This window comes from Hydrogenophaga sp., from assembly GCF_050250835.1.
Classification (GTDB): Bacteria; Pseudomonadota; Gammaproteobacteria; order Burkholderiales; family Burkholderiaceae_C; genus Hydrogenophaga.
In genome coordinates this window covers 111,618-167,233 of the sequence record NZ_JBFWNX010000010.1, presented here as the reverse complement: position 1 = coordinate 167,233, position 55,616 = coordinate 111,618, and the positions used below count along the sequence as shown (strand labels likewise).

General features: G+C 64.9%; 53 protein-coding genes, 1 tRNA gene and 1 pseudogene (2 of these 55 cut by a window edge). 25 read left to right on the top strand and 30 right to left on the bottom strand.

Annotated features, from left to right (window positions below; translation table 11 throughout):
• Positions 1–517: the end of a radical SAM family heme chaperone HemW gene (gene hemW, locus AB7F11_RS14135; protein ID WP_428291080.1), read on the top strand. The gene continues 695 nt to the left of window position 1, outside the view; only the last 517 of its 1,212 coding nucleotides appear in the window; its start codon lies off the left edge, out of view; the stop codon is at positions 515–517.
• Positions 518–529: 12 nt separating this feature from the next.
• Here hemW and AB7F11_RS14130 read toward each other — a convergent pair whose 3' ends face one another.
• The gene (locus AB7F11_RS14130; RefSeq protein WP_428291079.1) at positions 530–1,909 is read right to left on the bottom strand and encodes a heavy metal sensor histidine kinase; all 1,380 of its coding nucleotides are present in this window, start codon (positions 1,907–1,909) and stop codon (positions 530–532) included.
• Entirely contained in the window at positions 1,906–2,589 is a 684-nt protein-coding gene (locus AB7F11_RS14125) for a heavy metal response regulator transcription factor (RefSeq protein WP_428291078.1), read from the bottom strand. Before AB7F11_RS14125 ends, AB7F11_RS14130 begins: the two co-directional genes overlap by 4 nt.
• A 208-nt stretch (positions 2,590–2,797) precedes the next feature.
• Between AB7F11_RS14125 and AB7F11_RS14120 the strand changes: the two genes are divergently transcribed.
• Entirely contained in the window at positions 2,798–3,160 is a 363-nt protein-coding gene (locus AB7F11_RS14120; protein WP_428291077.1) for a DUF4148 domain-containing protein, read from the top strand.
• 79 nt (positions 3,161–3,239) lie between these two features.
• On the opposite strand, the gene AB7F11_RS14115 is transcribed toward AB7F11_RS14120, so the two are convergent.
• The 8 genes and pseudogenes from AB7F11_RS14115 to AB7F11_RS14080 form a co-directional block, all read right to left on the bottom strand.
• Positions 3,240–3,327 (bottom strand) — tRNA-Ser (locus AB7F11_RS14115).
• Positions 3,328–3,366: 39 nt separating this feature from the next.
• Positions 3,367–4,038, bottom strand: a complete 672-nt coding sequence (gene ureG, locus AB7F11_RS14110) for an urease accessory protein UreG (protein WP_428291076.1) — start codon at positions 4,036–4,038, stop codon at positions 3,367–3,369.
• Between the two features lie 74 nt (positions 4,039–4,112).
• Entirely contained in the window at positions 4,113–4,850 is a 738-nt protein-coding gene (locus AB7F11_RS14105) for an urease accessory protein UreF (RefSeq protein ID WP_428291075.1), read from the bottom strand.
• Positions 4,822–5,349: pseudogene (gene ureE, locus AB7F11_RS14100) on the bottom strand (urease accessory protein UreE); the annotation flags it as partial. The pseudogene ureE and the gene AB7F11_RS14105, both read right to left, overlap by 29 nt.
• Before the next feature lie 11 nt (positions 5,350–5,360).
• Positions 5,361–7,145 carry an urease subunit alpha gene (locus AB7F11_RS14095; protein WP_428291074.1) on the bottom strand — a complete coding sequence of 595 codons (1,785 nt, stop codon included), beginning with the start codon at positions 7,143–7,145 and terminating at the stop codon, positions 5,361–5,363.
• A 13-nt stretch (positions 7,146–7,158) separates the two neighbouring features.
• Positions 7,159–7,464: an urease subunit beta gene (locus AB7F11_RS14090; RefSeq protein WP_428291073.1), complete on the bottom strand. Its 306-nt coding sequence runs from the start codon at positions 7,462–7,464 to the stop codon at positions 7,159–7,161.
• 14 nt (positions 7,465–7,478) lie between these two features.
• Positions 7,479–8,066 (bottom strand): HupE/UreJ family protein, encoded by a 588-nt coding sequence (locus AB7F11_RS14085; RefSeq protein ID WP_428291072.1) that lies wholly within the window; start codon positions 8,064–8,066, stop codon positions 7,479–7,481.
• 16 nt (positions 8,067–8,082) lie between these two features.
• Positions 8,083–8,385 carry an urease subunit gamma gene (locus AB7F11_RS14080; RefSeq protein WP_428291071.1) on the bottom strand — a complete coding sequence of 101 codons (303 nt, stop codon included), beginning with the start codon at positions 8,383–8,385 and terminating at the stop codon, positions 8,083–8,085.
• Positions 8,386–8,595: 210 nt separating this feature from the next.
• Between AB7F11_RS14080 and AB7F11_RS14075 the strand changes: the two genes are divergently transcribed.
• From AB7F11_RS14075 to urtE, 7 genes are all read left to right on the top strand, one after another.
• Positions 8,596–12,036 (top strand): hybrid sensor histidine kinase/response regulator, encoded by a 3,441-nt coding sequence (locus tag AB7F11_RS14075; protein WP_428291086.1) that lies wholly within the window; start codon positions 8,596–8,598, stop codon positions 12,034–12,036.
• A complete protein-coding gene (locus tag AB7F11_RS14070) occupies positions 12,020–13,060 on the top strand; it encodes a response regulator (RefSeq protein WP_428291070.1) in 1,041 nt (346 codons plus the stop codon). Before AB7F11_RS14075 ends, AB7F11_RS14070 begins: the two co-directional genes overlap by 17 nt.
• 147 nt (positions 13,061–13,207) lie before the next feature.
• Positions 13,208–14,500, top strand: a complete 1,293-nt coding sequence (gene urtA, locus AB7F11_RS14065) for an urea ABC transporter substrate-binding protein (RefSeq protein WP_428300115.1) — start codon at positions 13,208–13,210, stop codon at positions 14,498–14,500.
• A gap of 154 nt (positions 14,501–14,654) precedes the next feature.
• Positions 14,655–16,247, top strand: a complete 1,593-nt coding sequence (gene urtB / locus AB7F11_RS14060; RefSeq protein ID WP_428291068.1) for an urea ABC transporter permease subunit UrtB — start codon at positions 14,655–14,657, stop codon at positions 16,245–16,247.
• A 191-nt stretch (positions 16,248–16,438) separates the two neighbouring features.
• On the top strand, positions 16,439–17,542 hold the full coding sequence (gene urtC / locus AB7F11_RS14055) for an urea ABC transporter permease subunit UrtC (RefSeq protein WP_428291085.1): 1,104 nt from the start codon (positions 16,439–16,441) through the stop codon (positions 17,540–17,542).
• Positions 17,539–18,414: an urea ABC transporter ATP-binding protein UrtD gene (gene urtD / locus AB7F11_RS14050; RefSeq protein ID WP_428291067.1), complete on the top strand. Its 876-nt coding sequence runs from the start codon at positions 17,539–17,541 to the stop codon at positions 18,412–18,414. The genes urtC and urtD overlap by 4 nt, the downstream gene beginning before the upstream one ends.
• 90 nt (positions 18,415–18,504) lie before the next feature.
• Positions 18,505–19,197: an urea ABC transporter ATP-binding subunit UrtE gene (gene urtE, locus AB7F11_RS14045; protein ID WP_428291066.1), complete on the top strand. Its 693-nt coding sequence runs from the start codon at positions 18,505–18,507 to the stop codon at positions 19,195–19,197.
• A gap of 21 nt (positions 19,198–19,218) precedes the next feature.
• Here urtE and AB7F11_RS14040 read toward each other — a convergent pair whose 3' ends face one another.
• The 4 genes from AB7F11_RS14040 to AB7F11_RS14025 form a co-directional block, all read right to left on the bottom strand.
• Positions 19,219–20,901 carry a response regulator gene (locus AB7F11_RS14040; RefSeq protein ID WP_428291065.1) on the bottom strand — a complete coding sequence of 561 codons (1,683 nt, stop codon included), beginning with the start codon at positions 20,899–20,901 and terminating at the stop codon, positions 19,219–19,221.
• A 116-nt stretch (positions 20,902–21,017) separates the two neighbouring features.
• Complete coding sequence (locus AB7F11_RS14035) at positions 21,018–21,848, bottom strand: urease accessory protein UreD (protein WP_428300114.1); 831 nt, start codon at positions 21,846–21,848, stop codon at positions 21,018–21,020.
• 25 nt (positions 21,849–21,873) lie between these two features.
• Positions 21,874–22,452, bottom strand: coding sequence for a nucleoside deaminase (locus AB7F11_RS14030; protein ID WP_428291229.1), 579 nt, complete (start codon positions 22,450–22,452; stop codon positions 21,874–21,876).
• Positions 22,449–23,480: an ABC transporter substrate-binding protein gene (locus AB7F11_RS14025; protein ID WP_428291230.1), complete on the bottom strand. Its 1,032-nt coding sequence runs from the start codon at positions 23,478–23,480 to the stop codon at positions 22,449–22,451. Before AB7F11_RS14025 ends, AB7F11_RS14030 begins: the two co-directional genes overlap by 4 nt.
• 287 nt (positions 23,481–23,767) lie before the next feature.
• On the opposite strand from AB7F11_RS14025, the gene AB7F11_RS14020 reads away from it, so the two are divergent.
• Positions 23,768–24,787, top strand: a complete 1,020-nt coding sequence (locus AB7F11_RS14020) for a Rieske 2Fe-2S domain-containing protein (RefSeq protein WP_428291231.1) — start codon at positions 23,768–23,770, stop codon at positions 24,785–24,787.
• A gap of 87 nt (positions 24,788–24,874) precedes the next feature.
• Here AB7F11_RS14020 and AB7F11_RS14015 read toward each other — a convergent pair whose 3' ends face one another.
• From AB7F11_RS14015 to AB7F11_RS13970, 10 genes are all read right to left on the bottom strand, one after another.
• The gene (locus AB7F11_RS14015) at positions 24,875–25,351 is read right to left on the bottom strand and encodes a nucleoside deaminase (RefSeq protein ID WP_428291232.1); all 477 of its coding nucleotides are present in this window, start codon (positions 25,349–25,351) and stop codon (positions 24,875–24,877) included.
• Positions 25,348–26,115 (bottom strand): ABC transporter permease, encoded by a 768-nt coding sequence (locus tag AB7F11_RS14010; RefSeq protein WP_428291233.1) that lies wholly within the window; start codon positions 26,113–26,115, stop codon positions 25,348–25,350. Before AB7F11_RS14010 ends, AB7F11_RS14015 begins: the two co-directional genes overlap by 4 nt.
• Positions 26,116–26,209: 94 nt before the next feature.
• The gene (locus AB7F11_RS14005) at positions 26,210–27,037 is read right to left on the bottom strand and encodes an ABC transporter ATP-binding protein (RefSeq protein WP_428291234.1); all 828 of its coding nucleotides are present in this window, start codon (positions 27,035–27,037) and stop codon (positions 26,210–26,212) included.
• Positions 27,038–27,106: 69 nt separating this feature from the next.
• Positions 27,107–28,138, bottom strand: a complete 1,032-nt coding sequence (locus AB7F11_RS14000) for an ABC transporter substrate-binding protein (RefSeq protein WP_428291235.1) — start codon at positions 28,136–28,138, stop codon at positions 27,107–27,109.
• A 285-nt stretch (positions 28,139–28,423) separates the two neighbouring features.
• Positions 28,424–29,905: a nucleobase:cation symporter-2 family protein gene (locus AB7F11_RS13995; RefSeq protein ID WP_428300113.1), complete on the bottom strand. Its 1,482-nt coding sequence runs from the start codon at positions 29,903–29,905 to the stop codon at positions 28,424–28,426.
• 219 nt (positions 29,906–30,124) lie between these two features.
• Positions 30,125–32,413: an NADP-dependent malic enzyme gene (locus tag AB7F11_RS13990; RefSeq protein ID WP_428291237.1), complete on the bottom strand. Its 2,289-nt coding sequence runs from the start codon at positions 32,411–32,413 to the stop codon at positions 30,125–30,127.
• A gap of 37 nt (positions 32,414–32,450) precedes the next feature.
• Positions 32,451–33,701, bottom strand: coding sequence for an ArgE/DapE family deacylase (locus tag AB7F11_RS13985; protein ID WP_428300112.1), 1,251 nt, complete (start codon positions 33,699–33,701; stop codon positions 32,451–32,453).
• An 8-nt stretch (positions 33,702–33,709) separates the two neighbouring features.
• On the bottom strand, positions 33,710–35,494 hold the full coding sequence (gene uraD / locus AB7F11_RS13980) for a 2-oxo-4-hydroxy-4-carboxy-5-ureidoimidazoline decarboxylase (protein ID WP_428291239.1): 1,785 nt from the start codon (positions 35,492–35,494) through the stop codon (positions 33,710–33,712).
• A gap of 10 nt (positions 35,495–35,504) precedes the next feature.
• The gene (gene puuE / locus AB7F11_RS13975; RefSeq protein ID WP_428291240.1) at positions 35,505–36,458 is read right to left on the bottom strand and encodes an allantoinase PuuE; all 954 of its coding nucleotides are present in this window, start codon (positions 36,456–36,458) and stop codon (positions 35,505–35,507) included.
• The gene (locus AB7F11_RS13970) at positions 36,455–37,120 is read right to left on the bottom strand and encodes a GntR family transcriptional regulator (RefSeq protein WP_428291241.1); all 666 of its coding nucleotides are present in this window, start codon (positions 37,118–37,120) and stop codon (positions 36,455–36,457) included. The genes puuE and AB7F11_RS13970 overlap by 4 nt, the downstream gene beginning before the upstream one ends.
• Positions 37,121–37,192: 72 nt before the next feature.
• Here AB7F11_RS13970 and uraH point away from each other — a divergent pair, with 72 nt between their 5' ends.
• Positions 37,193–37,546 (top strand): hydroxyisourate hydrolase, encoded by a 354-nt coding sequence (gene uraH, locus AB7F11_RS13965; RefSeq protein ID WP_428291242.1) that lies wholly within the window; start codon positions 37,193–37,195, stop codon positions 37,544–37,546.
• Positions 37,547–37,564: 18 nt separating this feature from the next.
• Here uraH and AB7F11_RS13960 read toward each other — a convergent pair whose 3' ends face one another.
• Positions 37,565–38,125 carry a hypothetical protein gene (locus tag AB7F11_RS13960; RefSeq protein WP_428291243.1) on the bottom strand — a complete coding sequence of 187 codons (561 nt, stop codon included), beginning with the start codon at positions 38,123–38,125 and terminating at the stop codon, positions 37,565–37,567.
• Between the two features lie 176 nt (positions 38,126–38,301).
• On the opposite strand from AB7F11_RS13960, the gene xdhC reads away from it, so the two are divergent.
• Together xdhC and AB7F11_RS13950 are read left to right on the top strand one after the other, a co-directional pair.
• Positions 38,302–39,141: a xanthine dehydrogenase accessory protein XdhC gene (gene xdhC, locus AB7F11_RS13955; RefSeq protein WP_428291244.1), complete on the top strand. Its 840-nt coding sequence runs from the start codon at positions 38,302–38,304 to the stop codon at positions 39,139–39,141.
• Between the two features lie 151 nt (positions 39,142–39,292).
• Positions 39,293–40,489 (top strand): urate hydroxylase PuuD, encoded by a 1,197-nt coding sequence (locus tag AB7F11_RS13950; protein ID WP_428291245.1) that lies wholly within the window; start codon positions 39,293–39,295, stop codon positions 40,487–40,489.
• Positions 40,490–40,492: 3 nt separating this feature from the next.
• Here the strand turns inward: AB7F11_RS13950 and AB7F11_RS13945 are convergent, their stop codons facing one another.
• Complete coding sequence (locus tag AB7F11_RS13945; protein WP_428291246.1) at positions 40,493–42,154, bottom strand: FAD-dependent oxidoreductase; 1,662 nt, start codon at positions 42,152–42,154, stop codon at positions 40,493–40,495.
• 125 nt (positions 42,155–42,279) lie between these two features.
• On the opposite strand from AB7F11_RS13945, the gene AB7F11_RS13940 reads away from it, so the two are divergent.
• The 6 genes from AB7F11_RS13940 to AB7F11_RS13915 are packed head-to-tail and all read left to right on the top strand — an operon-like array spanning position 42,280 to position 47,182.
• The gene (locus AB7F11_RS13940; protein ID WP_428300111.1) at positions 42,280–43,386 is read left to right on the top strand and encodes an S-(hydroxymethyl)glutathione dehydrogenase/class III alcohol dehydrogenase; all 1,107 of its coding nucleotides are present in this window, start codon (positions 42,280–42,282) and stop codon (positions 43,384–43,386) included.
• 8 nt (positions 43,387–43,394) lie between these two features.
• Positions 43,395–44,297, top strand: coding sequence for an alpha/beta fold hydrolase (locus AB7F11_RS13935; protein WP_428291226.1), 903 nt, complete (start codon positions 43,395–43,397; stop codon positions 44,295–44,297).
• Positions 44,298–44,306: 9 nt separating this feature from the next.
• Positions 44,307–45,149, top strand: coding sequence for an S-formylglutathione hydrolase (gene fghA, locus AB7F11_RS13930; protein ID WP_428291225.1), 843 nt, complete (start codon positions 44,307–44,309; stop codon positions 45,147–45,149).
• 4 nt (positions 45,150–45,153) lie between these two features.
• Positions 45,154–45,813, top strand: a complete 660-nt coding sequence (locus AB7F11_RS13925) for an HAD family hydrolase (protein WP_428291224.1) — start codon at positions 45,154–45,156, stop codon at positions 45,811–45,813.
• 7 nt (positions 45,814–45,820) lie between these two features.
• Entirely contained in the window at positions 45,821–46,198 is a 378-nt protein-coding gene (locus tag AB7F11_RS13920) for a Rieske (2Fe-2S) protein (protein WP_428291223.1), read from the top strand.
• Positions 46,199–46,210: 12 nt separating this feature from the next.
• Positions 46,211–47,182 (top strand): S49 family peptidase, encoded by a 972-nt coding sequence (locus AB7F11_RS13915; protein ID WP_428291222.1) that lies wholly within the window; start codon positions 46,211–46,213, stop codon positions 47,180–47,182.
• Positions 47,183–47,189: 7 nt separating this feature from the next.
• Here the strand turns inward: AB7F11_RS13915 and galE are convergent, their stop codons facing one another.
• Together galE and AB7F11_RS13905 are read right to left on the bottom strand one after the other, a co-directional pair.
• Positions 47,190–48,221: a UDP-glucose 4-epimerase GalE gene (gene galE, locus AB7F11_RS13910; protein WP_428300110.1), complete on the bottom strand. Its 1,032-nt coding sequence runs from the start codon at positions 48,219–48,221 to the stop codon at positions 47,190–47,192.
• Positions 48,222–48,225: 4 nt separating this feature from the next.
• Positions 48,226–49,668 (bottom strand): mannose-1-phosphate guanylyltransferase/mannose-6-phosphate isomerase, encoded by a 1,443-nt coding sequence (locus AB7F11_RS13905; RefSeq protein WP_428291220.1) that lies wholly within the window; start codon positions 49,666–49,668, stop codon positions 48,226–48,228.
• 157 nt (positions 49,669–49,825) lie between these two features.
• On the opposite strand from AB7F11_RS13905, the gene galU reads away from it, so the two are divergent.
• Positions 49,826–50,710: a UTP--glucose-1-phosphate uridylyltransferase GalU gene (gene galU, locus AB7F11_RS13900; protein ID WP_428291219.1), complete on the top strand. Its 885-nt coding sequence runs from the start codon at positions 49,826–49,828 to the stop codon at positions 50,708–50,710.
• A 7-nt stretch (positions 50,711–50,717) separates the two neighbouring features.
• On the opposite strand, the gene AB7F11_RS13895 is transcribed toward galU, so the two are convergent.
• Positions 50,718–51,518, bottom strand: coding sequence for an SAM-dependent methyltransferase (locus tag AB7F11_RS13895; protein ID WP_428291218.1), 801 nt, complete (start codon positions 51,516–51,518; stop codon positions 50,718–50,720).
• Positions 51,515–52,114 (bottom strand): Maf family nucleotide pyrophosphatase, encoded by a 600-nt coding sequence (locus AB7F11_RS13890; RefSeq protein WP_428291217.1) that lies wholly within the window; start codon positions 52,112–52,114, stop codon positions 51,515–51,517. Before AB7F11_RS13890 ends, AB7F11_RS13895 begins: the two co-directional genes overlap by 4 nt.
• Before the next feature lie 37 nt (positions 52,115–52,151).
• Between AB7F11_RS13890 and AB7F11_RS13885 the strand changes: the two genes are divergently transcribed.
• The 5 genes from AB7F11_RS13885 to fabD form a co-directional block, all read left to right on the top strand.
• Positions 52,152–52,709, top strand: a complete 558-nt coding sequence (locus AB7F11_RS13885) for a YceD family protein (RefSeq protein WP_428291216.1) — start codon at positions 52,152–52,154, stop codon at positions 52,707–52,709.
• A 121-nt stretch (positions 52,710–52,830) separates the two neighbouring features.
• Positions 52,831–53,013 (top strand): 50S ribosomal protein L32, encoded by a 183-nt coding sequence (gene rpmF / locus AB7F11_RS13880; protein WP_005794249.1) that lies wholly within the window; start codon positions 52,831–52,833, stop codon positions 53,011–53,013.
• A 113-nt stretch (positions 53,014–53,126) separates the two neighbouring features.
• Positions 53,127–54,188, top strand: a complete 1,062-nt coding sequence (gene plsX, locus AB7F11_RS13875; protein WP_428291215.1) for a phosphate acyltransferase PlsX — start codon at positions 53,127–53,129, stop codon at positions 54,186–54,188.
• An 18-nt stretch (positions 54,189–54,206) separates the two neighbouring features.
• Positions 54,207–55,184, top strand: a complete 978-nt coding sequence (locus AB7F11_RS13870; protein ID WP_428291214.1) for a beta-ketoacyl-ACP synthase III — start codon at positions 54,207–54,209, stop codon at positions 55,182–55,184.
• Between the two features lie 38 nt (positions 55,185–55,222).
• Positions 55,223–55,616, top strand: the 5' portion of a protein-coding gene (fabD, locus tag AB7F11_RS13865; protein ID WP_428291213.1) for an ACP S-malonyltransferase. Its footprint extends 560 nt past the window's final position; the window shows 394 of its 954 coding nt (coding positions 1–394); the start codon lies at positions 55,223–55,225; the stop codon falls past the right edge of the window.

The following is a 55,616-nucleotide window of genomic DNA, read 5'->3' as shown; positions in this document are numbered from 1 at the left end:
CTTGCCTCCCGAAGATGAGGCATGGGCCATGCTGGACCGCATCACCGAGCTCACCGGCCAGGCCGGCCTGCAGCGCTACGAGGTTTCGGCCTATGCGCGTGAAGGCCACCGCTGCGCACACAACCTGAACTACTGGCAGTTCGGCGACTACCTTGGCATCGGCGCGGGAGCGCACGGCAAGTTGAGCTTTGCCCACCGTGTGGCCAGACCGGTGCGCGTTCGTGAGCCGCGTCTTTACATGGAACGTGCCCTGGCAGGCAACGCCGTGGTGAGCGCCGACGAGGTATCGCGCAAAGAGCTGCCGTTCGAGTTCATGCTCAATGCATTGCGCTTGCGAGAAGGCTTCGAACTGCAAGGCTTTGTGGAGCGCACCGGCCTGCCACTCTCGAGCATCGAGCCCGCACTGGCCCGCGCATTGGCTCAAGGGCTCATTGAGCGCGATGCCAGCCGGGTCTGGCCCAGCGAGCGTGGCTTCGATTTTCTCAGCGACCTGCAGGCGATGTTCCTGCCGGAGTAGAGGGTGCAGGCCTTAGCTGGCCTGCACACTGAAGCCCACGCGCGTGGTCCCGTTGCTCGACTCGGCGGCCGGGAAGCCGTCGTGCATGCGGGCGATGGCCGCCACGATGGACAGGCCCAACCCATGGTGGGGTTTCTCCAGCTCGCAACGCGAGGTGTCGGCTCGGAAGAAGCGGTCAAACAGGCGCGGCAGGTGTTCCGGCTCGATGGCCGGGCCGACGTTCTCCACCCACAGACGCACGCTGTCGCTCGACTCCCGCACGATGCGCACCCCCACGTTCGACCCCTTCTCGGCGTATCGGATCGCATTGCCCAGCAAGTTCGAAAGCGCGCGCTTGATCAGTGGTTCGTCCAGCGACACGTCGGCGTCGCCCTCGATGGTCACGTGCAGTTGCTGATCTTCGAGCGGCGCCTCGTGAAACTCCACCACTTGCCGCACCAGTTGGGCCATGCTTACCGGCTCTGCGCGCCGCGCCTTCACGCCCCGATCAGCCTGGGCCAGGAACAGCATGTCGTTGACAATGGCGGCCATGCGGTGCAACTCTTCCAGGTTCGAGTGCAGCGTCTCCTCCAGTTCGGCCACGCCGCGTTCGCGGCTGAGCGCCACTTCGGTCTGGCCGATCAGGTTGGCCAGCGGCGTGCGAAGCTCGTGCGCCACGTCCGCATTGAAGCCTTCGAGCTGCACGTAGGTGCGTTCAACCCGGTTCATCAGCCCATTGAACTGGTCAATGAGCGGCTGTAACTCTTCCACCGGCTCCGCCAGCGAAAGCCGCTGGCCCAGGCGGCGCGCGTCGATGGCCTTGGTCTGCGCGGCCAGGTCGAGCAAGGGCCGCAGGCTGCAGCGAACGCGCCAGAAAGTGCCCCAGCCGACCAGAGCCGCGCCGGCAATGACCGAACCGATCAGCAGCAAGGCCATGCGCTTCGCGGTCTTGGCGTCCTGCGAGCAGTCCAGCACCACCTTGCCAGCAAGCGCGGAGCCATTGGCAATGGGCACTGAAAAGTCCATGGCACGAGAGGTCTGCTGCGTGATGTCGAAGGTGGGCGCCGCATCGCGGTAGAGCTCGCTGCCATCGGCGCGGGTCATTTGCACGAAGGTGCCGGGTCTGCGTTCAGAGATCCAGGCCAGTTTGGCCTTGACCTCGGCCTCTCCACCCTGGGCATGGGCTTCGCGCACCACATCGACCAGCACGGCAGTGTTGCTGCGCAGCTCTTCCTCGTGCTTGGCGTTGAAGAGCATGGTGGTGGCGCCATAGATGATGGCCAGCAGCACGCCCAGACCAATCACGGTCTGGATCGCCAGCAACAGTGAGAGGCGCCGTCCAATCGAGTACGCGCAAGGCGTGGGTTCGGCCTGAGCGGTGGGTACCGCGTTGAACGTATCTGCGGCGTTCATGAGCGTTCCTCCAGCACATAGCCCATGCCACGCACGTTGTGCAGCAGCTTGGGTTTGAAGGGGTCGTCCATCTTCGAGCGCAGGCGGCGCACCGCCACCTCCACCACGTTGGTGTCCGAGTCGAAGTTCATGTCCCACACCTGTTCGGCAATGGTCGTGCGCGAAAGAATCTGCCCCTTGCGCCGCGCCAGCAGCGCCAGCAGCGCGAATTCCTTGGCGGTCAGGTCCAGCCGCTGGCCTGCGCGCCAGGCCTTGCGGCTGAGCAAGTCCATTTCCAGGTCGCTGACGGCCATGCGCGTGTTGGCGGCTGATTCAGTGGCGGAGGGCCCGCGCCGCAGGAGCGCTGCCACGCGCGCCAGCAGTTCCGAGAACGCGAAGGGCTTGACCAGATAGTCGTCCGCGCCAGCCTGCAGGCCCTGCACACGGTCTTCCACGCGGTCGCGTGCGGTCAGCATCAGCACCGGGGTGTTGCGCTTCTCGCGCAGCGCCGAGAGCACGCCGAAGCCGTCGATGCCGGGCAGCATGATGTCCAGCACCAGGAGCTGGTAGTCGCCTTCCAGCGCCAGGTAGCGGCCCTCGATGCCGTCGCGTGCCACGTCCACCGTATAGCCGGCCTCGGACAGCCCGCGCTTGACGTAGTCCGCCAGCTTGGATTCGTCTTCGATGACCAGCACGCGCATGTTGAGGGCCCTTGCAGGGGTGATAGGATCGGCGCCCCTCAGGGCACCACAAGTCCCTGAATTGTCGGGGATGGCCCGGTTTTTCTGGATTACGAATTGGTAATTCTCCTGTTCGGAAAACGACAGACCGGGTTTCTACAGTCTCTCCTGTGCCGAACACAAAGCGGCACGAAACCCCGATCCAACCACCCTCTCACAAGGAACCATCATGAAACTCTCTACCCGCATCCTTCTGCCCCTCGCCCTGACCGTTGCCGCTGGCGCCTCTTTTGCCGAAGGCCCCATCCAGGGCAATGAGGTTTTCTCCTTCACCTCCCAGGCCAGCCACGCCGAAGTCCGCGGTCAGGCCATTGCCGCTCGCAACGCCGGCCTGATCGCCAACGGCGAGATCACCCCGGTTCAAAAGACCGAAACCGCTGGCAAGACCCGTGCACAAGTGGCCGCAGAGACGGCCGAAGCCCGTCGCCTGGGTCTGCTGGACATCGGTGAAGAAATGAAGTTTGCGACGCCGGCCCAAGCCGAGCAGATTCGCATGGCTGGCCTGCAGGCCAACCAGGTTGCGGCGAAATAACGCACCACCGGCGCAGCCGGGCATGAAAATGCAAACCAGACAAAACGGGCCCTTGAGGCCCGTTGGTTTTTGGTGCAGTTGGCGGAGACGGTGAGATTCGAACTCACGGACGGTTACCCGTCGGCAGTTTTCAAGACTGCTGGTTTAAACCACTCACCCACGTCTCCGGGTGCGAACGCAATGGCCGCGATTCTAGCCTGCGCGACTCAGGCCAGCGCGGGTTCGGTAGCGCGCAACATGCCGCGCGTCTCGATGAACGTCACCACCTCGTCCAAACCCGAGAGCGTCTTGAGGTTGGTCATGACCCAGGGGCGGCGCGCGCTGTCCGGGCGCATGCGTGCGGTGTCGGTCTTCATCACTTCCAGGTCGGCACCCACGTGCGGGGCGAGGTCGGTCTTGTTGATGACGAAGAGGTCGCTCTTGGTGATGCCTGGGCCACCCTTGCGTGGAATTTTCTCGCCTGCGGCGACGTCGATCACGTAGATGGTGAGGTCGGAGAGTTCCGGGCTGAAGGTGGCGGCCAGGTTGTCGCCGCCCGACTCGATGAACACCACGTCGGCATCGGGAAACTGATCGAGCATGCGGTCGATGGCCTCCAGATTGATCGAGGCGTCTTCGCGAATGGCGGTGTGCGGGCAGCCGCCGGTCTCCACGCCCATGATCCGTTCGGCCGGCAGCGCGCCGCTGACGGTGAGCAGACGTTGATCTTCCTTGGTGTAGATGTCGTTGGTGATGGCGACCAGGTCATAGCGTTCGCGCATGGCCTTGCACAGCATTTCCAGCAAGGTGGTCTTGCCGGAGCCAACTGGCCCGCCAATGCCCACGCGCAGCGGGGGCAGCAATTTCGTGCGGTGGGGGATGTGGTGCAGGGCGGCCAAGGGTGTCTCCTTGTTGTGAAAGCTTCGGCAAGCTCAGCCAAGCTTCTCGACAGGTTCAGGGCGAACGGGATGGATCACGAGCGGAAAAGGCGAGAGTACTGCGTTTCGTGTTGGGCGGAAAGGATCGCCAGCAGCGGGGTGAAAGCCTGGCGGTGTTCGTCGGGCAGAGCCATGGCGTGGTCGACCGCGACGGGTATCTGCAGCGCCAGGCGGGCCAGCATCCGCTGGCCGGCGCTCTGGCCCAGCGGCACGGATTTGATGGCCGCCTGCACCATGTTCTCGGTCCAGCCAAAGGCATAGCCCAGCAGGCTGTCGCGCACACTGGCATCGGCGCGCGCAGCGGCGCAGGCGCACGCCACGGGGTAGGTGGGTGGGTCCAGCTGGGCGGCCTGCAATTGCTCGAACACGCCGGCACCCAGTTCGCCGAGCTGGCGCGCCCACTCCAGCAGGGAGCGCCCCATTTGCTCGCTCTGCAAACGGAATTCGAGCGTCTCACGCGTCTGCAGCACCCAGTGGTTGAGCGTCTGGATGCGCGCCAGATCGTTGTGTCGCCAGGCGGGAATGGCTTGCGCCGCCACCGCCAGGTCGGCGCGCGCCAGGCCCAGGTGCAACTGGTCGGCAAGCCAGTTCGCGGCGCTGTGTTCGTCGGTCACCAGGCCGGCGTCCACGGCGGCTTCCAGGCCTTCGGAGTAGGAGAAACCGCCCACCGGCAGCGCAGGTGATGCCAGCCAGAGGATCTGCAGCAGGCCCGATGCCGAGCGCGCGGGCTCGCCGGGGTCAGCCGTGGTCATGCCCGTGTACGTGGTGGGCATGACCGTGCCCGTGGTGATGGCCATGACCAGCGCCCTGGGCGCCGTAGGCACCACCCTCGGGCTCGAACGGCTCGCGCGCATCCACCACCGTGAGGTGCATGGCTCTCAGCATGTCGGCCAGCACATGGTCGGGTTCGATCTTGAGGTGGTCGGGCTGCAATTCGATGGGGACGTGCCGGTTGCCCAGGTGGTAGGCCGCGCGCATGAGGTCGAAGGCCTGTTCGTGCGCGGGATGGTCTGGGCAGGCGGTGATGCGAAGCACGGGCTGCGGCGCGGCCACCACGCGCAGGAACGATCCGTCCTGAGTGAGCAGCACGTCGCCGCCGCGCACCACGGTGCCGCGCGGCAGGAACACGCCCACGTGGCGCTCGTCCGAAGCGGTGGCGTCGAAGCGGCTCTTCTGCCGCACGTCCCAGTCCAGCACGAGCTGGGCAGCGCGCTGCACCAGGGTGGGCGCCAGGCCTTTGCCCTGCGGAATGAGCTTGGAGACTTGCAGCATGAACCGACGGATCAGAACAGGAAGTAGCGTTGTGCCATGGGCAGCACGCTGGCCGGCTCGCAGGTGAGCAGCTGGCCATCGGCGCGCACGGCGTAGGTTTGCGGGTCGATCTCCATCTTCGGCAGCAGGCCGTTGTGCACCATGTGGCTCTTGGTCACGCCGCGGCAGCGCTGCACCGCCACCAGTGGCTTGTGCAGGCCGAAGCGTTCACCCACCCCGGCCGACAGCGCGGCCTGAGAGACGAAAGTGAGGCTGCTGCGGGCCAGGGCGCCACCGAAGCTGCCGAACATGGGCCGGTAGTGCACCGGTTGCGGCGTCGGGATGGAAGCATTGGGGTCGCCCATGGCGGCCAGCGCGATGCTGCCGCCCTTGATGACGATGGTGGGTTTGACACCGAAGAAGGCGGGTTTCCACACCACCAGATCGGCCCACTTGCCCACCTCGAGCGAGCCAACGACGTGTGAAATGCCGTGGGCGATGGCGGGGTTGATGGTGTACTTGGCGATGTATCGCTTGACGCGGAAGTTGTCGTTGCGCGAATCCCGATCGGCCTGAGCTTGTCGAAGGCCAGGTTCAGTCCGACCCGTCGACAGGCTCAGGGAGACCGGTTCGGGTGCCAGCCAGCCGCGCTGGCTTTTCATCTTGTCTGCCGCCTGCCAGGTGCGGATGATGACTTCGCCCACGCGGCCCATGGCCTGGCTGTCGCTGCTCATCATGCTGATGGCGCCCATGTCGTGCAGGATGTCTTCGGCCGCAATCGTCTCGCGGCGGATGCGGCTCTCGGCGAAGGCCAGGTCTTCGGCGATGCCGGCGTCCAGGTGGTGGCACACCATCAACATGTCCACATGCTCATCGAGCGTGTTGACGGTGTAGGGCATGGTGGGGTTGGTGGAGGAGGGTAGGAAGTTGGCCTCCCCCACCACGCGCAGGATGTCGGGCGCGTGGCCACCGCCGGCGCCCTCGGTGTGGAAGGCGCACAGGCTGCGGCCCTTGGTCGCCGCAATGGTGTTCTCCACAAAACCCGATTCGTTGAGCGTGTCGCTGTGGATCGCGACCTGCACGTCGGCCGCTTCGGCCACGCTCAGGCAGTTGTCGATGGCGGCGGGCGTGGTGCCCCAGTCCTCGTGCAACTTCAAGCCGATCACGCCGGCGTTCACCTGCTCGTGAAGCGCCGCCGGCAGGCTGGCGTTGCCTTTGCCCAGAAAACCCAGGTTCATCGGCAGGCCGTCGGCGGCCTGCAGCATGCGTTCGATGTGCCAGGGCCCAGGGGTGCAGGTGGTGGCAAAGGTGCCCGTGGCAGGCCCGGTGCCGCCGCCGAGCATGGTGGTGATGCCCGATGTCAGGGCTTCGTCCACCTGCTGCGGGCAGATGAAGTGGATGTGGCTGTCGATGCCGCCGGCCGTGACGATGTGGCCTTCGCAACTGATGACTTCGGTGCCGGGGCCGATGACGATGTCCACGCCCGGCATGGTGTCGGGGTTGCCGGCCTTGCCGATGGCCACGATGCGGCCGCCTTTCAAGCCGATGTCGGCCTTCACGATGCCCCAGTGGTCGACGATGACGGCGTTGGTCATCACCGTGTCCACGGTGCCCTCGGCGCGCGTGCGCTGGCTTTGGGCCATGCCGTCGCGGATGGTCTTGCCGCCTCCAAACTTCACCTCTTCGCCGTAGCCGCCGGCGTTGAGCGTGAAGTCATTTTCGATCTCGATCATGAGGCCGGTGTCGGCCAGGCGAAGGCGGTCGCCCACGGTGGGGCCGAACATGTCGGCATAGGCGCTGCGGGGAATGCTGGCCATGGGTGTGTATTTCTCAGAGCGCGCCCTGGATCAGGCCGCGAAAGCCATAGACATGGCGGGTGCCAGCGAAGTCCACCAGTTCCACCGTGCGCTGTTGTCCGGGTTCGAACCGCACGGCGGTGCCGCTGGCGATGTTCAGGCGCATGCCGCGTGCGGCGGTGCGATCAAAGTCGAGCGCGCCGTTGGTTTCGGCAAAGTGGTAGTGCGAGCCGACCTGAATGGGCCGGTCGGCGGTGTTCTTCACCACCAGGGTGAGGGTGCGGCGGCCGGGGTTGAGCGAGTGCTCGCCCGCGTCGATGAGGAGTTCGCCGGGAATCATGTGATGTCCTCTGCTCAGCCGGCCAGCAGGCCCCAGGCCATGTTCAGCCCCATCAGCGCGACCAGGCCGCCAGCCACGCGCGGCAGCCACGCATGGGCGCGCTTGAGGCCCAGGCCCAGGGCGATGCCCGTTGCGTGCAGCAGGGCCGTGCCCAGCACCATGCCGGCCAGTGCGGCCCCGTCGGCGAGTTCCTGCCCGTGGGCCGCGCCGTGAAAAAGCGCGAATGCGCCCACCAGCAAGGCGCCCGTTGCTTCGGGCAGCTGCACCCGTGCGGCAAGGAGCAGGCCCACCACCAGCATGGAGGCCGCGATCATGGGTTCGATGGCGGGAAAGGCCACGCCCGCCTGCGCCAGAAGTGCGCCCACCAGCAGCAAGGCCGCAAACGACACCGGGGCGACCCACAGGCGCCGCGTGGTCATGGCGCTCCACACGCCCACTGCGAGCATCGCGGCCAGGTGGTCCAGTCCGGTGACGGGGTGCAGGAAGCCGGCCAGCATTCCGCCGTGGTCATGGGCATCGCCCACGTGTGCAGCGGCGGAAAACGACAGGGCGGCAAGGGCCACGGCGGGCAGGCCGCGCTTGATCCATGAGGCGAAGGTCATCGGTGGCTCCAGGTGCTTAGACGATGGGTTGGTGAACGGTCACGAGCTTGGTGCCGTCGGGGAAGGTGGCCTCGACCTGGATGTCGGGGATCATCTCGGCGATGCCCTCCATCACGTCGGCGCGGGTGAGCACGCTGCGGCCTTCGCTCATGAGCTGGGCGACGCTCTTGCCGTCGCGAGCGCCCTCCATCACGGCGGCGGTGATCAGGGCGATGGCTTCGGGGTGGTTGAGTTTGAGGCCGCGCGCGCGGCGCCGCTCGGCGAGCAAGGCGGCGGTGAAAATCAGCAGCTTGTCTTTTTCTCGGGGCGTGAGTTCCATGGTGGTGCGGGCGCTCTCTTCGGTCTTGCTTGAGTGGGTGGGTCAGCAATTCCCGTGCCCCGGCTCGACGGCGTGGCATGAAAGCTGCACAAACCCCGTGTGAACAACGCCTTGCCCGAACTCCATGCTCCAGATCCGGCCGAGCCTGCGGCGCCGCAACGCATCATAAAGGTGCGTCGCGACTACAACAGCTGGGTCGGCAGCGAGACCATGGAAGACTACGCGCTGCGCTACACGCCGCAGCGCTTTCGCAAGTGGTCGGAATGGCGCGTGGCCAACACCGCGTTCGGCGCGGCCTCGTTCCTGATTCTGGAGGCCGTGGGCGCCACCCTGCTGGTGAAGTATGGCTTCGTCAACGCCGCGCTCGCGATTCTTTGCACCGGGCTCATCATCTTCATGGCTGGCCTGCCCATCAGCATCTACGCCGCGCGCCACGGCATCGACATGGATCTGCTCACCCGCGGCGCGGGCTTCGGCTACATCGGTTCGACCATCACTTCGGTGATCTACGCGTCGTTCACCTTCATCTTCTTCGCGCTCGAAGCCGCGGTGATGGCCTACGCGCTCGAACTGGCGCTGGACATCCCGCCCGCCTGGGGCTATCTCATCTGTGCTCTGGTGGTGATTCCGCTGGTGACGCATGGGGTCTCGGTCATCAGCCGTTTCCAGGTCTGGACCCAGCCCCTGTGGCTGGTGATGATGGTGGTGCCCTTCATCGCCGTGGCCGTCATGGCACCCGAGACGTTCACCAAGGTGGTGCAGTACGGAGGCGAATCTGGTGCAGGCACCGTTTTTGACTGGCACCTGTTTGGTGCAGCCCTCACGGTGGGCATTGCGCTTGTCACGCAGATGGGCGAGCAGGCCGACTACTTGCGCTTCATGCCGGCCAAGGAACCCGGAAAGGCCTGGCGCTGGTGGGCCGGCGTGCTGGCGGGCGGGCCGGGGTGGGTGGTGCTGGGTGTGATCAAGATGCTGGGCGGCGCGTTGCTGGCCTACCTGGCCATCAGCCACATGGTGCCGCCCGAGCGAGCCGTGGACCCCAACCAGATGTACCTGGCGGCCTACGAGTTCGTGTTTTCCGATTACGGCTGGGCGGTGGCGGCCACAGCATTGTTCGTGGTGGTGTCGCAGCTCAAGATCAACGTGACCAACGCTTACGCCGGCTCGCTGGCCTGGAGCAATTTTTTCTCGCGCATCACCCACAGCCACCCTGGCCGCGTGGTGTGGGTGGTGTTCAACACCCTGATCGCCTTCATGCTGATGGAGATGAACGTATTCCAGGCGTTGGGCGAGGTGCTGGGGCTGTACTCCAACATCGCCATCGCCTGGATCATGGCGGTGGTGGCCGACCTGGTGATCAACAAGCCGCTGGGCTGGTCGCCCAAGGGCATCGAGTTCAAGCGGGCCTATCTCTACGACATCAACCCCGTGGGTGTTGGTGCGATGGGGCTGGCGTCGGCGCTGTCCATCGTGGCGCACATGGGTCTGCTGGGGCCGGGTGCGCAGGCGTTCTCGGCGGTGATCGCGATGGTGACGGCGCTGGCGGCGGCGCCGGCGATCGCCTGGCTCACGAAGGGGCGGTATTACATCGCACGGGCGGGTCATGTGCAGAGGGATCACGCTCCAGAAACTCCGCGGATCTGGCTCCGCCAGGCCGCAGGTGCTGCTCCCCTCCAGGGAGATGACGCCGCAGGCGGCGCGTGGGGAGTTCTCAAGTGCGTCATTTGCGAACGTGAGTACGAAGCGCCCGACATGGCGCACTGTCCCGCCTACCAGGGCAACATCTGCTCGCTCTGCTGCACGCTGGACGCGCGCTGCGGCGACCTCTGCAAACCACACGCGCGCCTGTCCGAGCAATGGATCGGCGCCCTACGCCACGTGATGCCGCGCAGCGTGTGGCCATACCTGGAGGCGGGCCTTGCGCACTACCTGTTGCTCATGATGGTGATCGCGCCGGTGCTCGCGGCCGTGCTCGGCCTGCTGTACCGGCAGGAAGTGGAGGGCTTGAGCCAGGGCCTGGGCGTGGCGGCCAATGTGTCGTTGCTCGACGCCGCCTTGCGCTCAGGCTTCTTGCGCGTGTACGCGGTGCTGCTGCTGATTGCCGCCACGGTGGCCTGGTGGCTGGTGCTGGCGCACAAGAGCCGCGAGGTGGCGCAGGAAGAGTCAAACCGGCAGACACGCCTGCTGATGCACGAGATCGAGTCGCACCAGCGCACCGACGAGGCTTTGCAACAGGCGCGCCACGCCGCCGAGCAGGCCAACCAGGCCAAGACGCGTTACATCTCCACCATCAGCCACGAACTGCGCACGCCGCTCAATAGCATCCTGGGCTACGCGCAACTGCTGCAGGAAGACACGGGCATGGCGCCCCACCGCGCGCAGGCCATTCGCGTGATCCACCGGGGCGGCGAGCACCTGCTCTCGCTGATTGAAGGCACGCTGGACATTGCGCGCATCGAGTCTGGCAAGCTGGCGCTGGACGTGCGCCCGATGGCCTTTGCGGGCACCATGCAGGAGGTGGCCAGCATGTTCGAGCTGCAGGCTGCCGCCAAGGGACTGCGCTTCGTGTTCGACACCGGCAGCCGCCTGCCCGATGCGGTGCGCGCCGACGAAAAACGCCTGCGGCAGATCCTCATCAACCTGCTGGGCAATGCGGTCAAGTTCACGCGCTCGGGCCAGGTGCGCCTGCGCGTGACGCACGCACGCGAGATGGCGCAGTTCGAGGTGCATGACACGGGCCCTGGCATGAGCGCGCAAGACCTGGAGCGCGTGTTCGAGCCTTTCGCGCGCGGCCAGGGCGATACCGTGGGCTCGGCCACCGGAAGCCCGGGCACGGGCCTGGGCCTGACCATCGCCAAGATGCTGACCGATCTCATGGGCGGCGAGATGACGGTGCGCAGCGCGCCAGGGCAGGGCACGGTGTTCACGGTGCGCCTCTTCCTGCCTGAGCTGCACGGCACGGTGTTGCCCGGCCCTCAGGCCGTGGCGCAGTTCGCCGGCTACAGCGGCGAGCGGCGGCGCGTGCTGGTGGTGGACAACGAGGAGGCAGACCGCGAACTGCTCTCGCGCTGGCTGGCGCCGCTGGGCTTTGACGTGATGCTGGCCACCAGCGGGCTGGACGCGCTGGCTTTGCTCGAAGACCTGCAACCCGGTGGGCCCGGTGCGCCACACGCGATCTTCATGGACCTGGCCATGCCCGGCATCGACGGCTGGGAGACGGTGCGCCGCCTGCGCGCGCGCGGTTGGCACAGCGTGCCGCTGGCCATCGTCTCGGCCAATGCGTTCGACAAAGGGCTGGACAACGACCTCGGGCACCAACCGCAGGACTTTTTCGTCAAACCTGTCCGGCGTGATGACCTGCTCACCTGGCTGGGCCAGCGCCTCACCCTGGTCTGGATCGCAGAGACCGCGCCCGATCAACCGGCTGCGTCGCGCGTGGCCGCCGCGCCCGCCAGCCGCGCCGAGCTTGAGCCCCTGCTCGAACTGGTGCGCCTGGGTTACTACAAGGGCATCGTGCAGTGGCTCGACGAGTGGGTGCAGCGACGCCCCGAGCAGGCCGTCTTCGCACAAGGCTTGCGCACACTGGCACGCGAATTCCGTTTCGAGACCATCGAACAGCAATTGCTGCAACACCATGCCGCACCCGGTTGAACCCCACGCCGCTTCAGCGGCCCAGACACCCCCACCGTTGCAGCTCACCGATTCGCTGGTGGTGCTGATCGTCGACGACGTGCCCGACAACGTAGCGCCGCTGCACGACGCGCTCGACGAGGCCGGCTACACCGTGCTGGTGGCACTCGATGGCGAGAGCGCCATTCGCCGCGCCACCCAGGCCCTGCCCGACGTGGTGCTGCTCGATGCGGTGATGCCGGGTATCGACGGCTTCGAAGTGGCGCGCCGTTTGAAGGTTCAGCCAGCCACGGCGCACATCCCCATCATCTTCATGACCGGCCTCACCGACACCGAGCACCTGGTGGCCGCGCTCGATGCCGGCGGTGCCGACTACGTGACCAAGCCGATCAAGCCGCGTGAGGTGATGGCGCGCATGGGCGTGCACCTGCGCACCGCGCGCCATGTGCGCCAGGGCGCGGTGGAGCGCAGCCAGGCGCGCAACGCCCTTGATGCGTTTGGCTACGCCACCATCACCGTGCGCGAACGAGATGGGCGCCTGATGTGGCAGACCCCGCTGGCGCGGGACCTGCTGCGCAACTACTGCGGCACCGAGGCGCCCACCACGCCACCCGCTGTGCTGCAGTGGCTGCGCCGCCACCTCGGTGAAGCGCTCGACCATCGCGAGCCGCCGCGCTTGACGCTGGAGAACGGGCCGAGGCGCCTCACCTTTCGCCTGCATCAGCGTGTGGGCGACCAGGACGGCGAAGACAGTGGGGAAGAGGGCGGCGACTGGCTCATCGTGATGCAGGAGACATCCGACGCCAGCGTGCTCTCCAGCCTGGCGGGCGCCTTCGGCCTGACCGCGCGAGAAGCCGAAGTGCTGTACTGGGTGGTCAAGGGCAAGATCAACCGCGATATCGGCGACATCCTGGGTTCGAGTCCCGCCACGGTGAAGAAGCACCTGGAACGCATCTACGCCAAGCTCGGTGTGGAGACGCGAACGGCGGCGGCGGCGATGGCGATCAACCGGGTGCCGCTGCTGCAGCCGCAGCACGGAGGCTGACCGGGCGGCGTACGCCACCCGGCGTACATACACCGACAGACGCCATCCCTAGCATCCAGTTGTCCGCTGTGCCACGCCCGAAGAGGGCAGCCGGCGGCGCCAACACCCACCCCTTCACGGGACACCACTGGAACACTGGAGAAGCGCATGTCGAACACCCAAAACGCCCGCCGTTTTACCCTCAAGACCCTCTCGGCTGCCGCCATGGTGGCCACGTTGGGCGGCCTGTCCGCTCTGCCGGCTCACGCACAGAGCACCATCAAGGTCGGCGTTCTGCACAGCCTCTCGGGCACCATGGCCATTTCGGAAACCGTGCTCAAGGACACGGTGCTCATGGCCATCGACGAGATCAACGCCAAGGGCGGCGTGCTCGGCAAGAAGCTGGAGCCTGTGGTGGTGGACCCGGCCTCCAACTGGCCGCTGTTCGCCGAGAAGACCAAGCAGTTGCTCACGCAGGACAAGGTGGCGGTGATCTTTGGCTGCTGGACGTCGGTGTCGCGCAAGTCGGTGCTGCCGGTGGTGGAAGAGGCCAACGGCCTGCTGTTCTATCCGGTGCAGTACGAAGGTGAAGAGCTGAGCAAGAACGTGTTCTACACCGGCGCCGCGCCCAACCAGCAGGCCATTCCCGCTGTGGAATACCTGATGAGCAAAGACGGCGGCAGCGCCAAGCGCTGGGTGCTGCTGGGTACCGACTATGTGTACCCGCGCACGACCAACAAGATCCTGCGCGCCTTCCTGAAGGCCAAGGGCGTGAAGGACGAGGACATCATGGAGGAGTACACCCCCTTCGGGCACTCCGATTACCAGACCATCATCGCCAACATCAAGAAGTTCTCGTCAGCCGGCAAGAAGACGGCCGTGGTCTCCACCATCAACGGCGACTCCAACGTGCCGTTCTACAAGGAACTGGGCAATGCCGGCCTCTCGGCCAAGGACGTGCCGGTGGTGGCCTTCTCGGTGGGTGAAGAAGAACTGCGTGGCGTGGATACCAAGCCGCTGGTGGGTCACCTGGCCGCCTGGAACTACTTCATGAGCATCAAGAGCCCGGCCAACACCGAGTTCACCAAGAAGTGGGCCGCTTACGCCAAGGCCAAGAACATCCCCGGCCACAAGGACAAGCCGCTGACCAACGACCCGATGGAAGCCACCTACATCGGCATCAACATGTGGGCGCAGGCCGTGGCCAAGGCCAAGTCCACCGACACCGACAAGGTCATCGCCGCCATGGCCGGCCAGACCTTCAAGGCGCCCGGTGGCTTCACCAGCACCATGGACAAGGAAAACCACCACTTGCACAAGCCCGTGTTCATCGGCGAAGTCAAGGCCGACGGTCAGTTCAACGTGGTGTGGAAGACGCCGGGTCCGGTGGTCGCCGATCCGTGGAGCGACTACATCGCGGAGAACAAGGGCAAGAAAAACGTGCCTGAAATGAAGAAGTGATCTGCCGAACTTCCGTTCGTGCTGAGCCTGTCGAAACCATGCCCACGTGTGGGTGAGCCCTTCGACAGGCTCAGGGCGAGCGGGGGAAGGTTGTGAAAGCCATAGCAGCGGCTGGCTCCCGTTGGCCTGTTGGGCAATATCTGAAAGTGTCTTGATGGGCCGTCTTCTTATTCTTCGTTGTCTGCTCGCTGTCACGCTGGTGTGCACAGGCTCGGTCCACGCACTCACGCCCGCCGATGCGCTGGCCGTGGTCGATGGCGACACCGACACCCGAATCGACACCCTGAACCGCCTCGCCGCCGAGCCGGACGAAAAGGCTGCTGCCCTCATCAAGGCCATGTCCGCCGAGGCCGTGCGTGTGCAGGGCGAGCGTGTGCTGCTGGTCGATGGCGATGGCGCTGTGGACGCGGTGACCGGTGAGAAGCTCGCGACGCTGCCGGAAGATGCGAGCGACGTGATGATCAACAACCGCCTGCGCAGTGCCATGGAAACGGCGCTGGCTGGCATGGAACTGGTGGGCGCACCGCCCGAGCGTCAGCGCGAAGCGGCGCGCACGCTGCAGCGCACCGCTTTCGAAGAACCCGATGCGAGCCAGTTGCCGCTGATCGAAAAGGCGCTGGCGAGCCAGCTGGATGAGCGCGCACGCCAGAGCCTGGAACTGGCGCAGGCGGCTGTGTTGCTCGCCAGCGTGGACCCTGCGCAGCGCCTGTCCGCCGCGCAAAAACTCGGTGAAGCGCGGCAACCAATCGTGCGGCCGCTTCTGCAGCAGCAGATGGAAAAGGAAACCAGCGCCGAGGTGAAGGCCGCGCTCGATGCATCGCTCAAGGGCATTGACCGCACGCTGGCCATCGGCAGCGCGCTGGCCCAGGCTTTCACCGGCATCAGCCTGGGTTCCATCCTGCTGCTGGCCGCACTCGGCCTGGCCATCACCTATGGCTTGATGGGCGTGATCAACATGGCGCATGGTGAGCTCATCATGATTGGCGCCTACGCCACCTGGCTGGTTCAGACCTTCTTTCGCCAGTCGCTGCCCGAGTATTTCGACTGGTACCTGCTGGTCGCCATGCCGGTGGCCTTTCTCGCGTCGGGCCTGGTCGGTGCGGCCATGGAGCGTTCGGTGATCCGTTTCCTCTATGGCCGACCGCTGGAGACCCTGCTGGCCACCTGGGGCATCAGCCTGGTGCTGATGCAGGCGGTGCGCAGCCTGTTCGGGGCGCAGAACGTGGGTGTGGAAAACCCGTCGTGGATGAGCGGCGGCATCACTCTGCTGGGCAACCTCAACCTGCCGTGGAACCGCATCATCATCATCGGTTTCGCGCTTGCCGTTCTGCTCGGCGTGGCGTTGCTGATCGGCAAGACGCGGCTCGGTTTGTTCGTGCGTGGCGTCACCCAGAACAGGCCGATCGCGTCGTGCATGGGCGTGAACACCGCCCGCATCGACACCTACGCCTTCGCACTGGGTTCGGGCATCGCGGGGCTGGCCGGTTGCGCATTGAGCCAGATCGGTAACGTCGGCCCCGATCTCGGCCAGAACTACATCGTCGACTCCTTCATGGTGGTGGTGCTCGGTGGCGTAGGCCAGCTCGCGGGCACGGTGTACGCAGCGCTGGGCCTGGGTGTGCTCAACAAATTCATCGAAGGCTGGGCGGGCGCAGTGCTGGCCAAGATCGCGGTGCTGGTGTTCATCATCGTCTTCATCCAGAAGCGACCGCAGGGGATCTTTGCCATGAAAGGGAGGGAGGCATGAGCGCCGACACAAGGACCGTTCGGGCTGAGCCTGTCGAAGCTTCTGCCAAGGGGCTGGTGAGCCCTTCGACAGGCTCAGGCCCTTCGACAAGCTCAGGCCCTTCGACAAGCTCAGGACGATCGGAAAACCGCCCTTCGACAGGCTCAGGACGATCGGGAAGCCGCACTTCGACAAGCTCAGGGCGGACGGGGATCGCGCTTCCTGCTGCGGGTCCGCTGCTCACCCGTGCCGGCTGGAGCGCCTTTGTGGTCGCTTTGCTGGTGGTGTGCGCCCTGGCACCGCTGCTCAACCTGTTCGTGCCCGCAGGCAGCGCCTTTCACCTCAGCGACTACATGGTCGGTCTGCTGGGCAAGATCATGTGCTATGCCATCTGCGCACTGGCCATGGACCTCATCTGGGGCTACACCGGCATCCTCAGCCTCGGCCACGGTTTGTTTTTTGCACTGGGTGGCTACGTGATGGGCATGTACCTCATGCGGCAGATCGGTACCGACGGCAATTACAAAAGCGAGCTCCCGGATTTCATGGTGTTCCTGGACTGGAAGGAGCTGCCCTGGCACTGGGCGCTGTCCGACAGCTTCATCGCCACGCTGCTGCTGATCGTGCTGGTACCGGGGCTGGTGGCCTTCGTGTTCGGTTACTTCGCATTCCGCTCGCGCATCAAGGGCGTGTACTTCTCCATCATCACGCAGGCCCTCACCTTCGCCGCGCTGCTGCTGTTCTTCCGCAACGAAACCGGCTTCGGCGGCAACAACGGCTTCACCGATTTCAAACGCATCCTGGGCATGCCGCTGGCCACGCCCTCGATGCGCATGACGCTGTTCGTGCTCACCGGCCTCACGCTGCTGGGCTTCTTCCTGTTCGCGCGCTGGCTGGTGGGCAGCAAGTTCGGCCGCGTGCTGCAGGCGGTGCGCGACGCCGAGAGCCGTGTCATGTTCTGTGGCTACAACCCGTTGCCCTACAAGCTCACCATCTGGACCATCTCGGCCGTGATGTGCGGCGTGGCTGGCGCGCTCTACGTGCCGCAGGTCGGCATCATCAACCCGGGCGAGATGAGCACCGCCAACAGCATCGAGATCGCCATCTGGGCAGCGGTGGGCGGACGCGCCTCGCTGGTGGGCCCGATCCTGGGGGCCTTCATCGTCAACGGTGCCAAGAGCTGGCTCACGGTGAGCTTCCCCGAGTACTGGCTGTATTTCCTGGGAGCGCTGTTCATTGTGGTGACGCTGTTCATGCCGCAGGGTGTGGTGGGCCTCGTGAAGAAGCTTCGCGGCAGCAAGGGAGAGCGCGCATGACCCCGGACCTGATGGAAGAGGGCGCGCAGCGCCTGGAGAAGCACGGTTCGCTGGTACCGGGTGGCAATACCGAATCGGGTGGCCGATCTGCGGGCTTCTCGCGCCTGGTCACGCCGGGCGAGGTGGACACCACGCACGGCCGAATCCTGTACCTGGAGGGTGTCAACGTGAGCTTCGATGGCTTCAAGGCCATCAACAACCTGTCGCTGGATATTGCTCCTGGCGAGCTGCGCTGCATCATCGGTCCCAACGGCGCCGGCAAGACCACGATGATGGACATCATTACCGGCAAGACGCGACCCGATTCAGGGCATGTGTTCTTCGGCAGCACCATCGACCTGCTGCGCTACCGCGAAGCCGAGATCGCCGCCATGGGCATTGGCCGCAAGTTCCAGAAGCCCACGGTTTTCGAGCACCTGAGCGTGTTCGAAAACCTGGAACTAGCGCTGGCGACCGACAAGCGCGTGCGCCGCTCCATGGTGTTTTCCCTCAACGGCGAGGAGAAGGACCGGCTGGGCGAAGTGTTGCAGACCATCCATCTCGCCGACAGCGCCGCACGCCTGGCCGGCAACCTCAGCCATGGGCAGAAGCAGTGGCTGGAGATCGGCATGCTGCTCATGCAGGACCCCAAGCTGCTGCTGCTCGACGAACCGGTGGCTGGCATGACCGATGAGGAAACCGAGCGCACGGCACAACTCTTTCTCACGCTCAAGGGCAAACATTCGCTGATGGTGGTGGAGCACGACATGAGCTTCATCCGGACGATTTCGGAGAAGGTCACTGTTCTGTGTGATGGTGCGGTGCTGGCTGAAGGGACTTTGGATCAGGTGCAGGCGGATGAGCGGGTGATCGAGGTGTACCTTGGACGCTGACAGTTCACCGTTCGTCCTGAGCTTGTCGAAGGGCTCAACGCAACCCGGGCACGAGGGCTTCGACAAGCTCAGCCCGAACGGAGGTTTGTGATGCTCGACGTCAAGGACATCAACCAGTACTACGGCGGAAGCCACATCCTGCGCAACGTCAGCCTGCAGGCTGAGCTCGGCCAGGTCACAGTGGTGCTGGGTCGCAACGGCGTGGGCAAGACCACGTTGCTCAGATCGCTCATGGGACTGGTGCCTATCAAGAGCGGCAGCATCACGCTCGACGGCGAATCCATTGCCTGCGCCACGCCCTACGAACGCGCGCGCAAAGGCGTGGGTTTTGTTCCGCAGGGCCGGGAGATTTTTGGCCGTCTGACCGTGCATGAGAACCTGCAGATGGGCTTGGCCACGAAGAAGGGTGGCACGCCGATTCCGGCCGAGCTGTACGAGCTGTTTCCGGTGCTCAGGCAGATGCTGGGGCGGCGCGGCGGTGACCTCTCTGGTGGACAGCAGCAGCAGCTGGCGATTGCCCGCGCGCTGGCTGCCGGGCCCAAGTTGCTGATCCTGGACGAGCCCACCGAGGGCATTCAGCCCAACATCATCAAGGACATCGGCAAGGTCATTCGCATGCTGGCCGACCGGGGCAACATGGCCATCGTGCTGGTGGAGCAGTACTACGACTTTGCCGAAGCGCTGGCCGATCGTTACGTGGTGATGGAACGGGGGGAGGTGATTGCCAGCGGGCCGGGCAGCGAGATGGCTGCCAAGGGGGTTCGGCAGCTGGTGGCGATCTGATGAAGGTGCCCTCGACCGCCGTCAGGCGGCCTGGGCGGTGAGCTGCCCCTCGCGGCTCGTCGGCTTGTAGCCTGCCGGCAGCGACACGGCGCCGGGTTCGGCCGCGCCAGCGGTCTGCTCGCCCAGGCGGGCCAGACGGGCGTCGGTGTGGAAGCATTGCCGCAAGGCCTCGGCGCGTTCCTGTAGCGCGGGGTAGCCGCTCATGCGCTCGCTGTAGCGCTGGAGCACCTGGTGCGCTGATTCGATGAGCTTGGCGTTGCCGGTGCGTTCACCGGCATCCAGCAACTGCTCCACCGTGCCTTGCGGATCGCCTTTGAGGCTGAGTTTCATGGCTTCCTGGGTGATGCGCAGCACTTCACCGTGGCCTGCGCGGATGCGTTCGGCGTGGTCGGCCGTTCCGGTGGCGGCGCAGGCGAGCAGTTCGGTCATGGCGCGGTTGGTGCAGAAGCGCAGCGCCATGGCGTCCACGGCGGCGTCGGCCTCGTACAGCGGCAGCGAGCGCGCCACCAGTCGGTTCATCAAGGCCAGCAGGTTGCAGGCGGATTCGAAATCGAAGCCCGGCGTGAGCACGTCGTTGGCCAGACGTCGCACATCGTCCTGCGCACGTGCCGTCTGCTGTTGCTGCAGGGCCAGCAGGCTTTCGGCCATGTGCAGCAGCCGGTGGGGGCGCGCCGGGTCGTGGCTGCGGTCGCGCAGCCGGGTGAGCTGTTCCACGATGCGCTGCAGACCCCGTTGGTCGTTGTTGTCCAGACGGGCGAACGCCAGCAGCATCAGCGCCTGCGGGTCGAACATCTTGGAATCCAGCCCCAGGCGCGTGGCGCGGTCGAGCAGTTCGATGCCTTCGCTCTTCTCGCCGGTGTAGTAGGCCAGCATGCCGTGCTTGAGCAGCCGGCTGATGGAGCCTGGCGTGAGCCGAGTGGCCATCTGGTAGGTCGACAGCGCGTTCTGGAAGTTCCCCAGTTCAAACTGCGCACGGCCCATCACGTCGTAGGCATCGGCATAGGCGTCGTCATCGCGGATCAGGCTCTCCAGCGTGGTGGCGGCCTTGGCGGCTTGCCCACTTTCAAGCTGAGCGCGCGCCACGCCCAGGCGTGCCCAGGGCAGTGTCTTGGCTTCGATCACGGTCTCGAAGAGCGCTTGCGCTTCGCTCAGGCGACCCAGGCGCAGCAGCAGTTCGGCGCCGATGCGCGCCGCATAGAGCCAGTAGGCCTCGCGAGCCTCGAACCGCTGCTGGCACAAACTGGCAGCGTGTTCAAAGTCCTGTGCGTCGATGGCAGCAAAGATGGAACGCAGTGTGTGTTTGCGCGCGCGCGCCTGCAGGATGCGATCGGACAGGCGCGCGGCGGTGTGGGGTTTGAGCAGATAGGCGTCGAGCGCCGATTCGGCCGCCTCGGCCACCTTGCTGTAGGTGGCTTCTGCCGTGATCATCACGAACACGGTGTGAAAGGGCAGCAACTGGTTGCGGCGAAGATCGTCCAGAAGATCCTGGCCCGAGCCGGATTCACGCTCGAAGCGTTGCTCGCAGATGACGACGTCGAAAGGCGTCACTTCCAGCTTGCGTCGAGCGTCGAGCAAGCGAGAGCACTGGGCCACGTTGCCCACACCCAGTTCACGCAGTTGGGCGATCAGAATGGAGCGCGACTGGAGGTTGCCTTCGATGACGAGGGCACTGGCGTCGTGAAGGCTGGCAGGGACGGCTGGCATGGCGGGGAAACGGACGGTGGCGGACGCAGAGAGGCCTTCTGCACCGATTGTGTGCCGCGCACCGTTTTGGCGATGCCCGAAAGAACAGGGCGAAAACCGTCCTGTTCGCCGCTGACTCAGACGTTCCAGATGCGCGGCGGCGCACCGGACAGCCCCCACGCCTGCGCGCGGAGTTCGACCCAGACGCGCTGGAACAGCGACATCAGCGGCTCCACCAGCGGTGCCACCGCGCGCAGCACCAGCATTTGCGGGTTGGGGCAGGTGGCACCGGCGTGTGTGCCGTGCGGGAGTTTCTCGAGTACTGCTCGAACGGTTTCCAGCAGCAGATCGCGTCGCTCTCGGGTGAGCGGTGAACCGCAGGCCAGCCAGAGCGTGCCCAGGCAGCGCTGCCCTCCCAGGCCCAGCGGCGAGGCCAGCAAGCGCATGTCGGCCGCGTCGAGGCGTGCCTGCTCCAGCCAAAGGCCCGGAATCTCCAGCCGCTGGGTGAGGCAGCCGCGTTCGAACGGCAGGCTCGCGGTGGGCAGGCCCAGCGCGCACACGTCCCAGCCCAGGCATTCCGAGCCCTGCGCCAGTGTGATGTTCAGTGCGTTGGTTGCGTTACAGCCCGAGTACGCGATGGTCTCCAGTGGCAGCCATTCGAGCCGGGCGCCTTCGTCCAGCGACAGACTCACCTGCTGGATGGCGGCAGGGCCATCGGATCGGTAGAAGCGGGTGGCTCCCGGGGTGGAAACAAGTGCATGCGTGTCGGCGCCGGCGCGAACCTGCACGTCCAGCACGTCACCCCCCACCAGCCCGCCGGGCGGGTGGATGACGACGTTGTGGCAGATGTGCTCGCCCTCGGGATACAGGCTTTTGAAGATGCGCAACGGCCCAGTGTGAGCATGCCGCAGCACGGTGCGCTCGCCTTCACGGCGGTAGTTCAGGTCGAGTCGGGCGTGCCAGGGCATGCGGGCGAGTTTACGTGTCGCGTCTTCAGGCTTTCCAGAAGCCGAGGTGCGGCTCACTGGCTTCGTCGATCAGCACCGGGCCAATGCATGCAATGGCATGGGGCGAAGCGGCGAACACGTCGCGGCAGGACAGCTCGGCGTCGCGCTGCTCAGCGCGATCGCCACGGAACGCGCGCAGGCGCACCGCATCAATGCCGAACACCACGCGACCGATGTTGCTCCAGAAGATCGCTCCTGCGCACATCACGCAGGGCTCGGCCGATGAATACAGCGTCGCGCGTGAAAGCGTTTCCCGATCCACCACCGGGCTGAGCTGGCGCACCGCATTCGTCTCGGCATGCCCCGTGCAGTCGCCGGTCTCGCTGGTGTTGCACCAGGCTTCGGCCAGCACGCGGCCGTCGTCGGCCACCACCACCGCACCGAAGGGCCGGTTGCCCCGGTCTCGCGCCACCTTCGACCAGGCAATCGCCTGGCGCAGGTAGCGGCCGTCGCGCTCGTTCACGTCGGAAGGCGGGCGATCCGGCGCAGGGCCGCCCCAAGCCGGATCAGCCCCCTCGGGGGGCAGCGACCCGCGCAGCGGCGGAATGTGGGGGGTCTTGTTCATGCCGTAAACATGCGCTCGCCCACAGGTGGCAGCATGGCGCGGTTGAAGATGCCCTCCACACCGGGGCGCGTCTTCAGGCCGAACACGTCCACCACCTCGTCCACCTGTTGCTCCAGCGTGCGCTTGAGCACGTCACCCACGCCATGGCTGCGCGTGTCGGCTGCAGCGATGTATTGCCGCGTGATGCGCCAGCGTTCCAGTTCCACTGCTTCGTTGAGGATGGGTTCGCGCATCTTGGTCGCGGCAATCGCGGCGGCGGGGTCTGACATGCTTTCACGGATGGCGCGGTTGGTGGCGCGAAGGAAGCCGGCCACCGCCGCCGGGTTCTGCGTCACGATGGCGTTGCTCGCGAGGATGGCGTTGCCGTAGAGGTTCACGCCGGCCTGGGTGTACTGCAGCACCGAGAGGTCGTCGAGTTTCATGCGCGCAAACAACGAAACCGCCGAGTCGTGAAAGTAGGTGGCGCCGTCCACGTCGCCGCGCACCACCACGTTGTCGCGCGAGGAAAAGTCGGTGGTGGACCACTGGAAGTAGTCGTCCTTCAAGCGCAGCTTGCGCGCCACCATGGGCCAGGCGCGGCGCGTGGATTCAACCGCCGCGGCGGCAATCTTCTTGCCCTCGAGGCTGCGAAAGTCGCTGGTGATGCCCCGGTCCTTGCGGCCGATGATGGCGAACGGTGCGCGGTTGTAGTACTGGTACACCGCCTGCACCAAGGGTGTTCCGCTCTGGCTGGCCTGGAACTCCACCAGCGAGCTGATGTCGCCCAGACCCATCTGATAGACGCCGCTGGCGATGCGGGTGATGGATGCGACCGAGCCGGAGCCCACGTCGATGCTCACATCCAGACCTTCGTCCTTGTAGTAGCCCCGGCTCTGCGCCAGGAAGAAGGGAGAGGTCTGACCGGTGATGCGAAAGTCCAGCGTGAACTTGACGGGGGTGAGCTTCGGAGCCGACTGGCTCCAGACGGCGGGGGCGGCAAGGGCCGACACAGCGGCAGCAGAGGTGGTGAGGAAAAGACGGCGTTGCATGGCGTGCTCCGGTAAGGACTTGTTTCAACCCCCGCGAACCCGATGGCCACAGGGGACGTACAAGAGCAATTTCCGGGCGGGTGACTGGGCACCAGCTGAACGCTTCTACTCTGCGAGTCGACCCTCATGCACGAGCCGTGCCAGCAAATAATCACCACACTGGTGCGCCGCGATGGCCTGGCTTTTGCTAGCATTGCTGCCCAGAGTAGAAGCGTTCAACTTCGCGCCATGCGAAGCGGGAAATTGCTCTTGAGATCCCTCAAGCCATTTCTTTCAGGAGCGCTTCCATGCTGGTCACGCAACAGCCTGTCTTCCGCCGCTACTGGCACGCCGTCATGCCCTTGACGATGCTGGCCGACGGCCCAAAACCTTTCACCCTGCTCGGCGAGAACATCGTTCTTTTCCTTGATGAAAACGGTGAGCCCGCCGCATTGAAGGACCGTTGCTGTCATCGCACCGCACGCCTGAGCAAAGGCTGGTGCAAGAACGGCAGCATCCAGTGCGGCTACCACGGCTGGGTCTACAACCGCAGCGGTCGAGTGATCGAGATTCCTCAGTATCCGGCGCAGCGCGAGATCCCGAAGGACTACGGCACCACGGCCTACCACTGCGTGTCGCGCTATGGCTACGCCTGGGTGGCGCTGGAAGACCCGGTGGCCGACATTCCGACCATGCCGGAGTTTGGTGCCGAAGGCTGGCGCACGATCTACCAGTTCTACGAGACCTGGAACACGAGCCCGGTGCGCGCACTGGAGAATTCGTTCGACAACTCGCATTTCAGCTTTGTGCACCGCGCTACGTTCGGCGTCGCTGCATCGCCCGCCCCGAGCAAGTACGAACTGGTCGAGAACGAGGCGGGCTTTTACGCCGAGACCGTGATCGACGCGGTGAACCCGGAAAAGTTTCAGCGCATCAGTGGTGTCGGCGATGCCATCACGCAGCGTCACATGCGCAATGCGTACTTCCAGCCGTTCTCACGCCGGCTCGACATCGAATACCCGAGCGGCATTCGTCACATCATCATCAATGCGTTCACCCCCATCGACGATGGCCGCATGCAACTCTGCCAGTGGCTGTTCCGCAACGACACGGAGGCAGACTGCCCGGCGCAGATGCTGATCGACTTCGACGACGAGATCACGCGGGAAGACAAGGACATTCTGGAGTCGACGGACCCGGATGCGGTGGTGGATCTGCGGCGACGCGGGGTGGAGTATTCGATGGATTCGGATCGGCCTGGGATTCTGATCCGGCGGAAGTTGATGGGGTTGTTGTCGGGTGCCGGGGAAGTGGAAGTGCATCGGTGATGCTTCTTGCCGGCACCTCGCTGGCTCACGGAGGCGGCGTGCTCTGCTCCGTGGTCGCCTCAGACCGGAGCAACCGGCGGCAGCCACTTAACGAGTCGACCAGAAACCCCGATGAGGCTCCAGCATCTCTGCTTCAAGAGAGGGCACCGGACCGATCACCTCAATCGCCTTCTGCCCTCGCGCCAGCACCTCGCGACAAGGCAGTGACAGCGTCGGGTTTTCTTCGTGGCTGCCAGTGAGCGCCAGCAAGGCTTCCTCGCTCGCCCCATACACCACACGCCCGATGTTTGCCCAGTAGAGCGTGCCTGTGCACATGGCACAAGGCTCGAAGGTGGTCACCAGCGTGCAGCGTGCCAGGTATTCACCCGGCCAGTTGGCTGCGGCCGTGCGAGCCAGCGTGGCCTCCGCATGATTCACGGTGTCGATGTTGCCCTGCTCGGCCAGAACCGTCTCATCGTCGGGTGCCACCAGCAAGGCACCAAAGGGATGGCGGCCCATGCTGGCGGCACGGCGCGCCACATCGTTCGCCCGCCGCAGGTGGCGCGCAACCTGGTTTTCGTTCACGTGTTCTGCGAGCCCCGATGCGCCCAGCCTGTGGTGTGCTTCTCGATGAAGCTGAAGAGTTCGTACATCACCATCGCCATGATGCCCACCACCAGCAAGCCACTGAACGCCAGGCCCATCTGCATCGACGAACCCGCCGAAATCAGCAGATAGCCAATACCCTCGTTCGACGCCGTCATCTCAGACACCGTGGTGCCCACGAAGGCCAGCGTGATCGCCACCTTCAGGGAGCCGAAGAAATACGGCATGGAGCGTGGCAGGCCGACCTTGGTCAACACGTCCCAGCGCTTGGCGCCCAGCACCCGCAACACGTCTTCCAGCTCCGGTTCGAGTGTGGCCAGGCCGGTGGCGATGTTCACCATGATGGGAAAGAAGCTGATGAGGAACGCCGTGAGGATGGCCGGGCCCACGCCGATGCCGAACCAGACCACCAGTATGGGCACGAAGGCCGCCTTGGGCAAGGCGTTGAAGGCCGTCATGAGCGGGTACACGGCGGCGTAGGCCAGACGCGAGCTGCCGATGAGAAAACCCAGCAGCACGCCGACCACGATGGCGATGCCGAAGCCCGCCATGGTCACCCAGAAGGTGCGCCACGCATGGCCCAGGATGGTGGTCTTGTGCTCCAGTGTCTGTTCCCAGATGCGCGATGGGCTCGGGAAGATGAACTCCGAGACGCCGAAACCGCTGGTGATCACTTCCCAGATGACGACGATGGCCAGCAGCAGGATAAACGGGGACCAGCGTTCGATGTGTTTCTTGTTCATGTGAAGAATCCTTTGCGATGCATGCCTTCAATCCAGGACATCGCTGAACCGGCTTTGCCGGGCCGCAGATGTCGCCCCTGAGGGGTGACGGCCGTCAGGCCGGCGCGAGGGGAGCCTTCCTCATCGCGCCGATGTGGCCGCGCAGTTCCAGCACGATGTCGGAGAACTCCTTGGTGTAGGTCACCTCCAGGTCACGCGTGCGCGGGATCGGGATCTCTCGCTGCACCACAAAGCGGCCGGGGCTCTTGCTCATGCAGTAGACCGTGTCCGCCAGGAACACCGACTCGCGCAGGTCGTGTGTGACCAGGATGACGTTGAAGCGCTGCGCCTCCCACAGGTCGCGCAGCGTGCACCACAGTTCCTCGCGCGTGAAGGCATCGAGCGCACCGAAGGGCTCGTCGAGCAGAAGCATCTTGGGCTCGTGGATCAGGGCACGGCAGATGCTGGCGCGCTGTTGCATGCCGCCCGAGAGCTCCCAGGGAAACTTTTTCTCCATGCCGCCCAGACCCACGCTGGCCAGCAGCTTGCTCGCACGTTCCACGAATTCCTTCTTGCGGTCCTTGAATTCGCTGCGAAACGGCTCCACGATTTCCAGCGGCAGCAGCACGTTGTCCAGCGTCGTGCGCCAGGGCAGCAACGAAGGCGCCTGGAAGGCCATGCCCGAAATCTTCAGCGGCCCAGTGACCGGTTCACCGTCGATGCGGATCTTGCCCATGCTGGGCATGCGCAGGCCGGTGGTGAGCTTCATGAAGGTGGACTTGCCGCAACCCGATGGGCCCACGATGGCAATGAACTCACCGCGTCGGACCTTCAGGTTGATGTCTTCCACTGCGAAGACGTTCTTCGCCAGCAGTTCGTCGTTGTAGGCCAGCCAGACCTGGTCAAAATCGACGAAGGGTTTGTCGCTGGAGGGTTCTGTCATGGGGACTCCTGAAAAAAAGGCCAGCCGCCGGTGGGGTGGCTGGCCTGGGCCAGAGGCGCCTGAATCTGCTTACTTTCTGGCCGGTGGCAGCACGTTGAGTTCGGCAGCCGTTGGCAGCATGGAGCCATTCCAGACCGCAGCCGGGTCAATGCGGGTCTTGGTGTTGTAGGCGTCCGAGACCTGCGATGCCATCAGCGAAAGACGGCCAGGGTTGACTTGACCGAAGCCTTCTTTGCGGGCGTCGGGGCTGGCGACCACCGAGTCGATGGCCATTGCCAGGCGACGCGTTTCCAGTGGCACGTTGATGATGCCGTCGCGCGCTTTCACGGTTTCGATGCTGGCGGCCGGGTTGGCCATGACTTCCTTGGCGCCCTTGGAGAAGGCGGTCAGGAAGGCTTTGACGGCGGCCGGGTTCTCTTTGATCAGCTTGGGGCTGGCGATGATGACGTTGCCATACAGCTTCACCCCGTAGTCGCCATACGGCATGATGACCACGTCTTCCGGCTTCACGCCGCGCGCTTCCAGGTTGAGCAGGGAAGTGAACGAGAAACCGGTGATCGCGTCGATGTCGCCGCGCACCAGCATCGTTTCACGCAGGGGTGGGTCCATCGAGGTCCAGTTCACGCTGCTGATGTTGTTGGCTTTCTGGAAGATCGGGTAGGCCTTGCGACCTGCGTCGAACACCGGGGCACCGAGTTTCTTTCCATTCAGGTCTGCCGGCTTGGTGATACCGCTCTTCTTGAGCGCGAGCACCGCAGCAGGCGTGTTGTTGTAGACCATCATCACGGCCACGGGCTTGTTCGGCGCGTCGGGGTTGTTGGCGTGAAACTCCATCAGTGCGGCCAGGTCAGCAAAACCCATGTCGTAAGAGCCCGAGGCCACGCGTGTGACCGTGCCACCAGAGCCGTTGCCCGAATCGATGGTCACGTCCAGGCCTGCGGCCTTGAAGTAGCCCTTGGCCGCCGGCTGCAGGAACAGGGCGGCGGGGCCTTCGAAGCGCCAGTCGAGCTGGAACTTGATGGGCGTCTGAGCGTGCGCGCCACCAAAGGCGGCCGCCAGGGCCAGTGCAGCGGTGGTCTTGACGAAGTGGCGTTTGTTCATGGTTTCTCCAGGGTGGGTCAGGGTTGCGGTGGGAGGCACTGCCATCGTCCGCGCATGCCGTTTCAACAGCAATAAAGGTGCCAGCGGCGCACCTGCGTGGGAATGGCCGGCCCAGGGCCGGTTGAGCACAGAATGTGTATACAGATTCTTGTGCCCCGGGCTTTGCACGTCATCGGGGCCAACCCTGAATGGTGCGCCCCAACTCGGTGCCTGCACCGGCTTGGGGATGATGCCTCAAAAGGAAAGGTCCCGGCGGGGACCTTTCGGACGCGATGGGCCGCGTGCTCAGTGCGCCTCTGCCTGCCTGGCGGCATTGACGGCAGCCTGCGTGTCGCCTCGGCTGCCGTTGAAGTAAAGGTTGAGTGCCACTGCGCTGATGGAGGCCAGCAAAATGCCCGATTCGATCAACGGGTGGATGGCGTGCGGCATCCATTGCTTGAAGTTGGGCGCGACCAGCGGAATCATGCCGACGCCGATGGACACGGCGACGATGAAGAGGTTGTTGCGGTTGCCCTTGTAGTCCACGCCCGCCAGGATGCGGATGCCGGTGGCTGCCACCATCCCGAACATCACCAGGCCCGCGCCGCCGAGCACGAAGGTGGGCAGCGATTCGACCAGCGCCGCCATCTTGGGCAGCAGGCCGAGCACGATGAGGATCACGCCGCCTGCCACGCAGACGAAGCGGCTCTTGACGCCGGTGACGCCGACCAGCCCCACGTTTTGCGAGAAGCTGGTGTAGGGGAACGTGTTGAAGATGCCGCCAATGAGGGTGCCCAGACCATCGGTGCGCAGGCCGGCGGTCAGTGCCTTCTGGTCAATCTTGCGGTCCGTCATGTCGCCCAGGGCAAGGAACATGCCGGTGGACTCGATCATCACCACGACCATGACCAGGCTCATGGTGAGGATCAGGATGGGGTCGAAGACGGGCGCGGCGATCTCGAACGGCAGCACCAGGTCAAACCAGTGGGCCTTGCCCACCTTTTCGAAACTCATGAGGCCAGCGGCAGTGGCGATGGCGGCACCGACGACGATGCCCAGCAGCACCGAGATGTTGGCGATGAAGCCCTTGGCGTATTTCGCAATGAGCAGGATGGCGGCCAGCACCACGGCGGCGATGGCAATGTGTGGCATCTGCGCATAGGAAGGGTTGGGCACGCTGCCAACGATGGCCAGTCCCTTGGGCACTTCTGGCACGGCGCCGCTGGAGGCGGCCTGCTTCACCGTGTCGAGCCACTGCAGGTGTTCGGGGCTGGGGACGCTGGGTGCGGTGGGGCCGAAGGGGTTGCCAAAGATCCAGTTGATGCCGATGCGCATGAGGCTGATGCCGATGACCGCGATGATGGTGCCGGTGACCACCGGCGGGAAGAAGCGCAGCATGCGGCTGACGATGGGCGCAATGAGGATGGACACCACGCCCGCGCCGATGATGGAGCCGAAGATGAGGCCGGCACCCTGCACGCCAGGGTTGCTGTTGGCCATGGCAACCATGGGTGCGACCGACGCAAACGTCACGCCCATCATCACCGGCAGCTTGATGCCGAACCACTGGGTGGCGCCGAGCGACTGGACCAGCGTGACCAGGCCGCAGCAGAAGAGGTCGGCCGAGATGAGCATGGCGACCTGTTCGGGACTGAGCTTGAGCGCGCGACCCACGATGAGTGGTACGGCGACGGCGCCGGCGTACATCACCAAAACGTGCTGCAAACCGAGGGCGGTGAGCTTGCCTGTAGGAAGGACTTCGTCGACCGGGTGGACTGTGGTGGACATGGATTGCTCCTGTGGTGCGTGCAAAAAGTGTATACAGTTTATGTGTGCGATCTAATGTTGGTCTCCTAGGGGAAACCCGGTTTCTGACCGGTGGTTTTGTGGGGACGGTCATCGGCGACCACGGGGCAGAGCGCCACCGACTCACGAGCCCGCGAGGTGCAAGCCAGAAACAAAAAAGGGACGCCGAAAGCGTCCCCCTCAAGCCAGGCAGAAAGAGGCTCAGTTCCGCGCAGCCCCACTCGCCGCAGCCAGAGCCGTCATGTTCAACACCCGCCGCACCGTGGCCGCCGGCGTGAGGATGTGCACCGTCTTCGCGGACCCCATCAGGATCGGCCCCACCGTCACGCCGCCGCTGGTGGTGGTCTTCATGACGTTGTAGAGAATGTTGGCCGCATCCAGGTTCGGGCAGATCAGCAGGTTCGCCGACCCGGTGAGGGTGGTCTCGGCCAGGTAGGCGCTGCGGATCTCGGGTTGCAGCGCCGCATCGCCATGCAGTTCACCATCGCACTCGATGTCTGGGTGCGCGGCCACGAAAAGATCGCGCGCCTGCGCCATCTTGCGCGCCGAGGCTCGCTTGCTGGAACCGTAGCTGGAGTGCGAGAGAAACGCCACCTTCGGCGGCAGGCCGAAGCGTTGCACTTCCTGGGCAGCCATCCAGGCGATCTCGGCCAGCTCTTCCGCCGTCGGCAGGTCGTTCACATAGGTGTCGGCAATGAACACCGGGCCGCGGTCGGTCATGAGCGCGTTCACGGAGGCATACAAGCCCGCGCCCTCGCGCCGCCCAAGCACATGGTCGATGCGTTCCAGGTGCGTCATGTACCCGCCCACCAGCCCGCAGATGAGTGCGTCCGCGTCGCCCAGCGCGAGCATCAGGGAACCGATGATGGTGTTGGAGCGCCGCACGGCGGCCTTGGCCACTTCGGGTGTGGCGCCCTGGCGGCCCATGATCTGGTGGTAGTGCTCCCAGTACTGGCGAAAGCGCGGATCGTCTTCCGGGTTCACGTTCTGCACGTCCTGTCCCAGCTTCATGCGCAGGCCGGCCTTGGCAATGCGGGCCTCGATCACTGCCGGGCGGCCGATCAGGATGGGCATGGCGAGCTGGTCGTCGATGGCCAGTTGTGCGGCACGCAGCGCGCGTTCGTCCTCACCGTCGGCATAGGCCACGCGTTGCTTCTGAGTCATGCCTTTGGCCGCGTTGAAGATGGGCTGCATGAGGATGCCGGTCTGGTAGACAAAGCGCCCCAGTTGCTGGCGGTAGGCGTCCATGTCGGTGATGGGCCGGGTGGCCACGCCCGAGTCGGCGGCAGCCTGCGCCACGGCAGGCGCAATGCGCAGGATCAGGCGCGAATCGAATGGCTTGGGAATGATGTAGTCCGGGCCGAAGCTGAGGTCCTGGCCAGCATAGGCGTTGGCCACTTCCTCGCTGGTCTCGCTCTTCACCAGGTCCGCGATCTGGCGCACGCAGGCCAGCTTCATCTCTTCGGTGATGCGTGTGGCGCCACAGTCGAGCGCGCCGCGAAAGATGTAGGGGAAGCACAGGACGTTGTTGACCTGGTTCGGATAGTCGCTGCGGCCGGTGGCGATGATGCAGTCCGGGCGCACGGCCTTGGCCAGCTCGGGCCGGATTTCAGGCTCGGGGTTGGCCAGCGCCAGCACGATGGGCTTGGCGCCCATGGTCTTCATCATCTCGGCGGTGAGCACGCCGGCGGCCGAACAGCCCAGGAAGACGTCGGCACCGTTGACCGCGTCGGCCAGGGTGCGCTTGTCGGTCTTCTGTGCATAGCGCGCCTTCGATTCGTCGTAGCCGCCAGGCCGACCTTCATACACCACGCCCTTGGAATCGCAGACGAAGATGTTCCCCCGCGAGACACCCAGTCCCACCATCACGTCCAGACAGGCGATGGCGGCAGCGCCCGCGCCGCTGACGGCGAGCTTGACGGCGCCGATGTCCTTGCCCACCAGCTCCAGGCCATTGAGCAGAGCCGCAGCCGAGATGATGGCGGTGCCATGCTGGTCGTCGTGGAACACCGGAATGCCCATGCGCTCTCGCAGCTTCTTTTCGATATAGAAGCACTCGGGCGCTTTGATGTCCTCGAGGTTGATGCCTCCGAGCGTGGGCTCCAGGGCGGCGATGATCTCGACCAGTTTGTCCGGGTCCTTTTCATCGAGCTCGATGTCGAACACGTCGATGCCGGCGAACTTTTTGAACAGGCAGCCCTTGCCTTCCATCACCGGCTTGGCCGCCAGCGGGCCGATGTCGCCCAGGCCGAGCACGGCCGTGCCGTTGGTGACCACACCGACCAGGTTGCCGCGAGACGTGTACTCGGCCGCCAGCGCTGGATCGGCTTCGATCGCCAGGCACGGATAGGCCACGCCGGGCGAATAGGCCAGCGAGAGATCGCGCTGGTTGGACAGGGGTTTGGTGGGCGTGACGGCGATCTTGCCGCGCGAGGGCGTGCGGTGGTATTCGAACGCGGCGTCGCGCAGGGCTTGTTCAGCGGGGGTCATGTTGTCTCCAGGGTGCGGGTTCTGCCAGATCAGTGTGTCACGCAGGGCGTGACAGAAGCTCGTGCAGCGTGCGGGCAACGACCTTGGTGGCGCGCCGCAAATCTTCGAGAACCAGATGTTCATCGGCGCGCTTGGCGTTTGATTCCCGCACCGTGCGTGGACCGGCACCGTAGATCACGCCGGGGATGCCGCGCTCCACGTACAGGCGCACGTCGGTGTACAGCGGCGTGCCCACGGCGGGAATCTTTTCGCCAAACACATCCTGGCCGTGCTTCTGAATCGCCTGCACCAGCGGCTGGTTGCCGGGCAGCGGCTTCATGGCACGCGCGAGCAGGATGCGGCGCACGTCGACTTTCAATGCTTTGCCGCCGCGCGGCGGGTGGAAGCCTTCCGCAGCCTGCGCGATGGTGAGTCGCAGCGAGGCTTCCACTTCAGCAGGATCTTCCTCCGGGATCATTCGGCGGTCGATGCGCAGCACCACCTTGCCTGGGATCACGTTGGTGTTGGTGCCGCCGTTGATCTGGCCCACGTTGAGGTAGGGATGGGTGATGCCTTCCACGCTGGAGGAGACCTGCAGGTAGTCGGCGTTCAGGGCATAGAGGGCGTTGAGGATGTGCGTGGCGCCCTGCAGCGCGTCGGTGCCGCTGTCGGGTATGGCGGCGTGCGCCATGTCACCGTGCACCGTCACTTCCAGTTGCAGGCAGCCGTTGTGCGCCACCACCACCTGGTAGCTGAAGCCGGCGGCGATCATCAGGTCGGGCTTCGTCAGGCCCTTCTTCAGCAGCCAGTCGGGGCCGACCTCGCCGCCGTATTCCTCGTCGTAGGTCACATGCAGTTCCACGCCGCCGGCCAGCTTCGCGCCGAGCGACTCCAGGGCGCGGATGGCGAAGGTGAAGCTGGCAATGTCGCATTTGCTCACGGCGGTGGCGCGGCCGTAGATCTTGCCGTCGGCAATCTCGCCGCCGTAGGGGTCGTGCGTCCAGCCTTCACCCGGCGGCACCACGTCGCCATGCGCATTCAGGGCGATGGTTTTTCCCGGTCCATAGGGTCGGCGCAGGATCAGGTTGGTGATGCTCTGCAGGCCTGCCGCCTGCACCTCGTCGGTCGGGACGGTGTGCTTCTCGGCGTTGAGACCCATGGCGGCCAGCAGTTCTGCGGTGCGCTCCGCGTGGGGTGCGTTGTTGCCTGGCGGCGTGTCGGTCGGTACGCGCACGAGCTCCTGCAGGAAGCGCACCTCCTCGTCGAAGTGGGCGTCGATCCAGGCATCCAGTTGTTGTTCGGTGGTCATGTGAGGACTCAGTGGCTGTGTTCGGAGGCAAGTTGTTCGAGCAGGTGCGAAAAAGCATTCACGCTCAGTTCGATGTCGTCGCAGGTGCTGGATTCGAGCGGGTTGTGGCTGATGCCGCTGTTCAGGCCTCGCACGAACAGCATGGCCTGCGGCATGATTTCGTGCAGCTTCATGGCGTCGTGGCCGGCCCCGCTGGGCATGCGGTGCAGCGGCACGCCCAGCGCCTGCACTGCGCGCTCCCAGCGCACCTGCCATGCAGGGTCGCTTGGGGCGGCGGCGGCGCGCATGGTTTCCTCCACCTTCAGGCCAATGCCGCGCCGCTCGCAGATGGCGCGCAATTGCGCCAGCACGTCGCGCTCCAGCGCATCGCGCTGCGCGTCGTTCGGGGCGCGCATGTCAAGCGAAAACAGGCATCGCCCCGGCACCACGTTGATCGAACCACCCGGCACCTGCAGCATGCCGATGGTGGCCACCGAATCGCCGTCTGCCTTTGCGCGCTCTTCCATGAACAGCGCGAGCTCGGCCACGGCACTCGCCGCGTCCCGCCGACGGTTCATGGGCGTGGTGCCGGCATGGCTGGCCATGCCAATGGCCTCGCACTGGTAGCGCACACCTGCGTTGATGGAGGTGACCACGCCCAGGGGCAAGTCCATCTCGTTGAGCACAGGGCCCTGCTCGATGTGGACTTCGACGAAGCCGAGGTACTTCGATGGGTCGCGCGTCAGGGCATGGATGGCTTCCAGCGTGGCGGGCAGGCCAGCGTGTTGCATGGCGGCGCGCAGGGTGACGCCATCGGCGTCCTGCTGGTCGAGCCAGGCGGGGTTGAAGTGGCCAGTGAGCGCGCCCGATCCCAGGAAAGTGGCCTTGTAGCGCTGGCCTTCTTCTTCGGAGAAACCCACCACTTCAAAGGCGAACGGCAGGCGTCTACCGGCCGCGTGCAGTTTTTGCACGCAGGCCATCGGCACGAAGATGCCCAGGCGCCCATCGTATTTGCCGCCATTGCGAACCGTGTCGTAGTGGCTACCGGTGAGCAGGGTCGGCGCGTCAGCACGGGTTCCGTGGTAGCGCCCCACGACATTGCCCACCGCATCCACGCCCACCTCGTCAAAACCACATTCGCGCATGCGCGCTGAAATGTCGGCTGCGCAGGCCCGGTGGGCATCGGTGAGGTAGGTCACCGTGAGCTGGCCCTGCTCCGCGAAGCCAGGGTCGCTGTGGCGCGAGAGATCTTCGTGCCAGTCCCAGACGCGCTGGCCCACCACCGGCTCGAAGCCGAACTTGTCGTTGAGGCGGATCTCGGCAATGCGGTGGATATGGCGCAGACACTCGGCGCGCTCGAAATCCGCAGGATGGTTCAGCCGGCGCTCGAAGGTGGCGATGATCTCCTGCTTGGGCAGACCCGTGCCTCGCGGACCGCGCACTGCAAGGATGAATGGAAAGCCGAACTTCGCGTTGTACTGAGCGTTGAGGTTCTGAATGTGCTCGAACTCCTCGGGTGTGCAGTTCGTCAGGCCCGCCCGGGTCTGCTCGTTGGTGGATTCGGCGGTGAGCGACTGGCTCACCATGGCTTTGCCCGCGAGTTCCGGGTGAGCGCGAATGAGCGCCAGCTGCGCGTCCACGCTGGCGTTCGCCAGCACGCTCACCATGGCGTGCTTGAGCGCGGCCAGTGAAGCAAAGGGTCGCTGAGCCAGAGCCTGCTCTGCGATCCAGGGCGAATGCTCGTACAGGCCGTCGAGCAGCTGCGTGGCCTCGGCGAGCGTGGCCTGATGGAGTTGTTCCAGTGTGATGGGCATGGTGGCGTGTTCAGGCAAGGGTCATGGGGTGCGCAGCCTTCCAATGCCGAGCAATGTCCAGTCGGCGAGCCACCCAGACCTTGTCGTGCGCCTGGATGTGGTCCAGGAAGCGCTGCAGCGCGGTGATGCGGCCGGGTCTTCCCAGCAGCCGGCAGTGCATGCCGACGCTCATCATCTTGGGTCGGTCCAGGCCCGCCGGGTCGCCTTCGGCATAGAGCGCATCGAAGGTGTCCCGCATGTACTGGAAGAACGGGTCGGCGTGCGAATAGCCCTGGGGCAGCGCAAAGCGCATGTCGTTGCAGTCCAGCGTGTAGGGCACGATGAGTTGTTGCGCGTCGCTGCCATCGGACTTCCTCACCTTCATCCAGAAAGGCAGGTCGTCGCCGTAGTAATCGCTGTCGTACTCGAAGCCGCCGAAATCGGCCACCAGGCGCCGCGTGTTCGGGCTGTCCCGCCCGGTGTACCAGCCCAGGGGCCGGCTGCCGGTGAGCTTTTCGATGATCTCCATGGCCTGCGCCATGTGCGCGCGTTCGGTGGCTTCGTCCACGTTCTGGTAATGGATCCACTTCAGCCCGTGGCAGGCGATGTCGTACCCGAGCTCCTGGATGGCGGCCGTCACATCCGGGCTGCGCTGCAATGCGCTGGCAATGCCGAACACGGTGAGCGGCAGCCCGCGCCGCTCGAACTCGCGCAGCAGCCGCCACACACCGGCGCGCGAGCCGTATTCGTAGATGCCTTCCATGCTGATGTGCCGTGCAGGGTAGGCCGCCGGGTTGAACATCTCGGAGAGGAACTGCTCGGACGCGTCGTCCCCGTGCAGCACGCTGTTCTCGCCGCCCTCTTCGTAGTTCAGCACAAACTGCACGGCGATGCGCGCCCCGTCTGGCCAGCGGGCATGGGGCGGGTTGCGGCCGTAGCCCGCGAGGTCGCGCGGGTACTCGCGTGTGGCGTCGTAAAGGCTCATGACAAGGCCATGGAGATGTCGTTGGTGGGGACCTTGCGGTCGAAGGTGAGGTTCTCTTCGACGTGAAGCAGATGCTCGTTCATCAGGCGCACCGCCAGCTCTTCGTCTCGAGCCGCCAGCGCCTTGACGATGTCGGCGTGTTCATCGTTGGAATGTTCGGCCGCCTGGTTGCTCTGGTACATGAGCGTGATGAGCGCGCAGCGGGAGATGAGGTCGCGCAGCAACTCGGCCAGCACCTGGTTGCCCATGAGTTCGGCCATGCGCACGTGAAAATCGCCCAGGAGCTCGGTGCGCCCGGCGACGTCCTCGTTGTTCACGGCCATTTTTTCTTGCGCCACGTGTTCCCGAAGCGCCTTGATCTTGGCGTTGGTCACGTTCTTGACGAAGGCGCGTGTCATCTCCACCTCGAGCATGCGGCGCACCGCAAAGACCTGCTGCGCCTCCTGCACCGACGGCGCTGCCACGAAGGCACCGCGCGCGGGCTCCAGACGAATCAGCCGGTTCTGCGAGAGCTGGAAGAGCGCCTGCCGGACCAGGGTGCGCGAGACCCCGAAATGGTCCGCCAGTTTCTGTTCTGCCAGCTTGGTGCCTGGATGCAACCGGTGCTCCACAATGGCCCGCGTGAGCGACTCGACGATGTGAAGGGTGCTGGAGGTTTCCATGCGGGCATCATATCGAGAAAAACAAAAAGTGTATACACTTTCGGTCGACCGTATTCACACGAAGGAAGCACCATGGGAATGAGCACGCACGTTCTGGACACCATGCACGGCTGCCCCGCCGCCGGCATGAACGTTGAGTTGTATGTCACCGAGGGAGACCGCGCCACGCTGGTCAAGCGTTTTGAGCTCAACCGCGATGGCCGCAATCCAGACGGCCCGCTGTACGACAACACCAGCCTCAAGGTCGGCACTTACCGGCTCGTGTTTGACGTGAAGGGCTATTTCGCGGCCAAGGGCGTGCCTTTGCCGGAACCGAATTTCCTCAACCGCGTGGCGCTCGATTTTGGAGTGGCGCACACCGAGCAGCACTACCACGTGCCTCTGCTGGTGAGTCCGTGGAGCTACTCCACCTATCGCGGCAGCTGAGCTTCGAGAGGGCTGGCGTCACTTGCTGCGCTGGCCTTCGGTCAGCGTGTCGAGCTGGAAGTTGCCGCTCTTGTCCCACAGCCAGATGTCGGTGTAGGTCACGCGGCCCATGCGGACGGGCGCCGGAAACGGCGAAGCCGCGCGCACGGTCCGTTCAATCTCGCGCATCACGTCGGGCACGTGGCTGGGTGCGCGCATCCAGCTCAAGTTGCGCACGTTGCCCAGATCGTCCACCTCCACCTGCAGCACGCCCACCGCGTGCATCAACGGGGGTAGCTGGCCCTTGTAGATGCGGTGGCTGTTGCGCTCATAGATGTGGCGAGCACCGTCCTTGCGGTAGTCGTGCGGCGAGGCGGCCTGCGAGACGAATTGCGGCTTGGGCCTCACGCTCACCGGCGGAGGTGGTGCTGGCACTGGCGCGGGAGGCGGTGGCGGAGGAGGCGGTGGTGGTGGCAGCGGTGCCGCACAGGCCGCCAGCAGGGCTGCAGTGCAGATGCCCAGCCAGCCCCAGGCAGAGCGGGGTGGTTGATTGGTGTCCGCGCGCACGGCGGGACGGGGTGCGGGATCAATGTCTCTCATGTTGACAGGCCTGTAAGTCGGAACGGGCGCCTGGCGCTGGTCTTCGGTCGGACCATATGGCTGAGCGGATGAAGTGTATGGGTGTTTTCAACAGGGCTTGCGTACAGTACGGCGGATACTGAGCGGCCTTGATCGGCATTACGTATCCATACATCTTTTTTGACGTCGAAGCCACAATGTCCGCGGAGCTTGAAACCTTTCTACTGCGTCTGAGAAGCGAGCCTGCCGTGCTGGTGACGGTGGAAAAAACGCGGGGCTCGGTGCCGCGCGAAACCGGCGCGTGGATGGCGGTTTTTTCAGAAGCGATGGACGGCGCCATCGGCACGATCGGCGGCGGTCATCTCGAGTGGGACGCGATGCGCCAGGCTCGCGAAGCCCTGGCGCGGCGCGGGCTGGCGGGCGGTGCGTGGGAGCAGTCGGTGACGCTCGGACCCCGTCTGGGGCAGTGTTGTGGAGGTGCTCTGGTGCTGCGATTTGAGCCGGTCAACGCATCGCACACCGGGCCTCTTCGCGAGCGGTTGCGAGAGGGCCATTCGCCCCTGGCGTTGTTCGGCGGTGGGCACGTGGGTCGCGCCCTCGTTCATGCCCTTGCACCCCTGCCTTTCGATGTGACCTGGATCGACAGCCGTGACGAGGTGTTTCCCGAGCATCTGCCTGCGCACGTGCGCGCTGAACATTCCGACCCGGTGCATGTGGCGGTGCGCGATCTCGCTGCCGGCAGTGCCGTGCTGATCATGAGTTTCTCGCACGCCGAAGACCTCGACATCGTGGCGGCCTGCCTGCAACGCCAGCGCGTGCAGCGCGACCTTGGGTTCGTCGGCCTGATTGGCAGCCGCACGAAATGGGCGACGTTTCGTCACCGCCTCGAACAGCGAGGTTTTGGGGCGGACGAACTCGCGCGCATCACGTGTCCGATCGGGTTGCCCGGCATCACCGGCAAGGAACCGGCGGTGATCGCCGCTTCCGTCGTGGCGCAGTTGTTGCTTGAAGGCTCCAGCCCGCCGCATGGTGATTGACCGCTTGAATGTTCTCAAAAAGTGTATACACTTTGGCGATCCGGTCGCAGCGGAGCTGGGTGTGGAGGGTTCCACGCCCATGCGCGGCCCTCAGCCGACTCAGAGCGCCCGCGGTGGTGAGTCGCAAGCATTGACCTTGCATTGAGGTGCCATGGAAACATATCTGCTGGATTGGGCCAACCTGCTGCTTCGCTGGCTGCACGTGATCGTGGCCATTGCCTGGATCGGCTCTTCCTTCTACTTCGTCTTTCTTGACAGCAGCCTCACGCCGCCCGAGGACGAGCAATTGAAGAAGGACGGTGTGAGTGGTGAACTCTGGGCGGTGCATGGCGGTGGCTTCTACCATCCGGTGAAGTTCGCGGTGTCGCCACCCAGGCTACCCGACCACCTGCACTGGTTCTATTGGGAAAGCTACTCCACCTGGCTATCGGGCTTTGCGCTGTTCCTCATCTCCTACCTCTGGAGTCCGAGCGTCTACCTGATCGACCCGCAAGTGATGGACTGGAGCCCCGCCGCTGCGATTGCCGCCGCGCTGGCGTTTCTGGTGGTGTTCTGGCTGCTGTACGACGCCATCTGCCGCACGCTGGGCCAGAAGGAAAACGGCGACGCCAAAGTGGGTGCGCTGGTGCTGGTGCTGGTGTGCGTGGCGGCGTGGCTGGCCACGCAGCTTTTTGCCGGGCGTGCCGCCTTCCTGCTGATGGGTGCGATGATCGCCACGGCCATGAGTGCCAATGTGTTTTTCTGGATCATCCCGGGCCAGCGCACCGTGGTCGCCGATCTCAAGGCCGGCCGGCCGGTGGACCCGATCCACGGCCAGCGCGGCAAGCAGCGAAGTGTGCACAACACCTATTTCACATTGCCGGTGTTGTTCGCCATGCTGAGCAATCACTACAGCTTCACTTACACGCACCCTTACAACTGGCTGATCCTCATCGGCATGATGTTCGCCGGCGCTGCGATCCGGCAATTCTTTGTCATGCGCCATGGCCACAAGCTGGGGCGCAATCCGCATCCCTGGAAATACGCCGCGGCGGGCGTGGTGGTGCTGGTCGCGCTCATCGTCTGGCTCCGCCCCGCGCCCACCGCCGCCGTGGCGGTGCCGCAGACCGTGAGCTACGCCGAACTCAAACCCGTGCTGGAACAGCGTTGCGTGATGTGTCACGGAGAGGCGCTGCAATCGAAGAATGTGCGTTTGGATTCGGCCGAGGCGGTGAAGCTGCACGCGCAGACGGTCTACCAGCAGGTGGTTGTCACGCGGCTCATGCCCATGAACAACGCCACCGGCATCACCGAAGAAGAGCGAGCGCTGGTGGCGCAGTGGTTCAAGGGTGGCGCGAAGATCGACTGACGATCAAGGCGCAGTTTTTGCCTGGTGGCCGGCACAAGTGGCCAGGACTCGCGAGGCGCTGCTCGCGTCCTGACCGCGCCAGGCCACCATCTGGTCCGGCCGTATGAGCGCAAGCGGTGCTTCGTACAAGGCGCGCAATGCCGGGTCGGCATGGCCCACCACCTGGAGGTCGATGCCCACGCTTTGTGCGGCGAGTTCGAACGCCGAGACGTCCGGTGCATCGGGACCCAGGGCCAGCAGCGTCCACTCGGTGTGGAAGCTGTCATAGAGCGATCGACCATCCGGTAGCCAGGCGTGGGGTGGCCTGCCGCCTGGACATGCAGTCGGCACATAGTCGTTGGGTTGGTCTTCTGGCGGTGTGGTGCCGTCCGGCACGACAATGGGCGATCCGTCGTAGCGGCCCCCGAAGGTGACGCCCGGGATATTGAATTCCAGTCGAACGTGAGCATCCAGATGCGCCCCAGCAAGCCGGCGTGCGTGTTCGCCTTCGGGGTTGTCGAGCTCCAGTTCCGGTGTCACCTGGAAAAGACCGACCGAATCGGCAAAGCGCCTCGCATAGGCGGTGTTGCGTTCGGCCAGCGGCTTTCGTTCGACTTCGTAGGTGGTGAGCAAGGACTCGGGCGCGCGCCCCTGCAAGACATGTGCGAGCTTCCAGCCGAGGTTGACCGCATCTTCCACTGCGGTGTTGTAGCCCAGGCCGCCGGTGGGCGTGAACAGGTGCGCGGCATCTCCGCCCAGAAACACGCGGCCCCGCTGGAACTGTTCCGCCACCAGCGCATGACCGGCGGTCCAGGTCAGCATGGACAGGATGTCGATCGGGAGTTCGCGGCCCATGGCCTGCGAAAAGACGCGTCTCGCGTCAGCTTCCGTCCAGGTATCGGCATTCTCTCCCTCATGAATGGCGGCATGAAAGGCGAACTCGCTGTGGCCATCCACCGTTGCCATGAATGCCCTGCGTTCAGCGTTCACCGACACATACATCCACGCCTTGTCGTGGGGAAGGGCGGTGTGGAACGTGGGCGCTCGGAGGTAGATCGCGAACATTCTTCCGCCCATGAAGTCGCGCTTGAAGCCGGTGGCGCCGCCGTATTCGATGCCCAGCAGGCGGCGGACAAGGCTGCGCGCACCGTCCACTCCAACCAGGTATTTCGCAGTGACCGATGCGGTCGAAGCGCCGTCCACGGATTCGATCTGCGCCAGCACGTCCGCTGACCGGTCGTTGAATGCGCGCAGCCGCCAGCCGTGGCGCATTTCAACAGCCGGCCAAGCGCGAGCGTGTTTCAGCAGGGTGGCTTCGACGAACTTCTGAGATACGCGGTGGGGCAGCTCTGCCGCACTCCACGAACCACCCAGGCGCTTGACCGTGGCCGCTGCCTGGCCGGCTGTGGGCAGGCGCAACCGGGCCAGTTCGTGCTGGCTGAACCGCGTGAAGTAGGCGATGTCGGTGGGGTGGTCCGCCGGCAGGCCTTGCTCGCGAATTTCGTCCGCGAAACCCAGGCGGCGGAAGTGCTCCATGGTGCGCGCCTGTGTCGCGTTCGCCTGAGGGTTGAACGCTGTGCCGGGCTTGGGTTCCAGCAGCAGCGTGCGCACGCCACGACGCCCCAGTTCGTTGGCCAGCATGAGGCCACAAGGGCCACCGCCTGCGATCAGCACATCCGTCTGCATGACTGCCTGGGGCGAATTGCCCTGTTGGTTGAGGAAAGGGCGTGAATGGTATCCCGCAGCGCCAGGGCGGCCTGAGGCATTCTGGGGTAACCTCCCACACGATTTCATCTACCACAGAAAACACCATGAAAACGCAAGCTGCCGTCGCCTGGAAAGCAGGCCAGCCCCTCTCCATCGAAACCGTGGACCTGCAGGGACCGAAATTCGGCGAAGTGCTGGTCGAGATCAAGGCCACCGGCATCTGCCACACCGACTACTACACGCTCTCGGGCGCCGACCCTGAAGGCATTTTCCCCGCCATCCTGGGCCACGAGGGCGCGGGCATCGTGGTGGACGTGGGTCCCGGCGTGACGACACTCAAGAAGGGTGACCATGTCATTCCGCTCTACACGCCGGAGTGCCGTCAGTGCAAGTTCTGCCTGAGCCGCAAGACCAACCTGTGCCAGCTCATACGCGGCACGCAGGGCAAAGGCCTGATGCCCGATGCCACCAGCCGTTTCAGCATCGACGGCAAGCCCATCTTTCACTACATGGGCACCAGCACCTTCAGCAACTACACCGTGGCGCCCGAGATCTCGCTCGCCAAGATCCGCGAGGATGCGCCGTTCGACAAGGTCTGCTACATCGGCTGCGGCGTCACCACCGGCATTGGCGCCGTGATCTTCACCGCCAAGGTGGAGGCGGGTGCCAATGTGGTGGTCTTCGGCCTGGGCGGCATTGGCCTGAACGTGATCCAGGGCGCGAAGATGGTGGGGGCCGACAAGATCATCGGCGTGGACATCAACCCTGCACGCCAGGAGATGGCGCGCCAGTTCGGCATGACGCATTTCATCAACCCGAAGGAAGTGGAAAACGTCGTCGACGCCATCGTGCAGTTGACCGATGGCGGAGCCGACTACAGCTTCGAGTGCATTGGCAACACGCAAGTGATGCGCCAGGCGCTCGAGTGCACGCACAAGGGCTGGGGGCGCAGCATCATCATCGGCGTGGCCGAAGCCGGAGCGGAGATCAGCACCCGTCCATTCCAGCTGGTGACCGGCCGCAAGTGGGAAGGCTCTGCCTTCGGCGGCGCACGCGGCCGCACCGACGTGCCGAAGATCGTCGACTGGTACATGGAAGGCAAGATCAACATCGACGACCTGATCACCCACACCATGCCGCTGGCCGACATCAACAAGGGCTTTGACCTGATGAAGCGCGGCGAGTCGATTCGCGGCGTCGTGCTGTTTTGAGTTTGCACATGGGCGATGCACCGACGCTCCATCGCCTGCGGGCGGGCGTGCTCGACGTCGCTTTCGTCGATGTGGGGCCACGGGATGGGCCGCCGGTGGTGCTGCTTCACGGCTTCCCCTACGACATCCACGCCTACGCCGAGGTCTGGCCTCTGCTGGTCGCGCGTGGCTGCCGGGTGATCGTGCCCTACCTGCGAGGTTATGGCGAGACCCATTTCCTGAGCCCGTCCACGCCACGCTCCGGTGAACAGGCGGCGCTTGGTGCCGACTTGCTGGCCCTGCTCGATGCCCTGGCGATCCCGAAGGCGGTGCTTGCGGGCTATGACTGGGGTGGCCGTGCCGCCTGCGTGGTCGCGGCGCTCTGGCCGCAGCGTTGCACCGGGCTGGTGTCCCTGAACAGCTACAACATCCAGAACATCGCACGTGCTCTGGAGCCCGAGTCGGCCGAGCGCGAGCACAGGCTCTGGTACCAGTACTTCTTCCACAGCGAGCGTGGCCGTGCTGCGCTCACGCGCGACCGGCGTGATGTCTGTCGCCTGCTCTGGACACAGTGGTCTCCCACCTGGCGGTTCGATGAAATCACCTTCGAGCGCAGCGCGCGCGCCTTCGACCACCCGGACTTCGTGGACGTGGTCATCCAATCCTATCGGCACCGCTTCGGTCTGGTCGCGGGCGATCCTGCCTACGCCGGAATCGAGCAACAACTGGCGGCTCAGCCTGCCATCTCGGTGCCCAGCATCACCTTCGACGGCATCGACGACGGTGTTCGCCCACCCGCCGAAGCCAGCGCCCACGCAGCACACTTCACCGGCCCGCGCTCACACCGGCTGGTGCCGGGCGCGGGACACAACCTGCCGCAGGAGGCGCCGCACGTCTTTGCCGACGCGGTGCTTGAACTCGTGCACCACTGAACACCCGCCATGAGCACCGAGATCACCATCTTGTCCACGCACGGCTGCTTTGGCGGCGTGCAGGGCTTCTATCAACACACCTCCAGCGCCATCGGCCTGCCGATGAAGTTTGGCGTGTTCGTGCCTCCCCAGGCCGAAAAGGGCCCGGTGCCGGTGTTGTATTTCCTCGCTGGGCTCACCTGCAACGAAGAAACCTTCGCCATCAAGGCGGGCGCCCAGCGCGTGGCGGCAGAACTTGGGCTGATGCTGGTCACGCCAGACACCAGTCCCCGCGACACTGGCATCGTCGGCGCGGGTGCCGACTGGGACTTCGGCCACGGCGCGGGGTTTTACCTCGATGCGGCCGAGGCGCCCTGGTCCAGCCACTTCCGCATGGAGAGCTGGATCACGCAAGAGCTGCATGCGCTGGTGCCGCGCCACTTCCCCGCGCAGGCAGAGCGTGTCGGCGTGTTCGGTCATTCCATGGGCGGCCATGGCGCACTCACGCTCGCGCTGCGCCACCCTGGCCTGTACCGAAGCGTCTCGGCGTTGGCACCTATCGCCGCGCCGAGCCGCTGCCCCTGGGGTGAAAAGGCGTTCACCGGCTACCTCGGACCGAACCGTCAGGACTGGGAAGCGCACGATGCCACTGCACTGGTGAGCGCAGGCCACAAGACGCCGCCCCTGCTCATCGACCAGGGCCTGGCCGATAAATTTCTCTCCGAACAATTGCACCCGCATCTGTTCGAGTCTGCCTGTGCGCAAGCTGGTCAACCCCTCACGATGCGACGCCACGCGGGCTACGATCACGGCTACTGGTTCATTGCCAGTTTCATCGAAGACCACCTGCGCCACCACGCGCAGACGCTCTGACCCCATGCGCTCTCGCCAATTCGACCTCATTGCCTTCGACTGGGACGGCACCCTGTTCGATTCCACCGCTGTGATCGCGCGCTGCATCCAGGCCGCCGTGACAGACCTGGGCTACACGCCGCCGACCCGCCAAGCCGCCAGCTACGTCATTGGCATGGGACTGATGCAGGCGCTGGCTCATGCGGCCCCGGACGTGCCACGCGAACAATACGCCCAGCTGGGTGAGCGTTTCCGTTTTCACTACGTGGCGTACCAGAACGACCTCAGTTTGTTCGCGGGCGTGCTGCCGCTGCTGGCCGAGCTCAAGGCGCGCCAGCATTTGCTGGCTGTAGCAACCGGCAAGAACCGGGCGGGGCTTGACGAGGTCCTGCGCAGCCAGGAGCTGCTTGGTGTGTTCGATGGCTCGCGCACGGCCGACGAGACCGCCGGCAAGCCGCACCCGCGCATGCTGCACGAGCTCATGCGCGAACTGGGCGTGAAGCCCGAACGCACCCTCATGATCGGTGACACCACGCACGACCTGCAGATGGCCTTGAACGCTGGCTGTGCCAGCCTGGGCGTGAGCTATGGCGCGCATGAACCCGTCGCCTTCGATGCCTTGAAGCCACTGCACGTGGCGCACTCGGTGCGCGAACTGCACGACTGGCTGGTGACCAACGCGTGAGGACATCATGGACACCGCAGAAGACCCGATCCACCCTCTGTGCAACAGCCAGGATCTCGTCGAGGGAGGGCGCGCGGTCTCCTTCGACGTGAACTATGCGGGCCAGACCTGTCGAGCGTTCGCGGTGCGCTTTGAAGGCCTGGCCCATGCTTACCTCAACCGGTGCTCGCATGTCGCGATGGAAATGGACTGGCAGCCCGACCGGTTCTTCGACGACACCGGTCGCTGGCTTCTGTGCGCCACCCATGGCGCTGTCTATCAGCCCGATACCGGCGCCTGCCAGGGCGGACCCTGCCGTGGCGGTCTGTTCAAGATCGAACTGGTGGAGCGCGATGGCGTGGTCCACTGGCGGTCACAATACCACCTCAAACCCCTTGAATTCTGAGAGCCACTGACCATGAACGAAGACCCCTTGAACCAGGGAATCGGCCGATCCAGCCTTGGTGGCTGGGAGCGCGAAACGATCGAAAAGCTCGTGCTGGCCACGATCCGGGAACAGCAGGCTGCCAGGCGCTGGAAGATCTTCTTTCGCCTGCTCTGGCTGATCCTGTTGGGAGCCATCGTCTGGATGGTCTACAGCGCCAACGTGAGCAGCACCTCGGTGAGTGCCCCGCACACCGCGGTGGTGGAAATCAAGGGTGAGATCGGCGCGGGGGCCGAAGCCAGCGCCGAAAACGTCGTGCCGGCGCTGCGCTCGGCGTTCGAGGACGCGGGTGCTCAGGCCGTTGTGCTGCTGATCAACTCACCCGGTGGCAGCCCCGTGCAGGCGGGCATCATCAACGACGAACTGAACCGCCTCAAGGCTCTGCACAAGAAGAAGGTGTATGCGGTGGTGGAGGAAACCTGTGCCTCGGCCGCTTACTACATTGCCGCCGGCGCAGACGATATCTACGTGGACAAGGCCAGCCTGGTGGGCAGCATCGGCGTGCTCATGGACGGTTTTGGCTTTACCGGGCTCATGGAGAAGCTGGGTGTCGAGCGCCGTCTCATGACTGCCGGCGCCAACAAGGCCCTGCTGGACCCGTTCAGCCCGCAGGATGAAGCACAACGCGCTTACATACAGCGCATGCTGGACGAGATCCATGCCCAGTTCATCGAGGTGGTGAAGAAGGGTCGTGGCACGCGGTTGAAGGAGAACGCCAACACCTTCAGCGGTCTGGTGTGGAGCGGCCAGCAAGCGATCAATGAGGGCCTGGCGGACGGATTGGGTAATCTCGACTTCGTCGCGCGCGAAGTCGTCAAGGCCGAAGAGATCGTGGACTACACGCAGCGCGAAAACGTGGGCTTGCGCCTGGCCAAACGCTTCGGCGCCAGCGTGGGCGAAGGCATGTTCAAGGCCGCACGCGAAGCCGGTGTGCAGTTGAGGTGAGCGTCAGCTAGCCGCGGTAGCCGTTGGGGTTGCCGCTTTGCCAGCGCCAGGCGTCGGTGCACATGTCGTCCAGCGCGTGCTTGGCACGCCAGCCCAGCAGACGCAGTGCAAGCCCGGGGTCCGCCCAGCACTGCGCCACATCGCCCGCGCGTCGCGGCGCAATGCGGTAGGGCACGGCTCGGCCGCTGGCCTTCTCAAAGGCTCGCACCACCTCCAGCACGCTGTGCCCGCGCCCAGTGCCCAGATTGACTGTAAAGCTCTCGCCGCGCCCCAGCAGGGCCTTGATCGCAGCCACATGCCCGGCAGCGAGATCCTGCACATGAATGAAGTCGCGCACGCCAGTGCCATCGGGCGTGGGGTAGTCGTTGCCAAACACATTGAGGTGGTCGCGCTGACCCACCGCCACCTGGGCCACATACGGCATCAGGTTGTTGGGGATGCCGGCCGGGTCTTCACCGATGAGGCCGCTGGGGTGTGCCCCCACGGGATTGAAGTACCGCAACACGCCCACGCGCCACGCCGGGCGTGCTGCCATCAGGGCATAGAGCATGTCCTCGATGACCAGCTTGCTGTGGCCGTAGGGATTGGTGTGGCTGCGCGGGAAGTCCTCGGTGATGGGCACGCGGGCTGGGTCGCCGTACACCGTCGCGCTGCTGGAGAACACCAGGGTGGGCGCGTCTTCCGGCGTTTCGGCGTGCATGGCCTCCATCGCCCGCAGCAGACTGACCGCGCCGCCGATGTTGTTGTGAAAGTACTTCAAAGGCTGCGCCACGCTCTCCCCCACCGCTTTGTCGCCTGCAAAATGCACCACGCCAGCCGGCCGATGGCGGCGCAGCACGTCCTGCAGCCACGGAGTGTCCAGCACGTCGCCATGTTCCAGTGGCACCGTCTGACCGACGATGCGGGCCAGGCGTTCGAGCACCGCCGGGTGGCTGTTGGAAAAGTTGTCCAGCACGATGGGCTGGAAGCCAGCTTCGATCAAAGCGACCACGGTATGGCTGCCGATGTAGCCAGCGCCGCCGGTGAGCAGAATCTTCATGGGGCTATTTGCCGGTCTTGGGCGCGTCGGGCTGACGGCCGTAGATATCTTCAAGGCGAACGATGTCGTCTTCGCCCAGGTAGCTGCCCGACTGCACCTCAATCATCTCCAGCACCATCTTGCCGGGGTTGTGCAGGCGGTGAATTTCGCCGATGGGGATGTAGGTCGATTGATTTTCCGACAACAGGTAGACCTCCTGTCCGCGCGTGACCTCTGCCGTGCCCTTGACGATGATCCAGTGCTCGGCGCGGTGGTGGTGTTTCTGCAGGCTCAGCGACGCGCCAGGCTTGACGCCGATGCGCTTGACCTGGAAACGCTCACCCATGTCCACACTGTCGTACCAGCCCCATGGCCGCGCCACGCGGCGGTGGGTGGCTGCTTGCGAGATGTTGTGCTGGCTCAGGTGTGCCACCACATCCTTGACCTGTTCGGCATGGTCGCGCTGCGCCACCAGCAGGGCGTCGGGCGTGTCGATGATGAGCAAGTCCTGCGTGCCCAGGGCCACCACGGTCCGTCCGGGAGCGTGAATGAAAGTGTTGCGCGACTGCAAGGCGTGGCCCATGCCGGTGATGCGGTTGCCGTCGCTATCGGCGGCGCTGAGGTCGGCCACCGCGTTCCAGCTGCCGACATCGCTCCACTGGCCCTGGAAGGGCACCACCGCCACGTTGTCGTGTGGCTCCATCACAGCGTAGTCGATGCTCTGCGAACGGCACGCGAGGAAGGGTGCTGCGATGGGCCGAACGAACGACACACGGCTCACGATTTCGCTGCGTGGTCCCGCCATGGCCTGTTCGCAGGATTGAAGGATATCGGTCGCATGGCGTGCGAGTGCTTCCAGGAGGACGCTGGCCCGCACCAGGAAGATGCCCGCATTCCACAGCACGTTGCCCTGCAGCAGCAAGGCCTGGGCGGCGGCGGGCGCGGGCTTTTCGATGAAGCGTGCTGCGCTGCGGCTGCCATCGGCGCGGGCATCTCCCTGCTGGATGTATCCATAGGCGCTGCTGGGAAAACTGGGCACCACGCCGAAGGTGACGATGGCCCCGCCTTCGGCTGCCGCCACACCTTGCTCGATGGTCCTGGCGAAGGCCCCGGTATCGGGTATGTGGTGGTCGGACGGACAGAAGAGCAGCAGTGGATCTGCGTCGCCTTGCGAGCGCGCCAGCAGCGCAGCGAGTGCCATGGCCGCTGCGGTGTTGCGAGCCGCAGGCTCAAGCAGCACCTGCCCGGCGGCCCCTTGGGATTCCAGCGCGTCCGCCACCAGAAAGCGGTGGTCTTCGCTGGCCACGCAGATGGCTGGCGCGCCGCACCAGGCCAGGCGTTCCAGCGTGAGCTGCAACAAGTTCTTGTCGCCCAGGAGAGGCACGAACTGTTTCGGAAAACTTTGCCGGCTGAGGGGCCAAAGGCGGGTGCCGGAGCCTCCGCAAAGAATGACGGGGGTGATGCTCATGGACGCGTGTAGGTGCGGTTGGGTCGGATGTGGGCGCACGCCAATGGCCATGCCCGACCATCGAACCGTGGCAGTGTAGTCTTTCGAATGTCTCTGGCACGCGCACCGTTACCATGGTGAGCCATTCTTCACGAACCTGCGAAAAAGGCACATCTTCATGACCATCCGAAAAGCAGTCTTCCCCGTGGGAGGGCTTGGTACCCGTTTCCTGCCTGCCACCAAAGCCATTCCCAAGGAAATGCTGCCGGTGGTGGACAAGCCACTCATGCAATACGCCGTGGAAGAGGCCTACGCGGCAGGCATTCGAGAGATGATCTTTGTCACCGGTCGTCACAAACGCGCCATCGAAGACCATTTCGATACCGCCTACGAACTCGAGGTCGAACTCGAGGCCGCTGGCAAGGGCGCCTTGCTGGAGCTGGTGCATTCCATCAAACCGGACGACATGGACTGTGTCTACGTGCGTCAGCCGCGCGCACTGGGCCTGGGGCACGCCGTGTTGTGCGCCGAGCGGCTGGTGGGCGACGAGCCGTTCGCCGTGCTGCTCGCCGACGACCTCATGATGGGACGTGACCAGGCACAGGGCGGCCCCACCGTGCTGCAGCAAATGGTCCAGGCCTACGAGTCCAGTCCTGGCATCGTGCTCGCGGTGCAGGACGTGCCACGCGCCGAAACGCGGCGCTACGGCGTGGTGGACGTGCGTGGCGTCCAGCAACCCCTGGCCGAAGTGTTTGGCATGGTGGAAAAACCAGCGCCCGAGAAGGCCCCCTCCACGCTTGCGGTGGCTGGGCGCTACATCCTGACGCCAGGCGTGTTCGAAAGCATCCGGCGCCAGCCGCGCGGCGCGGGGGGCGAGATCCAGCTCACCGACGGCATTGCGGCGCTGATCGGCCACGAGAAGGTGCAGGCCTTCCGCTACGACGGCCAGCGTTACGACTGCGGCAGCAAGGAAGGTTTCCTGGAAGCCACGATGGATCTGGCGCTGGCCAACCCGGACCTCAGTGGTTCGGTGCGGGCGCACCTGGAGCGCATCATGCGCTGAACAGCGCTCACCGGCCCAGCAGGAACACGCAAGGCGCCTGCATCGGCAAACTGTCTTGCAAGCCCTTGAATTGCCGCCATTCGCTCACCAGGGCGCTTCGACTCACCTGCTGATCCAGCGTGAGCGCACCGCACACCGCCAGCCGCGTGTGCGGATGCAGGGTTTGCAGCAGCGCACGCAGGAGGGCGGCGTTGCGGTACGGCGTCTCGATGAGGATCTGCGTTTGCCCAGTCTTCAAGGCCAAGGCTTCCAGCTCGCGCAAACGCCTGGCGCGCTCGGCCGTTTCCTGCGGCACGTAGCCCACAAAGGCAAATTGCTGGCCATTGAGCCCGCTGGCGGCGAGCGCCAGCATGAGCGAGATCGGTCCCGGCAAAGGCACCACCCGCAGGCCCAGGGCGTGCGCCGCGCGGACGATGGAACTGCCGGGGTCGGCAATGGCAGGCATCCCTGCTTCGCTGACCAGGCCCACGTCGTGGCCTTCCAGCGCTGCAGCCAACAAGGCCCGCGCCGCCAGTTCGCCGTCGGCCTGCGGCGCGTGGTCGCCTTTCTTGTGCGCCGCGCGCGGCAACTCGGCGATGTTCTGCTCCTGCAACGGCACGGCCAGGCGGGCGATGGCATCGACCCGCTTGAGGAAAGCGCGCGTGCTCTTGGCGTTTTCCGTGACCCAGTGCTTCAGCCTGCTCGCAACGTCCAGGGTCTGTACCGGTAGCCATTGGTCGACGGGGGCCATGCCCTCCACGTCGAGGCCAAAATCGAGCGGGGCAGGCACGAGGTAAAGCGTGCCCCGTTTTTCGGAGTGGGTGCTCACAGCAGCCCCACGCCCGCGGCACGCAACAGGCGGCAGGTTCGAATAAGGGGAAGCCCCACCAGAGCTGTCGGGTCGTCGTTGTCGATGCGCTCCAGCAGCGCGATGCCCAGCCCTTCACTCTTGGCGCTGCCCGCGCAGTCGTACGGCTGTTCAGCGCGCAGGTAATGTTCGATTTCAGCCTCGTCCAAAGTACGGAATACCACGCGCACTGGGGCGATATCGCATTCTTCGAAGCCAGTTTCCAGGCAGGTCACCGCCAGAGCGGTCTGGAACACCACGGTTTTGCCACTCATCCGCCTCAGTTGCTCGACCGCGCGTTCATGCGTTCCAGGTTTGCCCAGTGGTACGCCGTGCAGGTCGGCCACCTGATCGCTGCCGATCACCACCGCCTGCGGGAATCGCCTTGCCACGTCGCGGGCCTTGGCCAGCGCCAGGCGAAGGGCCAGATCGGCCGGGTTCTCACCGGGTTTCGGGGTTTCGTCCACCTCCGGCGCCACCGCGTTGAACGGCACACGCAGGCGCGACAGCAGCTCGTGGCGGTAGCGGGAGGTCGAGCCCAGAATCAAACTGCGTGAGGGTTGGGGCGAAGATGTCATGGGCGGTATTCTCCCTGCATTCTTTTACACTGCCCGCATGAAGACCCCCCAGAAATCTGCCTGGAATCCCGATCGGCTGGATGCGCGCGCGTTTGCGCAGGCAGAGGGCCACCTGCACATCGACACGCCCCTGGCTCATCTGCCGAGGCTGCGCGGGGAAGCCGACGGTGATACCCCATCCCTCGGCGCCGTGCATTGGGAAGCCACGGCCGAAATGCGCCCTGGCGCCACCGGTGCGGCACCATCGCCCTGGCTGCGCCTGACGGCTCACACCAGCCTGCCATTGACCTGCCAGCGCTGCCTCGGGCCCGTGGATACGACGCTCACAGTGGATCGCTGGTTCCGCTTCGTCGCTGACGAGGCCACTGCCGAAGCGCAGGATGACGAGGCCGAAGAAGATTTGCTGGCGATGGAGCCACGGCCCAGCCTGTTTGACGTGCTGGAGGACGAGCTGCTGATGGCCTTGCCGCTCGTTCCCCTGCATGAGACCTGCCCGGTGGAGGTCGTGCTCAAGGCGGGGGATGCCGCTGTGTCCGACGACGAGATGCCCCCGCGCAGGAACCCCTTTGCTGCTTTGGGGCGCCTCAAGAAGTGATACGGTGGCGCTGGCCCGGGCTTCAAGCTATAATGCTTGGCTTTGCGCTGGCATCCACAGGCCCCTGACGAATTCAGGGTGAGCGGGTCAGGCGCCAACCTACCGATTTCAGGAGCCCACCATGGCCGTCCAGCAAAACAAAAAGTCCCCGTCCAAGCGCGGCATGCACCGTTCGCACAACGCGCTGAACGTGCCTGGCATCGCTGTGGAACCCACCACCGGCGAAACCCACCTGCGTCACCACATCAGTCCCAACGGCTTTTACCGTGGCCGCCAGGTGCTGAAAAACAAGTCCGAAGCCTGAATGACGGGCCGCCTCTGGCCTCGCCGCGACGTCGCGATCGGGGGCCAGTTGGCGATTGAGGCAAGAGCCCGCATAGACCATGCGGGCTTTTTTTACGCTTCTAGGAAGTCGACATGATCACCATTGCCGTGGATTGCATGGGAGGGGACGTCGGCCCGGCGGTGACCTTGCCGGCCTGCAGCGCGTTCCTGGCCAGCCACCCGCAAGCCCAGTTGCTGCTGGTGGGCAAGCCTGAGGTTTTCCGGGCCTGGCCGCAAGTCCTCAACAACGTGCGCTGCCGCGTGGTGCCCGCCACCGAGGTGGTGAGCATGGACGATCCGGTCGAGGTGGCCCTGCGGCGCAAAAAGGACTCGTCCATGCGCATCGCGATCAACCAGGTGAAAGAGGGCGCTGCGCAGGCGGTGGTTTCCGCTGGCAACACAGGTGCCCTGATGGCCATCGCCCGCTACGTCCTGAAGACGTTGGACGGCATTGACCGCCCGGCCATTGCCACCCAGATGCCGAATGCGCAAGGTGGTGCCACCACCGTGCTGGATCTGGGGGCCAACGTGGATTGCTCGGCGGAGCACCTGCTGCAGTTCGCCGTGATGGGTTCTGCCCTGGTGGCGGCTGCGACAGGACGCAAGGAGCCCAGCGTGGGGCTGCTCAATGTGGGCGAAGAGGTTATCAAAGGCAGCGAAGTCATCAAAAAAGCAGGCGTTCTTCTCCGAAATGCTTCTAACACCGGCGATCTCAACTTTTTCGGCAATATTGAGGGCGATGATATTTTCAAGGGCACGACCGACATCGTCGTGTGTGACGGTTTCGTGGGCAATGTGGCCCTCAAGGCCAGCGAGGGCCTGGCCTCCATGATCAGCGGTTTCATCCGGGAAGAATTCTCCCGCAATATCTTCCGGAAAATGGCTGCGATCGTCGCTTATCCGGTGCTTATGTCGTTTAAAAATAGGGTGGATCACCGTCGCTACAACGGTGCGGCGCTGCTGGGGCTGCAGGGCCTGGTGTTCAAGAGCCATGGCTCGGCGGATGCCTTCGCATTCGAAACGGCGTTGAGCCGGGCTTATGATGCTGCCCACAACCACTTGCTGGACAACGTCCGGGAACGCATCGCCCATGCCAGGCCGTTGATCTCGCCCGAATCCTTGCCCAGCGAGCTCAAGAGCATCCCGACCCTCTGAATTTCTCGAATTTCCCGAATGACACGATACGCCCGCATCACCGGCACTGGCAGCAGCCTGCCCCCCAGGCGACTGAGCAACGCTGACATGGTGACGCTGCTGGCCGCGCGCGGCGTTGAAACCAGCGACGACTGGATCGTGGAGCGCACGGGCATCCGCGCGCGGCATTTCGTCGCCGACAACGTCTATGCCAGCGATCTGGCGCTGCAGGCCTGTCTCCAGGCGCTGGATGCGGCGGCCGTGCCTGCCAGCGAGATCGACCTCATCATCGTGGCCACGTCCACGCCGGACATGGTGTTCCCATCCACGGCGGCCATTCTTCAGCAAAAGCTGGGCGTGGCAGGCTGCCCCGCCTTCGATGTGCAGGCAGTTTGCAGTGGCTTCATCTACGCGCTGACCGTGGCCGATGCCATGATCCGTACGGGTGGAGCCCGCCATGCGCTGGTGGTGGGTGCCGAAGTGTTCAGCCGCCTGCTGGATTTCAACGACCGCACCACCTGCGTGCTGTTTGGCGATGGTGCTGGCGCCGTGGTGCTCCAGGCTTCGGACACGCCGGGCATTCTGGCCACCGACATTCATGCCGATGGCAAGCACACGAGCATTCTCTGCGTGCCGGGCCACGTCGCGGGCGGCCAGATTCTGGGCGATCCGCTGCTCAAGATGGACGGGCAGGCGGTTTTCAAACTCGCCGTGGGCGTGCTCGAGGACACGGCGCGCGCCGTGCTGGACAAGGCCGGACGCACCACCGCCGACATCGACTGGTTGATCCCGCACCAGGCCAATATCCGCATCATGCAGAGCACGGCGCGCAAGCTCAAGCTTCCCATGGACAAGGTGGTGGTCACGGTGGATCAGCATGGCAACACCTCGGCCGCGTCGATCCCGCTGGCGCTGGACCACGCGGTTCGCCTGGGTCATATCAAGAAGGGTGACACGCTCATGCTCGAAGGTGTGGGCGGTGGCTTCACCTGGGGCTCGGTGCTGCTGGATTTCTGAAGCCAGGCCGTTCCCATCTCGTTTGAAGAGAAGATTCGATGAAGAAGAATTTTGCGTTTGTGTTTCCTGGGCAAGGTTCCCAGGCCGTGGGCATGCTCGACGCCTGGGCCGACCATCCTGCGGTGCGCGAAACCTTGAAAGAGGCGTCCGACGCCATGGGCGAGGACCTGGGTCGACTCATTCATGAAGGCCCGGCCGACTTGCTTGCCCTGACGGTCAACACCCAGCCTGTGATGCTGGTGGCAGGCGTTACCGCATGGCGCGTGTGGTGTGCAGAAGGCGGCCAGCCCCCGGCTGCCGTGGCTGGGCACTCGCTTGGCGAGTATTCGGCGCTGGTTGCTGCTGGCGCATTGACGCTGGCGCAGGCGGCTCCGCTGGTCCGCTTTCGCGCGCAGGCCATGCAGGATGCCGTGCCCTCGGGCGCGGGAGCCA

Excerpts from the sequence above, each read along its gene's own strand:
- AB7F11_RS13945 (WP_428291246.1), bottom strand. The coding sequence starts at position 42,154 with ATGCAGACGGATGTGCTGATCGCAGGCGGTGGCCCTTGTGGCCTCATG.
- AB7F11_RS13915 (WP_428291222.1), top strand. The coding sequence starts at position 46,211 with ATGAACGAAGACCCCTTGAACCAGGGAATCGGCCGATCCAGCCTTGGT.
- AB7F11_RS14020 (WP_428291231.1), top strand. The coding sequence starts at position 23,768 with ATGCTGGTCACGCAACAGCCTGTCTTCCGCCGCTACTGGCACGCCGTC.
- AB7F11_RS13985 (WP_428300112.1), bottom strand. The coding sequence starts at position 33,701 with ATGACCACCGAACAACAACTGGATGCCTGGATCGACGCCCACTTCGAC.
- AB7F11_RS14130 (WP_428291079.1), bottom strand. The coding sequence starts at position 1,909 with ATGAACGCCGCAGATACGTTCAACGCGGTACCCACCGCTCAGGCCGAA.
- rpmF (WP_005794249.1), top strand. The coding sequence starts at position 52,831 with ATGGCCGTCCAGCAAAACAAAAAGTCCCCGTCCAAGCGCGGCATGCAC.
- AB7F11_RS14000 (WP_428291235.1), bottom strand. The coding sequence starts at position 28,138 with ATGAACAAACGCCACTTCGTCAAGACCACCGCTGCACTGGCCCTGGCG.
- puuE (WP_428291240.1), bottom strand. The coding sequence starts at position 36,458 with ATGAGCCTTTACGACGCCACACGCGAGTACCCGCGCGACCTCGCGGGC.
- galE (WP_428300110.1), bottom strand. The coding sequence starts at position 48,221 with ATGAAGATTCTGCTCACCGGCGGCGCTGGCTACATCGGCAGCCATACC.
- AB7F11_RS14035 (WP_428300114.1), bottom strand. The coding sequence starts at position 21,848 with ATGCCCTGGCACGCCCGACTCGACCTGAACTACCGCCGTGAAGGCGAG.
- AB7F11_RS14070 (WP_428291070.1), top strand. The coding sequence starts at position 12,020 with ATGCCGCACCCGGTTGAACCCCACGCCGCTTCAGCGGCCCAGACACCC.
- urtA (WP_428300115.1), top strand. The coding sequence starts at position 13,208 with ATGTCGAACACCCAAAACGCCCGCCGTTTTACCCTCAAGACCCTCTCG.
- fghA (WP_428291225.1), top strand. The coding sequence starts at position 44,307 with ATGAGCACCGAGATCACCATCTTGTCCACGCACGGCTGCTTTGGCGGC.
- AB7F11_RS14105 (WP_428291075.1), bottom strand. The coding sequence starts at position 4,850 with ATGCCCACCACGTACACGGGCATGACCACGGCTGACCCCGGCGAGCCC.
- AB7F11_RS13920 (WP_428291223.1), top strand. The coding sequence starts at position 45,821 with ATGGACACCGCAGAAGACCCGATCCACCCTCTGTGCAACAGCCAGGAT.
- AB7F11_RS14080 (WP_428291071.1), bottom strand. The coding sequence starts at position 8,385 with ATGGAACTCACGCCCCGAGAAAAAGACAAGCTGCTGATTTTCACCGCC.
- uraH (WP_428291242.1), top strand. The coding sequence starts at position 37,193 with ATGGGAATGAGCACGCACGTTCTGGACACCATGCACGGCTGCCCCGCC.
- xdhC (WP_428291244.1), top strand. The coding sequence starts at position 38,302 with ATGTCCGCGGAGCTTGAAACCTTTCTACTGCGTCTGAGAAGCGAGCCT.
- AB7F11_RS13905 (WP_428291220.1), bottom strand. The coding sequence starts at position 49,668 with ATGAGCATCACCCCCGTCATTCTTTGCGGAGGCTCCGGCACCCGCCTT.
- uraD (WP_428291239.1), bottom strand. The coding sequence starts at position 35,494 with ATGCCCATCACACTGGAACAACTCCATCAGGCCACGCTCGCCGAGGCC.
- AB7F11_RS13870 (WP_428291214.1), top strand. The coding sequence starts at position 54,207 with ATGACACGATACGCCCGCATCACCGGCACTGGCAGCAGCCTGCCCCCC.
- urtB (WP_428291068.1), top strand. The coding sequence starts at position 14,655 with ATGGGCCGTCTTCTTATTCTTCGTTGTCTGCTCGCTGTCACGCTGGTG.
- AB7F11_RS13990 (WP_428291237.1), bottom strand. The coding sequence starts at position 32,413 with ATGACCCCCGCTGAACAAGCCCTGCGCGACGCCGCGTTCGAATACCAC.
- urtE (WP_428291066.1), top strand. The coding sequence starts at position 18,505 with ATGCTCGACGTCAAGGACATCAACCAGTACTACGGCGGAAGCCACATC.
- galU (WP_428291219.1), top strand. The coding sequence starts at position 49,826 with ATGACCATCCGAAAAGCAGTCTTCCCCGTGGGAGGGCTTGGTACCCGT.
- AB7F11_RS13960 (WP_428291243.1), bottom strand. The coding sequence starts at position 38,125 with ATGAGAGACATTGATCCCGCACCCCGTCCCGCCGTGCGCGCGGACACC.
- AB7F11_RS14030 (WP_428291229.1), bottom strand. The coding sequence starts at position 22,452 with ATGAACAAGACCCCCCACATTCCGCCGCTGCGCGGGTCGCTGCCCCCC.
- AB7F11_RS13940 (WP_428300111.1), top strand. The coding sequence starts at position 42,280 with ATGAAAACGCAAGCTGCCGTCGCCTGGAAAGCAGGCCAGCCCCTCTCC.
- AB7F11_RS13890 (WP_428291217.1), bottom strand. The coding sequence starts at position 52,114 with ATGACATCTTCGCCCCAACCCTCACGCAGTTTGATTCTGGGCTCGACC.
- AB7F11_RS13970 (WP_428291241.1), bottom strand. The coding sequence starts at position 37,120 with ATGGAAACCTCCAGCACCCTTCACATCGTCGAGTCGCTCACGCGGGCC.
- AB7F11_RS14120 (WP_428291077.1), top strand. The coding sequence starts at position 2,798 with ATGAAACTCTCTACCCGCATCCTTCTGCCCCTCGCCCTGACCGTTGCC.
- urtD (WP_428291067.1), top strand. The coding sequence starts at position 17,539 with ATGACCCCGGACCTGATGGAAGAGGGCGCGCAGCGCCTGGAGAAGCAC.
- AB7F11_RS14085 (WP_428291072.1), bottom strand. The coding sequence starts at position 8,066 with ATGACCTTCGCCTCATGGATCAAGCGCGGCCTGCCCGCCGTGGCCCTT.
- AB7F11_RS14005 (WP_428291234.1), bottom strand. The coding sequence starts at position 27,037 with ATGACAGAACCCTCCAGCGACAAACCCTTCGTCGATTTTGACCAGGTC.
- AB7F11_RS14075 (WP_428291086.1), top strand. The coding sequence starts at position 8,596 with ATGGAAGACTACGCGCTGCGCTACACGCCGCAGCGCTTTCGCAAGTGG.
- AB7F11_RS14125 (WP_428291078.1), bottom strand. The coding sequence starts at position 2,589 with ATGCGCGTGCTGGTCATCGAAGACGAATCCAAGCTGGCGGACTACGTC.
- AB7F11_RS14095 (WP_428291074.1), bottom strand. The coding sequence starts at position 7,145 with ATGGCCAGCATTCCCCGCAGCGCCTATGCCGACATGTTCGGCCCCACC.
- AB7F11_RS13995 (WP_428300113.1), bottom strand. The coding sequence starts at position 29,905 with ATGTCCACCACAGTCCACCCGGTCGACGAAGTCCTTCCTACAGGCAAG.
- AB7F11_RS13925 (WP_428291224.1), top strand. The coding sequence starts at position 45,154 with ATGCGCTCTCGCCAATTCGACCTCATTGCCTTCGACTGGGACGGCACC.
- AB7F11_RS14010 (WP_428291233.1), bottom strand. The coding sequence starts at position 26,115 with ATGAACAAGAAACACATCGAACGCTGGTCCCCGTTTATCCTGCTGCTG.
- AB7F11_RS14040 (WP_428291065.1), bottom strand. The coding sequence starts at position 20,901 with ATGCCAGCCGTCCCTGCCAGCCTTCACGACGCCAGTGCCCTCGTCATC.
- AB7F11_RS14025 (WP_428291230.1), bottom strand. The coding sequence starts at position 23,480 with ATGCAACGCCGTCTTTTCCTCACCACCTCTGCTGCCGCTGTGTCGGCC.
- AB7F11_RS13950 (WP_428291245.1), top strand. The coding sequence starts at position 39,293 with ATGGAAACATATCTGCTGGATTGGGCCAACCTGCTGCTTCGCTGGCTG.
- plsX (WP_428291215.1), top strand. The coding sequence starts at position 53,127 with ATGATCACCATTGCCGTGGATTGCATGGGAGGGGACGTCGGCCCGGCG.
- AB7F11_RS14090 (WP_428291073.1), bottom strand. The coding sequence starts at position 7,464 with ATGATTCCCGGCGAACTCCTCATCGACGCGGGCGAGCACTCGCTCAAC.
- AB7F11_RS13885 (WP_428291216.1), top strand. The coding sequence starts at position 52,152 with ATGAAGACCCCCCAGAAATCTGCCTGGAATCCCGATCGGCTGGATGCG.
- AB7F11_RS13935 (WP_428291226.1), top strand. The coding sequence starts at position 43,395 with ATGGGCGATGCACCGACGCTCCATCGCCTGCGGGCGGGCGTGCTCGAC.